The following is a 51,692-nucleotide window of genomic DNA, read 5'->3' as shown; positions in this document are numbered from 1 at the left end:
CGTTCGGCGCTCGGGTCGGTCTCCATCGTTGTCCTGTCTTCCGTACGGGTAAAAGCAACCTTAGTATTCTCAAATCCTTGCTAGATTATCCCGTTTACACGGTTTGCGCGACACTCCCCGCAAATTCGAAATATCCTTGACAACACAGCTCTAAGGAAGGGCCTCCGCTTTTCTGTCTGATCCCCATGGATGCTCAACCTATAAATCCTCAAAAGTCAGTTGGTCGTTAGGTTCCGGAAACGACCAAAGCCACTTAAATACGTTCTCAAAACCAAGCATGATACCATGCCTGTCACAGGTTTCGCGGACTATCGACTGCAGCCTTTTTGCGTTCGGGCTTGGTATTTCATAGGCGTTGCCGAATGTCCTGATGTACTGCCCTTTTAGGTCCGGGAAATGCCTGTCAAGTTTTTGGTAGAAATACTCCCTGTCGCCATCGCGGAGAGTCAGCCCTATGCCAAAATGGACAATCGCCGTGACCTTTGCTCTGACGCAGTAGTCCAGTATCCCGCGAACATTTTCCTCGGTGTCGTTAATCCACGGCAGTATCGGACACAACCAGACGGTGGTCGAGATTCCGTTGTCGCGGAACACTTCGAGCGCCCTGAACCGCTCGGCGGTGGTGCAGACATTTGGCTCCAATATCCGGCAAAGGCTCTCGTTCACAGTTGTCAGCGTCATTTGAACAACGGCTTTGGCCTTGGTGTTAATTGCTTTCAGCAAAACAAGGTCGCGCAAAACAAGGTTTGATTTTGTCTGTATCGCCACGCCGAACCCATATCGCTCAATGACCTTGAGGCATTGCCGCGTGAGTTTTAACTCGCTTTCAAGCGGGATATACGGGTCGCACATTGCGCCGGACGACAACATACAGCGCTTGCGTTTGCGCCTCAATTGGCCTTCCAGTATCTCGGCGGCGTTTCGCTTGACTTCAATGTCCTCAAAGTCGTGCGTAAACTGATAACATTTACTTCTCGAATCACAGTAAATACAGCCGTGTGTGCAGCCGCGATAGAGGTTAAATCCATTCTTCGGAGAGAGTATGGTCTTGTAGTCGGCATAGTGCATCGCCTCAACACTCCCAAGCCTTGCACGGGTTCGACTTATTTTCAACAGTAGTGGCTTGCAGCGCGGCGGCGGTCGTATCACGGCGGATTTGCTCGGACTCCGCGCTATATTCCATGCCATCCAAATCCAAATATCTGTACTGAACACCGTAATGCGCCCATATCTTCGGAATTTCCCGCGGCGCGAATATCACCGTGGCTGTGTTGTCATTCGGGTGAACGCCGATCAGATCGTAATCGTTCACTTTGCTGTCTATCAGGAAAACAACGTCCGTGTCCGGTTTGCCGATGACGTTCAGGAACGAAACCGAACCGGGTTGGATGTTCAGCTTTGCATACAGTTCTTCATCGTTGCCGAAACTGAACCGGGTTTCACTGAGCAACTCCGCCACAAGCCGCAAATCGGCGCGTTTATTAAGCGGGAGTGAGAGCAGATAATATCGGCTCTTGTCCTTGTTTCGCAGAAACAGGTTTTTGAAGATAACCGCCCCAATATTAACACGGTGAATCTCGTTGTCCGCTGCCGTAAACAGCGGTGGGTGGTCAACCTTGCGGTATGCTATTTCTAAGCCGTCAAGCTCGGCGTAAACCTGTTCCTGCCGCTCTTTGTTCATTGGCTTATACCCCGTTTCGTGTCTTCACGAACCGCCGCTTGCCCGTAAATGATTCGAGTGTAACCTTATAAACGGCGGTAATATCCAAAACCTTGAGGTCGTACTCAAAACCGCCGAAGCCGCAATGGTCGAGCAGCAAGTCTATGCCTTTGACGGCTTCATCGCCGCTGACCAGTTCGCATGTGCCGAACCCGATGACACTCTCATATTCTGTCGTGACGCTTCCCGACACTTCGGCGTAGCTGTGGAAGATATCCGCCTCTACACAGACATGCGGATTGGCGCGGATCAGGTCGTGCTTCAAACCGTCTTTCGCACCGTGGAAGTGGAGTGTTATCTTGCCGTCTTCAGTTTCAAGCCCAAACGACAATGGCACGACATAGGGGTAAGGCTCATCGCGAAGACCAAGCCGGATTGTGTCAGCGCGGCGCAGAATGTCTGTTATTTCATTGAAATCTGTGACTTCGCGGTCAGAACGTCTCATCTTTCGCCCTCCCGTCTTCTTTGTTGCTTTGTTTGTCAGTATAACACGGGGAGATAAAGCTGTCAACAATGTTGATAATTGGGCGAAACCACCTGCTATTTCCACACTTTTGTGCTATTTTGCTTAACGTCTATACAAGTAGTTGGATACAAAACAGCGGCCCCACCTGCGTGGGACCGCTGTTTTGTATCCAATATTTACCAGCTTGTGCGGTCGCCCCAAGGCGGTGTTCAGTTCACGAAGGTCTGCCGCAGTTGGTCGACGTCGGCGGCGGGGGCGGGTTGGACGGGGTACCAGCCGCGGGCGTTCATGGATTGAAAGAGTTCGGACTGGATCGCATGTCCGTCTTTGAGAAGCTCCAAAAAGTCGTCGCGCAAATTTACGTCAGCGCATTCGCCGGCAAAGGTGTTGTAGTTGCCGGAAAGAAATTTTTCGCCGGAGAGAAAGTCGTTCAGGATCTCCTTGTCTCCCAGCAAGCCGCTTGTCGCTTGGGTTGTCGTGTTCATGGTGACGCCCTCCTACCGAAGATGATTGGTCAGTGTGTCGAAGTGCCGCTGGTGCCGGGCGGCGATACCCGTGAATTGGTTCTTCAGCGCCGCGTCGGTGCACTGTCCGGCCATCGTCCGGTACTTTTTGACGAGGATCTGCTCCGTGCCGAGCAGATCCTTGAGGGCCGAGCACTCCTTGGTCGTCAGATTGGCCATTGGCCTCACTCCTTTTCGGCGCCCACGCGCCCGATTTTCATCGGTAGTATGAGCCAAAGCCGGCCGGAGTATGTATGATTCATGTATCTTGTGTGGCTACGCTTTGCTGCCGACGATCTTACAGGGTTGAACGTTCCAGATCTCCGAGGCATAGAGGCCGATTGTGTGATCCGAGGAGAAATGCCCCGAGAAAGCGATGTTCGTAAGCGCCATGCGCTGCCAGATCTCCTGGTCGCAGTAACGCGCGCCCAGCCGCGCCTGCGTGTCCGCGTAACTGTCGAAGTCACGCAGCACAAAGAACTCATCGTTGTACTGCAGGAGCGAACGCGTGATGTTGTTGAATTCGTCGTGTGGCACCCGCGGGGAAAGCCCGCCCTGGAGCTGCGCCAGAATGCGGCTCAGCCGCGTGTCGCTCTCTGCCAGCGCGGCGGCGTTGTAACCGCCGTTTGCGTAGTAGTCCAACACGTCGCGGACTTTGAGGCCAAAGAGGAAGAAATTATCATCCCCCACCAGTTCACGGATCTCGATGTTTGCGCCGTCGTCCGTGCCGATCGTCACCGCGCCGTTCATCATAAACTTCATGTTCCCCGTACCGGAGGCCTCCTTCGAGGCGGTCGAGATCTGCTCGCTGACGTCTGAGGCGGGGAAAACCAGCTCGGCGATGGGGATGCCGTAATTTTCGAGGAACACAAGCTTGATACGCCCGTCCACGCGGCTGTCGTTGTGGATTACTAAGGCCAGCTCGTTGATGAATTTGATGATGTTTTTGGCGTAGTAGTAGCTCGGCGCCGCTTTGCCGGCGATGATGAAAGTGCGCGGCGTCATCTCAAGCGCCGGGTTGTCGCAGATCTGGTTGTAGAGGTGCAGGATATGCAGGGCGTTGAGGAGCTGGCGTTTATAGGCGTGGACTCGCTTGACCTGTACGTCGAAGATCGAGTCCGGGTCCACGGCCACGCCGTTGTTCTTCATGATATACGCGGCCAGACGTTCCTTGTTTTGCCGTTTGATCCGACGCAGCCGGTCCAGCACCACCGGATCGGCGCGGAAGTCGAGCAATCCCTTCAGCCGCTCCGGCGCCGAGATCCACTTCTCGCCGATGAGTTCGCTGATCATATCCGTGAGCGGCGGGTTTGACTTGATCAACCAGCGGCGGTGCGTCACGCCGTTTGTCTTGTTGTTGAATTTCTCCGGGAAAAACTCATGGAGTTCCCGCATGACGACGCTCTTTAGCAGCTCGCTGTGGACGGCAGCCACGCCGTTCACACTGTGCGACCCCACGACGGCAAGATTTGCCATCTTGACGACGCCGTCTGAGATGATGGACATGCGCCGCACGCGCTCCGAATCGTTCGGGTACGCTCTCGTCAGCTCAAGGCAGAAGCGGCGGTTGATCTCCTCGACGATCATCATCATGCGCGGCAGGAGTTCCCGGAAGGTGTCGACCGGCCAAGTCTCCAGCGCCTCCGGCAGAATCGTGTGGTTCGTGTAGGCGATGATGGACGTGGTCTGCGCCCAGGCGTCCTCCCAACCCATGCCCTCCTCGTCGATCAAGATGCGCATGAGCTCGGGCACGGCCAGCGCCGGGTGGGTGTCGTTGATGTGCACGGCGATGCGGTCGGAGAGATGTGTGATGTCCAGATGCTTCCGCTTGAAGCGCCTTACGATACTCGTAAGGCCGGCCGACACAAAGAAATACTGCTGCTTGAGACGCAGCTGCCGGTTTTGGTAGTTGGAATCGTCCGGATAGAGCACCTCGGAGATGGCCTCCACCGCATAACGGTTCGAGACGGCGCTGATGTAGTCTCCCCGGGAGAAGGAGGAGAAGTCGAAATAGCTGTCGATCGCCTCGGCGCTCCAGAGGCGCAGCGTGTTCACCGTGTTGTTGCGGTAGCCCAAAATGGGCATGTCGTACGGGACGGCCAGCACGGGCACATAACCCACATGTTCGAAGTGCACCTTGCCCGTTTCGTCAAACGAAGTTTCGACCCGCCCGCCGAATTTGATCACCACGGCCTTGTCCGGTTTGCAGATCTCCCAGGCGTTTGTCTCCCGCAGCCAGTTGTCGGGCAGTTCCACCTGGTAACCGTCGATGATCTTCTGGGAAAAAAGGCCGTACTTGTAGCGGATGCCGCAGCCGTGCCCCGGCAGGCTCATGGAAGCGATGGAGTCGAGAAAACAGGCGGCAAGGCGGCCCAGTCCGCCGTTGCCCAGCCCCGCGTCCGGCTCGACGCCAAAGAGCTCGTCCAGATCGATGCCGAGCTCGGCGAGGCCCTGCCGGCAGATGTCGCCCATCCCCGTGTAGAGCAGATGGGCCTCCAAAAACTTGCCCACCAGGAATTCAAGCGAGAAATAGTACACCTGACGGTGGCCCTGAATCAAATAGGTGTCGTTTGTCTTGATCCACTTGTCGTTGATCGCGTCGCGGAGCATCGAAGCCAACGCGACATACTTGTCCGACAGGGAGGCGTCCTCCAGCGACTTGCCGAACATGGAGGCGATCTTCTTCTTGTAACTGCGCTTAAACGTCGCTTTGTTCGCAAACATGGTATTCCTCCGTTACAGGGTGCGCCGACCGCCATGCCGCCGGCGGCGCCGTCTCTTTCGGTAGGGCTCCGAGCATTTTTGCTTCATCTGACGAATGACGAAAAAATCGACTCGGCCGTCGTCAGGCGTACTTTTGTCAGATGAACCCTATATCAATCATCGTGCGGGAACGCCGGCAAAATAATAGATTTTAGAAAAAATATCTCGAAATATCCCAATAGAATGACATAAAATGGAATATCGGCGTCTCTCACTAACGTGGGTTGCACCTGCAACCCACAACCCAAATTCTTGTTTTTTGTTGCCGCGAAGCGGCAACAAGGTACTAAAATCGCGGACGCAGCGCCGCCAAGGCGGAGAGCAGGAGCAGATGCGCCGGGTAGAAGGCGTAAAAGAACCATTGCCGGAAACGGTCGTGCCGGCCTGTGCCGCCCTTCTCGCCGTTGTAAAGGGAGATGGGGATGAGCGCAAAAGCGGCGCAGGCGAGGAAGAAAGACCATTCGAGACCGTTTCGGCGGGAGAAGAGGCTGTACAAAAAGAAGACCGCGTCCGCGGTGAGAAAAGCCGCGGCCCGGGCCGCGGGCTGGCCGCGAAAGCGGTAGAATACAAACGTGAACAGCACGCCGAAAGCGCCGTAGTCGGAGTGCAGCAGCTCGCAGAGCGCCGCGCACGTGAGCAGGGAAAGCAGCGACGCCACCGACAGGCCGCGCGTCTCGAAGTGGTCATAGAGCCAGATGGCCGCCAGCGCGAGGGCCAGCGTGAAAAAAACGTTCTGCGAGGAAAATTCCAGCGGCGTACGCGCAAACAGGAGGTCGTACGGGACCTCCGAGAGCAAGGCGAACAGGGACAGCCGCATGAAATACCGGCGGGGGTTGCGGGTGTGAAAATACCCCTCGGCAATCAGAAAACAAAACAGCGGCATCGCCAGCCGGCCGACGAGACGCATGGCCGGGGCCAGGGAGGCCAGCGGCTCCGGCATCATCGGAGCCAGGGCGTACCCCATGTGGTCGATGAGCATCGTGACGACGGCGATCAGTTTCAGCGCCAGGGAGGACAAGGCACCCACCCCTTATTTGATATACTGGAAGAAATTGGTTGGCGGTTCGCTCTCCGTGATCACACGGAAGGTGTATTCCTGTGCCACCAGGTAGTCGAGGAGTATGGGCAGGGTGTTGGCCGTCGTATGCTTGTCGTGCAGCAGGACGACGGCGGGCTTTTGCGCCTTCTGCAGCTTCTCAAGCTGCGAGACCGCCTTTGCGTAAATACTTTCTTCGGTCGGTTTCCCCACGGAATCTTGCGGATCGACGTTCCAGTCCCAGAACCGGTAGCCGTTGTCGCTCATTGCCTCGCGGAGTTCCGGCGTCAGATAGGGGTGGCTGCCGTAGGGGGTGCGGACCAAGCGCGTGCGGATCATGGCGGCCTCGTAAAGCGCGTCGTTTGTCCGCGTGAGTTCGTCGATCATGGCCTTCGGAGAAGCGTAGAATTCTTCCCGCTTGTGGGTGTAGCTGTGCAGGCCAATCGCGTGTCCGGTGCCTGTCATGCGCCGGATCGAGTCCTCGTTTACGTGCATGTTGGTACCGAGCAGGAAGAACGTGGCGCGTACGTCGTACTCGTCCAAAGTGTCGAGGATCCGCTCGGTGGAGCCGTCCCGCTTCGGACCGTCGTCAAAGGTCAGGTAGATCACCCGCGTCGGGGTGGGGGTCGGCGTGGGGGTGGGGGAGACGGCGGGCGGCGCGGCGGGAAGAACGCTCCCCGGCGCCGGCGTCGGTGTGGGCGTCGGCGCCGGCGGGTTCACATATTCGCGGTAGCGCCGTTCGATGGTGTCGGCGGCGGCGTTTAAAAAAGCCGCGTCGTCCTGCGCGGTGGACGGCAGCCGGACGCGCAGAAGCTTCCCGTACGCCGTGTCCAACACCGCGTAGGTGAGACCAAAGTATTCACAGACCGTGTTGACCGGCACATAGTAGGTGCCGCCCCGGTAGATCAGCGCGTCGCTGTACATCCTGTCCTGGTCGAAGGAGACGCTGCGCTCGATGTCAAAAGTCAGCGAACGGTTCGGTCCGAACAGTGAGAGGTAGTGCGGCTGGTACATGATCGAGGAGAAGATCCCCGTGCCGTTCGTGAACATGCGGTGCGGCGCATAGAGCGTGACCCCCGAGGTGATGGGCATGGCGCCGTCCGTCAGCGGCAAAATCGTGTACCCCACGGCGGTGAAATACACCGTGGGCTCGGCCGCCGCCAGAGGGGCGCCGCCCACGAGAAGAGCGATGCCGCAAAGCAGAGCCGCGAGGCTCCTGGTGAGGTTTTTTCGGCAGTACATCGATATTTCTCCTTGTCGGATTGGTGTTTTTGATATACGATGGGGCCGTGGGCGCCCGTCCGGGCGTCGACCCGCTTGACATATTCTATCATATCATACATCCCGCCGGAAAGGAAATGCCCTTGGGCAAATTTTTGGAGGCGTCGTCTATGCGGCAAAAAGAAACCGGAGCCGGGGCGCCGGCGTACGCTTTTTTTCAGCATGTGCACTGCGAGTATTTTCCCTGCCATGAGATGGGCAGGCCGGAGGATTTCAACTGTCTGTTTTGCTACTGCCCGCTGTATCCGCTGGGGGCGCAATGCGGCGGGACGGTCCGCTACACGCCGGGGGGTGTCAAAGACTGCAGCGCCTGCCTGCGGCCCCACGGACGGGACGGCTACGACTTTGTGATCCGTGCCCTCGGGGCCGTCGTACGCATGGCGGCCCGCCCGTCCGATTTGGCGGAAGACGGTCCGGATGGCGGCTCCGATAGTCTTTGGTCGCCCGGACCACCGCACCCGAGAGAAGAAACAGGGCGATGAGGTTTGGCACAGCCATGAGGGCGTTGCACAGGTCGGCCAACGACCACAGCAGCGCCGGCTGGAGCACCGCGCCGGCGTAGACCGCTGCGATGTAGCCCGCGCGAAAGAGGCGGCGGGCCCGTCGCGCCGCGCCAGGAAATAGATAGACGCAGCATTGCTCCCCATAAAAGCACCAACCGAGGAGAGAGCCGAGCGCAAACAAAATCGTACAGACGCCGACGAACCACGTGCCCGCCGGGCCCAGCGCGCGCGTGAAGGCGGACATGGCAAGCACCGCCGCGCCGCCGGCGGTCCCGGCGCGCCAGGCGTCAAAGGCACCGGAGGCGAGGATGACCAGCGCGGTCAGCGTGCAGAGGACCAATGTGTCCAAAAACACTTCCATCGCACCCCAAAATCCCTGCTCCACGGGTTCCCGGGCGCCCGCCGCCGCGTGGGCGATGGCCGCCGAACCGAGGCCGGCCTCGTTGGAGAACGCGCCGCGCGCCAGCCCGACGCGCAGTGCCTGCGACAGCGCGTAGCCCCCCGCGCCGGCGGCGGCCGGCCGCAGGGCGAAGGCGCCCTGTACAATGCGCGCCAGCGAGGGTACGATCTGGTCGCGGCACAGCACGAGCACGGCGAGGGCGCCCAGCACGTAGAGACCCGCCATGCACGGCACCAGTGTCTGGGCCGTTCGGGCGACGGCGCGCGCGCCGCCTGCGACGACGAGGGCCGTGATGAGCGCGGCGATGAGGCCGGACCGGCCGGCCGGGACGGCCCACAGTTTGTGGGCGGCCTGTGCGAGGGAGGCGGACTGGACCATGTTGCCCATGCCGAGGGAGGCTGGCAGGGCCGCCAGCGCGAAGAGCGCCGCGAGGCGCGGCCGGCCCAGCCCGTCGCGCAGGACATACATGGGCCCGCCGCAATAGCCGCCGCGTCCGTCGCGGCGGCGAAAGAGCTGTGCCAGCACGACCTCGGCGTACTTGGTCGCCATGCCAAAGAACGCCGACACCCACATCCAAAAGATGGCGCCGGGCCCGCCGGCCATCAGAGCCGCCGCTATGCCGGCCACATTGCCGGTGCCCACTGTGGAGGCCAGCGCCGTGCTCATGGCCTGAAAGGGTGTGAGGCCGCCGGCGGAAACCGCTCGCCCGGCCAGCAGGTCCCCAAAGGTGCGGCGCCATATCGTGCGCCAGCGCGTCAGCGGCAGGCAGCCGGTGCGCACCGTGAGGAAGATCCCCGCGCCGAGCAGGAGCACCAGCATGACCGGTCCCCAGAGAAATCTAGTCGCCGCCTCCAGCGCCTGCCCGGCCCACCGGCCGACGCTCTCCCGGACCATGCGAATTCCCCCTGCCCCGGCGTCTGTACGCCAAAATTTCCAATATAGTACCTTGTTGCCGCAAAGCGGCGTGCGGGCGCGGTGCACTTTTGTGTGCCGCGTCACGTTTAATGTATGGAGAAACGGCTCATAATAGAAGGACAAAATGCCGGCGCCCGGTCTGTCTGAGTTTATCAATGGCTCAGGTGTCAGAAGTGCGTCTGCCGAAGGCCGAAGCTTCTGACACCCGAACCATCAATGAGGTGAGCCGTCGACGATGAAAGCCGTGATCCTGGCGGGCGGGTCGGGGACCCGTCTGCGTCCCCTGAGCTGCCGCCGCCCCAAACCCATGGTGGGGCTGTTGGACCGTCCGGTCCTCGAACACATTTTGCGTTACCTGCGCCGTCAGGGCGTCACCGAGGTCTGTCTCGCGCTGCGGACCTTGCCGCAGATGATCATCGATTGTTTCGGAGACGGGGCGGCGCTCGGCATGCGGCTGCGGTATGAGATCGAAACGACTCCGCTTGGGACAGCCGGCGGCGTCGCGGCCTGCGCGCGTTTCGTGGACCCCGGGGAGAGCTTTTTGGTGATCAGCGGCGACGCGGTTCTCGACCTGGACCTGAGGCCATGTCTGGCGCTGCACCGGGCGCGGCAGGCCCTCGCCACGCTGGTGCTGCACCGGCAGGCGGAACCGCTCGAATACGGCCTTGTCATGACGGACGGCGCCGGGCGCGTCACACGCTTTATCGAGAAACCCGCGTGGAGCCAGGTGTTCTGCGACACCGTCAACACGGGGGTCTATCTATTGCACCCATCTCTGCTGGCACGCATCCCCGCGCGCCGGCCGGTGGATTTTGCACGCGACCTCTTCCCGGTGCTGCTGGGTGAGGGGACGCCGCTGTACGCCGCCGTCGCCGCGGGCTACTGGTGTGACATCGGCGATGCGGAGAGCTACCGGCGGTGTTGCTTTGACGCGCTGGACGGGCGGCTCACGCTGGACAAGCAGGCCGCCCGGGTCCGTGCGGGCGTCTGGACCGCCTCGCCCCTCCCGGACGGCGTCCGGGTGACGGCGCCCTGTTACATTGGGGCGAACGTTCAGTTGGAGCGCGGCGCGGCGGTGGGTCCGTACGCCGTGGTGGGCGCGGGGAGCCTGGTGGGCGCGCGCGCCGTGGTGGCGCACAGCGTGCTGGAGAGAGCGGAGCTCGGGCCGGACACGCGGGTGTGGGGCGCCGTGGCCGCGCAAGGCTGCGTACTGCGGGCGGGCGCCGCGTTGCGGGCGGGCAGTGTGTTGGGCGAGGATGTGGTCGTCGGCGCGCATGCCGTCGTCTGCGAGGATGTGCGCGTCTGGTCCGGCCGGGAAATCGAACCCGGCGCGCACGTCGCGGACAGCCTGGCCGGCGCGCAGCGCCGGCGGCCCACCGTCTTCGACGGGCCGGGCTGTCTCTCGGGGCAGTTGCATGTGGATCTCACGCCGGCGCTGTGCCTGCGGCTGGGCGCGGCCTGCGCACAGCCGGCCCGCGCGCGCGAGGTCGGGATCGCCCATGCCGGCGGGGCCGCCGCCGGGGCGGCGGCGCTGGCGCTGGCGGCCGGCGTGCGTGCGGCCGGCGGACACACGGCCAGCCACGACGCCGGCACGCCGGCCTGTGCCGCTTACGCCGCCGCCGCTCACCGCTGGCCGTTGTCCCTGTTTGTATGGCAGAAGGCCGGATTTCTCACATTGCATGTCTTTGAAGAGGACGGCTTGCCGTTGGGCCGCGCCGGCGAGCGGATGCTGGCGGGAGCGGCCCAACGCGGCGAGACGGTGCTCGTGCGCGCGGACCGGGTCGGTCAAGACCGCCGCCTCGCGGGGCTGTCGGCGCGCTATGCCGCCGCGGCGGCGGCGGCGGCCGGCCCGACCGGCACGCTGCGCGTGGGCGCGCCTGGGGCAGACGTTTCGGCGGCGCTGCTGCGTGCGGCGCTGACCGCCGCCGGCGCCGAGGTCGGTGTGGAGGAGGCCGCACCGTGTTTCACGCTCACGGAGGACGGGCTTGCGCTCTCGGCCGTAGACGAGCAAAGCCGAAGGCTGTCTCATGCGCGGCTGCTGGCTCTGACGGCTCTGACGCTGTGGGAGTCCGGGCGGAGCGTGCTGGCCGTGCCGTACGACGCGCCGGTGTTTTTGGACGCGGTGGCCGCGGCGGCGGGCGGGCGGCTGCTGCGGCTCGGCCGGGATGCGGACGGAGCCGCCCGGCGGAGGCTCGCGGAGACGCCGCCGTTGTGGGATGCGCTCTGCATGGCCGTTTGGCTGTGCCGCGTACTGGCGCGCGGCGGCCTGACGCTGGCCGCCTTGCACGACCGCCTGCCGCCTTCGGCGCTGTCGGTGGCCGAGGTGGAGTTGCAAAGCGATCGCGGCGCCGCGATGCGCGGCCTGGCCGGTCCCCTTCTGGCGAAGGGGGCGGAGCTCGTGGATGGACTGCGCGCACCGGTGCGGGGCGGCTTTGTGCATGTGTCGCCTCTGCCAGGGCGCCGGGCGCTGCGCGTCGTGGGTGAGGCGGCCACCGAGGAGGCGGCGGCCGAGCTATGCGCCGAGGTTTGCCGTGCGGCCCGCCGACTCGACGGCGGCGCCGAAATTCCGTGAAACGGCTGAGCAGCGCAAAAAATCTCCTGTACAACGAAATGGTTTTATGCTATACTAAATGAAATTGGTGTGCGCGCCGGGTTTCCCCGATCTGGCGGCACATCTGCGGTCCGGTCGTGGGCTCGCCTGACGGGTCCAATCGCGGCATCGCGCGAGGACCGGACGCCGGTTTGGGTTGTCTTTGGGGGCCGTTTGCATGTAAAATAATTTTCAAACGACTCTCGAGATGAGATGGCGCGGCGCGCCTCAAAATTCATGGTTCAGACGCACCTCTGACGCCTGAACCATACATACGAAGGCCTGCCGCTTATGCGGCGGCCTCCGGGAACCCACAGCCACACGGCGATGCGGGGGAGGCTTTTCCTCCCCTCTGTTTTGGTTTGTCCGCGGGACGCCTTCAGGGCGAACACATAGGTCGCCTCTATGTTGGGTTGCCCGCGGGTGCGCCTGTTGTTTGTGCGACCACAAAGGGCGCGGCGGCTTTGTCCGCCTCCCTACTTTTAGGCAGGAGAGGATCTTAAAACCATGTCCGAAAAACTCAAAATCATCCCGCTGGGAGGTCTCGGTGAGATCGGGAAAAACATGACCGTCTACGAATGCGGCGGCGACCTGTTGGTGGTCGACTGCGGCGTGGCCTTCCCGGACAACGACATGTTCGGCATCGACCTTGTCATCCCCGACATGAGCTACCTCATCAAACACAAGAACCGTATCCGCGCCGTTGTCATCACCCACGGCCACGAGGACCATGTGGGCGCCGTGCCCTTTTTGCTGCGCGAGATCAAAGTGCCTATCTACTGCACGCCGCTCACGGCGGGCCTTATTGAGATCAAGCTGGAAGAGAGCCGCCAGCGCCGCGAGGCCGATCTGCGCACGCTGCGAGCGGGAGAGAGCTTCCGGGCGGGCTGCTTTTCCGTGGAGCTGATCCGCGTCAACCACTCGATCGCGGACGCCGTCTCGCTGGCCATCACCACGCCGCTGGGCGTCGTCGTCCACACCGGCGACTTCAAGATCGACTCGACGCCGGTGGGGGACGCCGTCATCGACCTGACCCGGTTCGGTCAGCTCGGCAAAGAGGGTGTGCTGGCGCTGTTGTCGGACTCCACCAATGTGGAGCGTCCCGGTTACGCCATGAGCGAGCGCAAGGTGGGCGAGTCGCTGGACGCGCTGTTTCGGGGCTGCGACCAGCGCATCATTGTGACCACGTTTGCCTCCAACGTCCACCGCATTCAACAGATCATTGACGCCGCGGCCCGGTACGGCCGTAAGGTGGCCATCACGGGCCGCAGTATGGAGAATATCCTGCGAGTGGCCATCGAGCTCGGCTACATGGATATCCCGCCCAGCACGATCATCGAGCTCTCTCAGGTCAAGGGAATGCCGAAGCACAAGGTGGTCATCGTCACGACCGGCAGCCAAGGCGAGCCCATGTCGGCGCTTTACCGCATGGCCATCTCCGGCCACAAGCACATCGAAATCGTCCCGGGCGACAGAGTCATTATCTCGGCGAGTCCGATCCCCGGCAACGAAAAGACCATCTCGAAGGTCATCAATGAGCTCTTCCGCAAGGGCGCGGAGGTCATCTACGAGCGGTTGGCCGACGTCCACGTGTCGGGCCACGCCTGTCAGGAGGAGCTCAAGCTGATGCTGGCGCTCACCCAGCCGAAGTACTTTATGCCGGTGCACGGCGAGTATCGCCACCTGCGGGCCCACGCGATGCTGGCGCGCCAGTTTGTCGCCGATCCGAAGAACATCTTCATCGCGTCGCTCGGGCAGATGCTCACGATCACCGAGCAGTCGGCCAAGCTCGGCGGCTCGGTGCCGGCGGGCCGTGTGCTGATCGATGGCCTCGGCGTCGGCGATGTGGGCAGCGTCGTGCTCCGCGACCGCAAGCTGCTCGCGGAGGACGGGCTCATTGTGGTGGTGGTGACGCTGGACGGAGAGGACGGCTCCGTCAGTGCCGGCCCGGACATCGTCTCCCGCGGGTTCATCTACGTCAAGGAGTCCGAGGACTTGATGGAGGAGATGAAGACCATCGCCGTGAACGCCCTGAACCAGTGCTGCGACCAGCACCTCACCGACTGGAGCGCCATCAAAGCCGCCATCAAAGGCGCCCTGTCGGACTACCTCTACAAAAAAATCAAACGCAGCCCCATGATCCTCCCCGTAATAATGGAAATATAAGGGAATTAATGCCTGCGGTATTCCGACGGTGCGATGCCCTCCAATTTGATAAATTGCTTTCTGAATTGTTTGGGGTCTTTGTAGCCGACGTGTTCGCCGATCTGCGTGACCGAGAGGTCCAGATTTTTCAGCAGTTTTTTTGCGGCGCTTACGCGGACGCCGGTGAGATAATCGATGTAGTTTGTGCCGGTTTCTTTTTTAAACAGCGCACTGAAATAAGAGGGGCTTAAAAACACATGTGCCGCGACGCAGTCCAGCGTGAGCGGCAGATGAAATTGCCGGTCGATAAAGGCCATCGCCTCTTTTACAATGCAGGAATAGGTACGTTTTATATGCGTCTTGGTATGGATCGTCTCGGCGGCGGAATTTAGCACATGGCAAAGCTCGGACGGGGAGAGGGGCTTGGGGAGAAAGTCCAGTACCCCCAAGCGCATCGCGGTGCGGGCGTATTCAAAGCTTGCGTATGCCGATGTGATGATGTACAGGATGGGAAGGCCCAATTCAATGGTTCTCGCAACCACCTCAAGGCCGCTGAGACAGGGCATGGTGATGTCTGTGATGACAATGTCCGGCTCTTTTTGGACGGTCAACTCCAGCAGCTCCTTGCCGTCCCGGGCGAAGCCGACCAAGTCGACGTCCTCGCGGCCTGTTGTCAAAACCATGCGCCTCAGCGCGTGTAAGGTCAGATCTTCATCGTCGGCGATGATAATCCGCATGAGCCGTGTGCCCCCTCTCGCGATTCTGCGCGCGGCGTTCGCGTGTCCGGAAAGGTCAAAGAAATGCATGTTTTGACACGCGGCTCACTGACAATGGCGCAGCGGGCTTTGTTGTCAAAGAAGAGCTGCAGACGGTTGTATACGTTCATCAGCCCGATCTCTTTGTCGTCGCTGTACGCAAGCCCACTTATCAGCCTGTCTCGCAGCTTCGTCAGTTTTTCCTCCGGGATCCCCTGCCCGTTGTCGGCGATATCAATCGTGACTTGTCCGTTTTGAGAAGCCACCGAAACTTCGATCTTGCCGCCGCTGCGCAGGTCGCCGACACCGTGAGAGATAGAATTTTCTACCAGCGGCTGCAGGATCAAGGCCGGCACGCGGACATTGAGGCACGCGGGCGCAAAATTGACGGCAAACCGGATGCGGTCTCCAAACCGGATCTGCTGGATGTCTATATACGCCTCGATGTTCTGTTTCTCGTCGTTCAAAGTGACAATCTTGTCCACCTTTGACAGGGCATACCGCAGGTATACGGCGATCTGTCTCAACAGATGTTCGGTTTGCTTCGCCCCTTCGATGTAGGCAAGCTCGGCCGAGATGCTCATCACATTGAACAAAAAATGGGGATTCACCTGAGACTGGAGAAAGCGCTGATGCGCGTGCTCCAGTTTTTTTTGCATCTGTGCGCGCTGCGTCTCTTCTAAGCGCAGCTGCTGCTCCAGCCGCGCCTTTTCCCGCAGCTCGGCCATCTGTTTGCTGAGCCGATCCAGCATGCGGTAGTAATTCTGTGTCAATATCGTGGTCTCGTCCTGACGCCCCGAGGGGAGAGAGGGCAGCGGCGGGGCCTGATAATCCGGGGTGTTCCATGTGGCCGCCGTCATCTCGGAGAGGTGCAGGACCGGCCCCAGCAGTTTTTGAGAAAAGCGTTTTGTGTATACAATGCTCAGCGTTCCAAGCAGGATGAGGAGCAGAAAAAAGAGTCTGCGCTGCCAGCGGGTCAGGCTGTCAACCTGTTGTTCGTTTTCGGTCCGGGTCGTCTCCATGGACAGCTCAAAGGTCTTGTACAGCCGCGTGATCAGCATTTTCGTCCGGTGGAGGTCGTCGTATCGGCGCAGCATCTCCGTCACGGAAACCCCGTTGGCGTTCTCCAAAAATGTCCGGATGGCGCTCACATAGCTGCGGGCGATTTCCCACTGATCCCGCGCAATGGGATCGCCCATCCCCTGCCGCAGGATGCCTGCGCTGTCCAACAAGATCTCACTGTACGCCTCGATGGAGAGCTTCAGATCCTCCGAGGGCGAATGCGCGTATTCGTACAGGGCGCGGTCAATGGAGTCCAGCCCCATATAGTACGTGGCGGCCGATTTGTTGAGCAGTGTCATTTCTTGACTTTTGTGCAATACCCGTTGGCTGCTCCCGTAGACAAACACGGAAAATGTCAGCAGCAGGCCGAAAATGCTGAGACAGAACCGGATCAGCTTATTTTTCAGCGGCTTAAACGTACTCTCACTGTTCATCGCGCCAACCCCAGATTGTTTTTTGTGATCACAACGCAGTCGATGAGATGCTCCTTGGGGCCTGCGGGGTCCTCTAAAACTTGCAGGCAGAGCCGCCCCATGTCGTAGGTCCTCTGCATCAGGGTGGCGTCGATTGTCCCATCTTCAATTGCGTGGAGGATGTATTCATTGGTGTCAAAACAGACCAAGTGCACCGCATCCGTGCGTCCGAATTCCCGCAGGACCTCCGCGGCCGCCTGCCCGGCGATGCTGTCCGAACAAAACAGCGCATTGATCTGCGGGCTGCGCGTCAAAAGCGCGCGCACGCCTTCTATGGTTTCCAAAAGGGACCCCGCGTTCACCGGATGCACTTCCTCGACGATGACGCTGCCTTTCCGTTTGGCCGCCGCTTCCCGAAAACTGTTCTCCCGGTCCCGCAGGCTCCGGGAGGGAAAGCCTGTGCCGATTAACCCGATTTGGAGCGGATCATCTGTACAGCCAGCCAATACCTCTAGGGCGGTATAGCCGGCGGCCCAATTGTCGGAGGTGATGAAGCCAAGCCGGTTGGTGCCCGGCCAATCCTTCCCGTCAAATAAGATATAGCCGATGCCCAGCGCATCCAGCTCGGAAAAGCGGGCGGCATACGAACCGCCGTCGCCGGCTGGAAGAAGAACGACATCGGGCTTGATGAGAAGCGCGCAGGCGATCCTGTCCGTCAAGGTGAGATAATCGTCATAGGTATATACACTGATGGTGTAGTTGGTATCGCCCCCGATCGCGTCGCGCAGGCCCCGATAGATTTGCTGCCAGACATCACTGGTATCGGCTTCGTTGTCGTCGGCTCTCTTAAAGCACAAGATGCGAATCGGTTCCGCGGCGGTTCCCTCATTTGACCGCATGGAACGGCCGGTCCACAGCGCGGCAAACAACAGGATTGCCGTCACAGTGACGGCTGCTGCGGCGGCGGTCCAAAAGCGTTTCAGTGTGTTCACGACCGCATCCACCCTCTTAAAATTTATACAAAAACCCAGTATAAATATAACAGAAAGCACGCGATCTAACAAGGGGGCTTTTTTACGGAATTGGGGGCATTGTTACTGTCTTTGTCACGAAACCTTGTAAAAATACCGCGAAATGATATGATCATTTGCAATGGCTTTGTTTACTATTGCTAGATCCGGGATTGCCATGGCTCATATCTTGCGCGTCGTCTTCCCTCGTTACCAAAACAACACCATAGGAGTGAAATGAACATGAAAAAGAAGCATGCAGTGAAACTTCTGTCTGTCCTGATGGCGGTTTGCATTCTGGTTCCATATGTTTCGATTGCACCCGCACAGGCCGGCGACGACGACCTGTCAGCAGGCGTGACCGTCCAACGTGACGTCGATTCCCCCACAGGGTATACCGTGACATTCGTTTACCACAACGCCGCCGCGTCAAAGGTCGAGCTGGCCGGCCAGTTGTTCAACTTTTTCGCGTTGGACGACGAGATGATGGAGCACCCGTACACACCCCACGCATGGAGGCCCGGTCTGTATTCCGCATCTCCCAGCGGCAGGATCCACGCCACGCCGTCGATCTATTATGCAGAAATGGAAAATATAGGAAATGAATATTGGACGGTCACCCTCCCGCTGCCCAGCGGCAACTATCCGTATTTCTTCGCGATAGACGGGGACAGAAATACAAGGGTGGAGGACTCCGCGAATCCCCGCTGGTACAACCCGGATTCGGGCTTGTATTCGGAGTTCAGCATGGTCTATGTGCCATATGACGAAAAGCAAGGACCTGAGCATGACCGCTCCTATGTGCTTCCCAGAGACGACAGGTACAAAGGCGAGGTGGTCTATGACAAGTACACGGTCGGCGCCGCGACAAGGCACATCCTTGTGTACCTGCCGTATGATTACGATCCGGAGCGTGCGGAACCCTACAAAACCATCTATTTGACGCACGGCTCCGGCGGCAGCGAGATGGACTGGATGACCAACGGCTGTGCCCCGCAGATCATGGACAACTTGATCGCCGAAGGCCGCGTCGAATCGGCTGTCGTCGTATCCCTCGACAACAACAACGGACTGGGACGACCAGATGTGGTAGACGATCTTGTTCCTTACATGGAGGCGCATTACCATGTTTCTACGCTGGGCAAAGACCGGGCGTTTGCAGGCCTGTCTTCCGGCGGGGGGTTCACTTCGAACCTCTACTATGAATTCCCGACGGAATTTGGCTACTTCGGCGTATGGAGCAATGGCAATGGCGGCAAAGATCTGTCCGAACTGGAGAACCTCGATTTTGCCAGAGTGATGGGCGGCGCGGGCGTGTGGGATCCGCAGCGCAAATACTATCCCGCGATGAACAACACCGCGCAGAACATTGAGAATTTCGTGGCGAAGCTGCGGGAAGCGGGGCTTGACCCCGGCCACGCAGTCGTACCCGGCGCGCACGACTGGGCGACCTGGCCGCAATTGTTCCGCATCATGGCCGAGGACTTCCTCAGTTGGACGTATGCGGAAGACGGCACCGCGACCCATGGGGTCACGGGTGAAACTGTCATCGTCGGGCCCGACGGGGTGGCCGGCACAGACGACGACGACCGCGTGGTCAACCCGACGGGCAAGACGCTGGTGCAAAACGCAAAAGTCGCATTCGACGCGCAAAGCGCCCCCTATGTTTCGCTGGGCAACGGATTCAAACTCTACGGCGGCGAAGACGGCAAAATCGGCACCGGCGACGACGTGGTCGCGGACTTCGGCGCCTACCCGCAGAGCGACGCGACCGGCGCCGTGAAAGACCCCGTCAGCTGGCGCTTGCTGGACATCAAAGACGGCGGCGCGACCGCCGTGCTGATCTCCGCGCACGCGCTGAACGCCGTACAGTTCAATCTGGACGCGGGCAAGGCCAGCAACGCCTGGAAGGATTCGAACCTGCGCGCCTGGATGAACAGCCGCGGCGGCGTCTCCTACAATAAGGGCGGCGCCGGCGACACGGTGGGCTTCTACGACGCCGCCTTCAGCGCGGCGGACAAAGAGAAGATCAAGCTGACCACGGTCAAGATGGACCATTCCGGCGATATCAAGTGGGACCCCAATCTATACGACACCCGTGAGAACGGCTACAACGGCACGACAGGCACCTTCCCGGCCTACGACCGGGTGCTCTTTGCCGAGCTGGGTGGCAGCCCCAACAACGAGACAAACCCGAACAGCCCCTGGGTGCTTGCCACCACCACCGGCGAAGACACGCAGGACTATGTCTACGCCATCAGCGGGGAAGAATACTTCGCGTACTTCGGCCCCGCGTATCTGGCCGGCGACGGCTGGAACCTGGTCAACTACAGAAACGGCTACATGACAGCGACTGCCTACGCCATCGCGCAGGGCTCGAAAAACAGCAACACGCAGGGCATGACAGGCCTGGCCGACAGTTGGACCCGCTCCCCCAGCAGCCGCACCGACTTCACCGGCGGCGGTTCGGCCTACGGCGTATTCTGGAGCGGCACGGGATCCATGAACGTCGGCCGCGAGGTGACCAATGCGCAGAACGGCACGACCTACGGCGCCATCCCGATGATCAATGTGGACCTGAGAGACCCGGCGCCCGACAATTTCACGCAAGTAGACGATCTCGGCGCGGACGGCAGCGTCACATACACATACATTGCGCCCGACCTGTATGTGCCGAGGCCGATGATGACCCCCGTCTTTTATGTCTACGCGGATGAAAAGTTTGACACGCGGAAAGACGCGTGGGCGTACATCACGGCCATCGGCTTGGTCGATCTGGCCAATGCACAAAAAGGCGCGATCATGGTGATGAACCCGGTCGGAGACACCTGGGGTTCTGAGGACGTCGACGTGTATTGGGAGCTGCAGGATTACCTCTGGTTTACCGAAGAGTGGTATGGATACGACCCCGTGGCGTACAGTGACGCGTATCCGGCCGCCTTGGCCGAACACGGGACAGCGGCGCTGGCAAAGGCGGCGGTCATGGCGGCGATTGGCGCAAAGCGCGGCATTACACTCACCTACGGGCAGATGCAATATCTTGTCGCGGAGGACGGCGGCGCCACATTTGTCAGCGAACACATGACGGAGAACGCCCGGCGGATCGCCGGCGCCCTGCTTGTCGGCGGTACGGCGCCGGCAGGCGCGCGCGCGGGGGATATCACATTGCCGGCGTACATCGCAAGCTCGGCGGCGGCCGTGAACTATTACAAGGCTTTGAACGGCGCCGCCGTTGTCGATGCCGCGGTCAATCCCCTCCTGCCGGACACCGTCACGGTGTATACCAACGCCGCGAACGACTTGCAGCGGGTCGTGGTGGATGCCGCCGCCACTGCCCTCGACGCGGATGTATTGAACAGAGCCTGGAAGGCGATCTTCAAGCGGACGGTGCGCCAGGCGCTTGAGACCCGTCTGTGGGACAACATCAATCTGGCGCAAACGAATCCATACGGGCGCGGCGTACTGACCGACGAAGTGTTTACCCTGATGGGGCGTCCGGTTGCGGACGAGTTGGGTCTGACCGTATTTGACCGGGACTACAACGTCGCTCCGGCGGCCAACGCAAACGGCGGCGGCTGGTACGAGTGGGTACCCAGTGAAGCCATCGCGGGCCATCCGGGGTACAACCCCGGCAAAAAGTTCGTGCTGGTATTTTCACTGCACGGCGGGAGCGACCACCCGGTGTTCGAGGCGGAGGCCAACGGCTGGGTGGATGTGGCCGGCAGGGAGCGGTTCATTTTGGTCGGTCCCTCGAAAAACGACCCGGGCGACCCCGTGCTGTCGAATGTCAATGCGGGTGACTTCAATGCCATTTTGGCGGCAGTTTTGGAAGCATACAACATTGACGAATCCCGCATCTACGTGTCCGGGTTCTCCGGCGGCGCGAGATCCACGAATTTCAACGCGGTGGACAATGGGCACTTGTTGGCCGCAGCGGCGCCGGTCGACCCGCGGAGCGGCGGCGATCAGGGGTTTGAATACGAGCAGGTGAAGACGCTGATCGACCAGATGGACCTTCCCTACATGCTGGTGCAGCCCAGAACCCAGGACACCTTCGGCAACGGGCCGCTCTTCGGCCAAGGCCAGTCGGTTCAGAACTTCCATTCGACGGGGGACAAATACCTCAGCCGGAACAATGTGGATTACCAGCCCGCCGCCAGGCCGAGCGCCTTGAACCAGCTGAACGGCGCTCTGTCCCTGAACAACATGACGAACCTGCCCGCGCAGGACTTTGAAACGTATCCGCTCTGGGGCTTCGAGCGCAAAGGGCTGGAAATCGGCGAGACCAAACACGGGCAGGTCTACAAAGTCAACTCGTGGTACAATGCGGGCGGCGTTCCCATGGTCAGGTTCGCCACGTGGGAGGATATCAACCATTGTCACTTCGAGGGGTATGCCGCGCTCATCTGGGACTTCTTCAAACACTTCTCGCGCGACCCGGAGACCAGAGAGATCCGCTACAGCGGTACGACGGAAGGCGTGACCGTAACCTTCAACGCCGGCGGCGGCGTATCCCCGGCGAGCGCGAGGACGGGCGCCGACGGCAGACTGTCCGCCCTGCCCACGCCTGTGAGAAACAACGATCGTTTCGGCGGATGGTATACCGCGGCCAGCGGGGGCGAGTTGGTCACGCTTGATCATGTATTCACGGAAGACACCACGATTTACGCGCACTGGACATACGCGGGTCAATCATCCGGCGCAACAGGTACGGCCCCCGGCGCGCTGCCCGATTCGGCGCTGCCCTTCGTCGACGTGAGAACAGGCGACTGGTTCTATGACGCCGTGGCGTACGCGTATCGCAGCGGCCTCGTGATCGGCACCAGCGCGGACAAATTCTCCCCCAACGTCCGCGTGACGCGGGCCATGCTGGTGACCGTGCTGTATCGCTTGGAGGGCGAGCCGGCGGTGAGCGGCGCTCTCCCCTTCCCCGACGTCAAGGGCGGCGAGTGGTATTCCAACGCCATTTTGTGGGCCGGCCAGAAGGAGATTGTGCTGGGCTACGGAAGCGGCGCATTTGCGCCAAACGACTTGGTTTCCCGCGAGCAGGCTGTGGTGATCCTGCACCGTTACGCCAAAGCCAAAGGCCGGGATGTCAGCGCGCCGGCCGATTTGTCACCGTTTGCCGACGCGAACAGCGTCTCAGATTGGGCGGTGGACGCCATGAAGTGGGCCGTCGCCGCGGGGATCATCCAAGGCCGCACCCCCTTGGCGCTTGTACCAAAGGGGACATCCACCCGCGCCGAGGTCGTCACAATTTTCAAGCGGTACAGCGAGAAAATATGAGGGAAATAATCGAAAAACAAACAAACCGGGGTGTGGGATTCATTCCCACACCCCGGTTCCCTGCGAGGCGCCACAGCGCCTCGAATCAAGCCCCGTATTTGTGAATTGTCCGCTGTGCGGACAATTCACAAGGCGCGAAGCGCCTACTCGTACTCCACGACGCTTACCCAGGAGAGCAGAAGCGCCCGCTCCTCGGGGTTGCCTTTGACGAGCTGGGAGGCGGCGACGATGGCCAGCCACTTCTGCACATACTGCCGGGCCGTGTCGCTCTTCTGACAGAAGAGGTCGAGATAGGTCTCCGCGTACGCGTCGTAGCGGGGCCCGGCCAGTTTGAAGCGCAGGTAGGTGCGGGCCGCGTCGGCCGAGGCGTTGCCCTGCGTGGCGTGCGACCAGTCGATGACATAGGGGTTGCCGGAAGACGTGAGGATCACGTTGCCCGGCGTGAAATCGCCGTGGCAGAGCTTCGAATGTCGCGGCAGCCCGTCGAGACGGGTGTGCAGCTCGTAGCGCGTCGTGGCGTCGAGACCCGATTTGCGGATCTTCGCGTGCATCTTGTCCGTGTGATGGCGCAGCCGCTCGGCCGTGAAGCGATGGATCTCCAGCTGGATGTCGACCATCTGCGCGAGATACGCCTCTGCCTTGTCGGGGGCCTCTTCGATGCGCTGCGTCAGCGTTTGCCCCTCGACAAACGCGAGCACAATGGCCCAGCGGCCGTCGATCTTTGTCACGGCGTCCAGCCGCGGCACGCGCACCCCGGCCTCGTAGACGATCTCGTGGTTCAGAGCCTCGTTCAGTACGTCCGCGGCGGAGTACCCCTCTTGAAAGAGCTTGATCGCGAGGTCCCCGTCCCGGTAGATGGTCTTCGTCGGCCGCGCCGCGAGCACATGCTCCAGCTTCATACTGTCTCCTCCTTCGCCCGGCGCTGGGAGGGCGCGTCCGGGCCGTAGTAGGCGTTCAGATACATCTGACGGATCTCGCCGATGAGCGGATAGCGCGGGTTCGCGCCGGTGCACTGGTCGTCGAAGGCCTGCTCCGCCATCTCGTCGAGACGGCTCAGGAAAGCGGCCTCGTCCACGCCGTAGCCGCGGATGGTTGGTCGGATGCCGATACGCGCCTTCAGCGCCTCCAGCGCCCCAAGCAGACTCTCGACCTTGGCGGCCTCGTCCCGACCCGGCAGGCCGAGTGCGTCGGCGACGGCGGCATAGCGCGCCCGGGCGCGGGGGTGATCGTACTGCGGGAAGGTTCCCATCCGCGTCGGCGCCTCGGCGGCGTTGAAGCGGATGGTCTCACAGATGAGCAGCGCGTTGGCCACGCCGTGGGGCAGATGGTGGAAAGCGCCAAGCTTGTGCGCCATCGAGTGGCATACGCCGAGGAAGGCGTTGGCAAAGGCCATCCCCGCCATCGTGGCGGCGTTTGCGGTCTTCTCGCGGGCCTCCGGGTCCTGCGCCCCGCGCTCGTAGGCGCGGGGCAGGTGGGCAAACAGGAGCTTCAGCGCGCCGAGGGCCATCGCGTCGGTGTAGTCGGTGGCCAGCAGGGAGGCGTAGGCCTCCAGCGCGTGCGTGACGGCGTCGATCCCGGACGCGGCGGTGAGCCCCGGCGGGGCGTTCATCATGAGATCCGCATCCACAACGGCCATGTTCGGCAGCAGTTCGTAGTCGGCCAGCGGATATTTGATGCCGGTACATTCATCCGTGATGACGGCGAACGGCGTGACCTCGGAGCCCGTGCCGGCCGTCGTCGGGACGGCGATGAAGTAGGCTTTTTCGCCCATCTTCGGAAAGCCGTAGACCCGCTTGCGGATGTCCATGAAACGCATCGCCATGTCGGAGAAGTCCGCCTCGGGGTGTTCGTAGAGCACCCACATGATCTTGGCCGCGTCCATCGCCGAGCCGCCGCCCAGCGCGACGATGCAGTCCGGCCGGAAGTCCGCCATCTGCCGCGCGCCCTCGCGGGCGCAGGCCAGTGTCGGATCCGGCTCCACTCGGTGGAAGACGGTGTGCGTGAGGCCCAGCTCGTCCAACTTGCGCGTGACGGCCGACGTGCAGCCGTTCTCGTATAAAAACGTGTCCGTCACGATGAAGACGCGCGTCCGGCGGAGCTCGCGCCCGATCTCCGTGAGCGCCGTGGGCAGACAGCCCCGTTTGAGATAGATCTTTCCGGGCGCGCGGAACCAGAGCATGTTCTCTCTCCTCTCGGCGACGATCTTGATGTTCAGCAGGTGTTTGACGCCCACGTTTTCACTGACCGAGTTGCCGCCCCACGAGCCGCAGCCCAGCGTCAGCGAGGGCGCCAGCTTGAAGTTGTAGAGATCCCCGATGCCCCCCTGGGAGGAGGGTGTGTTGAGGAGGACGCGGCCGGTGCGCATCCGCGCGGTGAAGGCGTCCAGCCGGTCCCGCCGCACGCCGGGGTCCAGGTAGATCGACGCGGTGTGGCCGAGTCCGCCGTCCGCCACCAGGCGCTCCGCCTTGGAAAGCGCGTCCTCGAAGTTCCCGGCCCGGTACATGGCCAGCACGGGAGAGAGCTTTTCGTGCGCAAACTCCTCCGAGAGCGCCACACTCTCCACCTCGCCGATGAGGATCTTTGTCGTCTCCGGTACCTGAATGCCCGCGAGGGCGGCGATCTTCGGGGCGCTTTGCCCGACGATCCTGGCGTTCAGCGCGCCGTTGATCAGGAGGGTCTTTCGCACCTTGTCGATCTCGTTCGCCCCCAGGAAATGGCATCCGCGCGCGATGAACTCCCGTTTCACGGCGTCGTAGACGGGAGCCAGCACGATGACCGACTGCTCAGAGGCGCAGATCATGCCGTTGTCGAAGGTCTTGGAGTGGATGATCGAGCTCACCGCGAGCGCGATGTCGGCCGAGTCGTCGATGACGGCGGGCACGTTGCCCGCGCCGACGCCGACGGCGGGTTTGCCGCTCCCGTAGGCCGCCCGGACCATGCCGGGGCCGCCCGTCGCGAGGATGAGATCGGCCTCCCGCATGACGAGGTTTGTGAGATCGAGGCTCGGCACGTCGATCCACCCGATGACGTCCGCGGGCGCGCCGGCCTCGACCGCGGCCTCCAGGACCAGCCGGGCCGCCGCGATCGTGCACGCCTTGGCGCGGGGGTGCGGGCTGAAGACGATCCCGTTGCGGGTCTTGAGGGCGAGCAGCGCCTTGAAAATCGCGGTGGAAGTGGGGTTTGTGGTCGGGATGACCGCCGCGATCACGCCCACTGGTTCGGCGATGCGCTGAAAACCGGCGGCGGCGTCCCGCTCGATCACGCCGCAGGTCTTCACGTCTTTGTACGCGTTGTAGACATATTCGCTGGCGTAGAGATTTTTGACAACCTTGTCTTCGAGAAGACCCATGCCGGTCTCTTCGACCGCTGCCTTGGCGAGGGGGATGCGCGCTTTGGCCGCGCGGGAAGCGGCCGCCCGAAAGATAGGATCGACCTGTTCCTGGGTATAACCGGCGAAGACCGTCTGGGCCGCCCGCACACGCCGAAATGCGTCTTGCAGCGCGTCCACGCTGTCCACGAGGGGATATGTCCGACTCATGACAACACCTCTTCCTGAGAAACTGTTCAACAACAGGTTGTGAATGCTTTGAACAGTTCCTGACATTGGCCCTCCCCACGCGGACACGGAGCCGCGCAAGGCAGCGGCGGGGACGGTGGGGAGCGGCCATACCTGATTCGTTACAATTTTAACAAATTGGGGCCGGCCCGTCAAGCAGATTGATAAAAATTTATCAATCCATACAACTCTCCACAGAACCGACCCGCCCTCTTTGTGACAGAACCACAAAGCTCTTGTCGCCTCTACATCAAAAACTCCACAAAGTTGTCCCGATGCACCACAGCGAAAGAGCGATTGGCATAGGCTTCTAAAAACGTCTTTGGCTGTTTGGTTTTCGCGGACGGATTCCATTTGAACTCGTACGCAGACAAATGACCGTCCTGTTCCTCGATATAATCGATTTCCTGCTGTGACGATGTGCGCCAAAACCATGGATTTGCGTAGCTTTCGGCGTATGAATTGCGTTTGAATCGCTCACTTACGAGATAATTCTCCCACAACTTGCCCACATCGTCGCGCAGCTCTACAGGGCGAAAATCCGCAATCAACGCGTTGCGGATGCCATTGTCCGTGAAGTAGATTTTGCGGCTTGTTTTCAGTTCGTTTCGCAAATTGCGCGCGTATGAGCGAAGCCGGAAAACCACGAACGTCTGCTCCAAAATCGTGAGATATTTCTCGACAGTTTTGTTGTCAAGCCCGCACAGCTGCCCAAGCTCTGTGTACGACACCTGCGAGCCGATTTGGAACGCCAGCGCACGGAGCAAGCGCGTGAGCTGCTCCGACTTCTTGATTTTATCAAGCGCAAGAATGTCCTTGTAGAGATAGCTGTCGGATAACTCCTGCAACAGGCGGCGTTCCTCGCCCGGCGAAGTGACGACGTCGGGGTAATAGCCATAGACAAGCCTATGCTGGAGCAGATTTTGTTCCGCGAACTGCCCGTGATGGGCAGCCATCTCCGCAAACGAAAGCGGAAACAGAGTAAACTGCCGTTTGCGTCCCGTCAGCGGTTCGGACGTTCCGATAGCCAAGTCGAGCGACGAGCTGCCCGTCGCTACAACTTTGACCTGCGGGATATTGTCGATAATGAGCTTCAGCACAATTTCAATGTCGGGAACCCACTGTGCCTCGTCGATGACGAGTACAGTATGTTTGCCGATTATGACGCGCAGCTGTTCCACGCTCTGCGCGGTCAGCAGCGTGCGGGCATTTGACGTATCGCCATTCAGCCACAGCACATCGTTGCGCTCACCAAAGAGTGCGTTTGTGAGCGTTGTCTTGCCCACCTGCCGCGCTCCGAGCAGAATGACCGCTTTTCTGCCGGAATTGACCTCTTTGCGAATGCTTTCTTCAATCGCGCGTGTAATCATATATTTCACCCCAAATACAGTATAACAAAAAATTCAAAGGAATTAAATCCCCCAATTGATAGATTTTTGAGGATTTCACGAGCGGTTGTGAATTTTCCGCAAACAATCGAAACTGTTTTAAAGATTTAAAGCTGCCCGCGGTTTACTTTCGCGGGCAGCTGTGATATGCTTATGAGAAAATAGAGATCCCGGTGCGGGTGAGGGTGGCCCCCGGGCCGGCCGGACCGGATGAGGGACGTGACAGCGATGACCTATCGGCTTTCTCCCTCCCTGCTCTCGGCCGATTTTGCGCACTTGGCGGCCGAGATGGCGCGCGTCGGTGCGGCGGATTGGATCCACGTCGACGTGATGGACGGGCACTTTGTGCCAAACCTCACAATCGGTCCGCCGGTGGTGCGGAGTTTGGCGCGTGCGGCGCCGAGGCCGCTGGATGTGCACCTGATGGTGGAGCGGCCCTCCCGGCTGTTGGACGACTTTCTGTCGGCCGCCCCCGCCGTGCTGACGCTGCATGTGGAGTCAGATGCGCCGGATGTCCTGAAGGCGTCGTTGCGGGAGATCCGCGCGCGGAGCGCGCACCCCGGGATCACGCTGCGCCCCGGCACCAACGTCGAGGCGCTGGCGCCCTATCTGCCGCTCTGTGACTTGGTGCTTGTCATGTCTGTCGAGCCGGGTTTCGGAGGGCAGTCCTTCCTGCCCGGTACGCCGGACAGGATCCGCGCGGTGCGCCGAATGCTGGACCGCTGCCGTCCCTCGTGTGAGTTGGAGGTGGACGGGGGTCTCACGCTGGACAACCTGCCCCTGGCGGCGGAGGCGGGGGCCAACGTCTTCGTGGTGGGCCACGCGATCTTCGGGGCGCCGGATGTCCCCGCGCGGACGGAGTTGTTTCAGCGCCGCCTTGCGGCGCTGGCCGACGTGGCCGGCGGCCGGGCCTAAAATAACCAAAATTACCATATAGAAAGCCGTCGGGCGCCGGTGAGGGGGCATGGTGTTGTGAAGGTGGCCGTTGTGGGCTCACGCGGGTTGGGCGATGCCTGCTACACGGTGCTGTGCCAGCATATCCCGACGGGGTGCAGCGAAATCATCAGTGGCGGCGCCGTCGGGATAGACACGCTGGCGGAGCGGTACGCCGCGGAGGCAGGGCTGCGTCTCACGGTGATCCGCCCGGACTACCATCTCTTTGACCGTGCGGCGCCGCTGGTGCGCAACGGTCGGATCGTGCGGGAGGCCGACTATGTACTCATCCTGTGGGACGGCGTCTCCCGCGGGACACGCCACGTGATCATGACCTGTCTCAAGACGGGAAAACCCTACAAACTTCTGCTCATTCGGGGCAGTGACCCGGAAGAGATCGCCCTGTAAGGGCGGAGCCCCAAAGACGCACGGTCCGCGGTCACTTCGAAGGGAGACGATTGTTTGTCCTGGTCCGACGCGCCGATTCTGTTTGATCCGGCACACGCCATCGCCTGTGCGAAGTCCTTTGCGCAGGCCACCGGCGTGGGATGCTTGGTGCTCAACATCGACGGAGAGGTTTTGTTTGAACAGCGGGTCACCGACGCCCGCTGTGATTTCTGTCACCGCCTGGGCGAGATCACCGGGCAGTCGCCGACGTGCGGCCAGGTGCATCTGTACGGCTGTTATCAGGCCGACCGCTTCGGCGGGCAGTATCTCTATTACTGCTGCACCGGCATGGCCCATTTTGCCTCGCCCATCACGGTGGACGGGCAGCTCGCGGGCGGGCTGGTGGGCGGTCCGCTGCTCATCGCCGACAAAGAGGACTACATCGTACACGACGTGCTGGAGAGAAACGGGCTGGACGCTTCGCTGTTTGAGGAGTTTCAAGAGCTGCTGGCCTGTTTTGTACCGGCCTCTCCCGAGCGCACGCGCCACCTGTCCGATCTGTTGGCCTGCGCGGCCCGGGATGTGTCGGCGCGGCTGACCGAGGAATGTCAGGACGCCGTGGAGGCCCGGCGGCAGGAGGCGGACATCCACTCGGCGATCCGGCATTTCCAAAAACAAAAGGACGGCGCCTATTTTTACCCGCTGGAGACAGAGCGGGAGCTGCTGGCGGCGCTCTCGTCCGGCGACAGGGACACCGCCCGGCGGCTGCTCAGCGACCTGCTGGGCCACATCCGCCTTTCCGCGGGCGACCGGCTGGAGACTGTCCGGGCGCGGGTGCTGGAGCTCCTTGTGCTGCTCTCCCGCGCGGCGATGACCGGCGGCGCCGACAGCGAGCAGGTGTTCTTTTTGAACGATCGCTATCTCTCCGAGATCGACCACCTGCACTCCGTGGAGGCGCTGTCGCTGTGGCTGTCGCGCATCATGACGCGGTTTTTGCGCTACGTGTTCGACATGACGGACATCAAGCACAAGGACATGATGTTCAAGGCGGTCGACTACATCAAGAAGCACTACGTCCAAAAACTGACGCTGGAGGAGGTGGCCGGCGAGGTGTATCTCTCGCCCTCCTACTTCAGTAAGGTGTTCAAAGAGACGATGGGGTCCACGTTCAACGCGTATTTAAACCGGCTGCGCATTGAGAAAAGTAAACTGCTGCTGTTGTCGGAGACAGAGTCCATCACAGACATCTGTGAGCGCATCGGCTTTGAGGACCAGAGTTATTTCACCAAGGTGTTTAAAAAATATGCGGGCATGACACCCGCCCGTTACCGTGCCCTGCGCGGTCTCACGGAAGGCGGCCGCGGCAAAGCCGGCTGAAAAAATCCACAATTTTCCAAACTGGATAAGAAACATGACCAAGCAGAACAAGCGTTTGCATTTCGAAACAGGTTGTGATACGATAAGCACGGCAAAGCGCAGGCGTCCCCATACGCCCTCGCGCCATTTGTAAGCTGCACACTGTAAATTGTCATGGGGGAGTGGGTCATGCGCCGTTCGGACAGCAAACAGAGCGAGATCTATCAGTTCATTCTCACCGCCACCGCGCGGCAGGGGTATCCGCCCTCCGTGCGAGAGATCGGCGCGGCCGTCGGTCTGCGTTCGCCCTCCACGGTCCACGGGTACTTAAAGCGTCTGCACGAAGCCGGGCATATCGTCCGGGACGAACGCAAGACCCGCGCCATCTGCGTGCCGGAAAGTGTCCCAGGGGTGCCCATCCTCGGCGAGGTGACGGCCGGGCGGCCCATCCTGGCGTATGAACAGGATTTGGGGACATTGCCCTACGACCCGGGTGACGGAGGCGAGTTCTTCGCGCTGTGCGTGAGCGGCGATTCCATGGTGGGGGCCGGTATTTTAGACGGCGACTATGTGGTGGTGCGCCGGCAGGCCGCCGCCCGCACGGGGGAGATTGTCGTGGCGCTCCTCGGCGACGAGGCGACCGTCAAACGGCTGGAGATTGCCGCCGGTACGGTGCGGCTGCTGCCGGAAAACCCGGACTACGAGCCAATCGACGGCTCCGACTGTACCCTTCTGGGTCGCGTGACCGCCGTGATCCGTCAGTTTTGAGGAAGAATTGGAGAAATTTTACAGAACAGATCGACATCTTTTGGGGAGAGGAGGGACTTTGTGAGACGGCGATGTGTGGCGGCCGTGCTGTTGACGGCATTGTTTTGCAGCTTTGTGATGGCCTGGGGAAGCGCCGGTTCGGCGTCCGATCCGGCGATTACGCTGAGCTATCTGGAAAAAATATTCTTCCCCATGCTAAGCAAACAGGTGAGCGACAGAGCCGAGACCGTTTGGAAACCCCTCTTTGACGATGCCGTGCGAAAGCTGGAGACGCAGTCCGCCGGCGTGCGGCCGACGGACCGGGCGGCGGTTGTGAACGCCCTGGCCGAAGAATACCTTGAGAAGACCGCCGGCGTGCGCTACGGCTTTGCCGCGCATCTCACGCCGATCGCCTGCCGCAAGGGGGATGTCCTGACGGGCAGCGTGGGGACGGGTTTTGTCCTGCACACCGGCGACGCACAGGTGAACGGACCGTCCGGTGCGGCCGTCGTCAACATCTCCACCGGGCGGGAGATGGCGCCGGGGGCCGCGGTGCCCGCGGGGCAGCGGCTGTTGGTGGCGGACCGGGCGGGCACGGGGCTCCGGATCGTGAGCGACACCGCCACCGTGACAGTGGACGGGCACTATTCGTTGACGCCCGCGTACCAGCCACAGTACACCGACCTGGCCGACGCACTGTATGCGGTGAAGCTCTTCCTTGGGACCCCGACGGGTTACCACCTGGAGCGGGCGCCCAGCCGGTTGGAGGCGCTTGTGATGATGATCCGCCTGCTGGGGGAGGAGAGCGCGGCGCTGGCCTATCAGGAAGGCGCCGGCCCGTTCCGCGACGTACCGGACTGGGGGCGCCCCTACGTGGGGTATGCGTACAGCCGCGGCTATACCGCCGGCACCTCTTTGGAGAAGGGGCTCTTCTCGCCGGACCGTTCGGTGACGCCGGAGCAGTACATGACCTTTTTGCTGCGCGCGCTGGGTTACAGCGACCGGCCGGCCGGCGACTTTGCCTGGGAACGCGCCCTCGACTTTGCCGTCGAGACGTCGATCCTCTCGGCCGCCGAGGCCGCCATGGTGCGCGTACCCTTCTACCGCGACCAGGTGGTGTATCTCTCCTACTACGCGCTCTCTGCGCGCATGAAGGGCGCCAGCGTCACGTTGCTGACCCGCCTGATCGAAAACAAAGCGGTCGACGCTGCTGCGGCCTCGTCGGCCATGGCCGACGTCGACAGAATGCGCCCGTAACGGGATGAGTGCCGTCTCCGCAAGGTCTTCGAACCCACTATATGTTGTGCTTTCCACAACATATAGTGGGTTGTTTGCGTTTGTTTCCCAATTGGCCGCCACCGCCTCCGCCGAGGGCGGCGCTTGTCAACTTTTCTCCCATTGCATACGATATTATAATACGATGCGGCCGGCGGCCGCGCACGCCGGCTGTTATCTGTTATCTGATCCGTTGTTATCTGTCAAAGACGGGGGGCGAGACGCGTCGGGATGGAAAAAATCAAACACGACGAATTCATACGACTTGTGCATTACATGCGGGAGCACTATGGGATCAATCTGGAGCACAAACTCTCCCTCGTGGAGGGCCGGCTCTGGAATGTCATCAATCACAAGGGCTTTTCCTCTCTGAACGAGTACATCGAGTGCGTGGCAAACGACAGGACCGGCGAGGAAGCCAAGATGCTGGTGACCCGTCTGACTACGAACTACACCTATTTTATGCGGGAGGAGCAGCACTACAACTTTCTGCGAGAGAGCATCCTCCCAAAGTTGGAGAAGTCGCTGCGCGACAAAGACCTGCGCATCTGGAGCGCCGGCTGTTCGTCGGGCGAGGAACCGTACACCACCGCCATGGTCATCGACGAGTACTTGGGCCTCGGCAAGGCGGGCTGGGACACAAAGATCCTGGCCACCGACATCTCCCCTGTGGTGCTGGCCCAGGCCCGGGAGGGCGTCTACGGCGAAGAGCGGCTCGACAATGTGCCGCATGCCTGGAGGACGAAGTACTTTCGCAAAGTAGGGCCGGGCCGGTACAAGGTCAGCGAGGCCATGCAAAGCGAGGTCATCTTCCGTTCTTTCAATTTGATGGAGACGCGCCTGCCCTTTCGCCGGAAGTTCCACGTCATCTTCTGCCGCAATGTGATGATCTATTTCGACCAGCCGACGCGTGACGCGCTGCTGCAGCGTTTTTACGAGGCGCTGGAACCGGGCGGGCATCTGTTCATCGGTCTGTCGGAGACAATCTCCAAGGGAGAGACCCTGTTTGACTTCATTCAACCGTCCATTTACGCCAAAACATAGTAAAATAACAAAATTTGGAACATATCAAGACAGAGGCATATATCGGGGCAAATGTTTCGACATTCGACAAAGTTTTTGCCGTTTTTCGACACTATTTGATGACATTTGCAAAACTATATTTTAACAAAATGCAGAAAAAGCGCCTTGTGTCCCGGTGTCCGCCGGCGGTGTGCGCAGAGGAGAGGGTCCCATGAACCGGACGATCCGGGTATTTCTGGTGGAAGATTCCATTACCCTCCGCGCGGCGCTCGCGCAGCAGATCGCGCGGGAACCGGCACTCTCGGTGATGGGTGAATCCTCGCATCCCCAGGAGGGGCAGGGGCGCATGCTGCTTTTGAAGCCGGACGTACTGGTGGTTGAGAGCGCGTTGTTTTTGCCCGGAGGGACAGGCGCGCTGCGCGCTCTGCTTCAAAAGCAGCCGACGCCGGTCATCGCAATGGGCGCCGACGCCTGGCACGAAAACGAGATGCTTCGAGCGGGCGCCCTCTGTTTCCTGCACAAGCCGAGTCTTTCCACGAGCGAAGATCTGAACCGATTTTGCGGTGATGTGATCCAGAAAATCAAGATCGCCGACCACAGCACGATCGCCCGACGCCGACGCGCGATGGCGGGCGACGGGGCTGGGTGCGAAACGGGGAGCGTCAAAGGGCGCCCATTCGGCGGGATCGTGGCGCTGGGCGCGTCCACCGGGGGCACGCAAAGCACGGCGCAGATCCTGCGTCAGCTTCCGGCCGATTTTCCCGGTATGGTCATCGTGCAGCATATGCCGCCGGATTTCACACGCATGTATGCGGAAAGCATGGACCGGGAATGCCGCATGCACGTCCGGGAGGCGCGGGACGGCGACGAGGTCCGGCAGGGGCTGGTGCTCATCGCCCCCGGGGACCTGCAGACGCGGGTGAGAGCCCAAGCGGGCGGCGGTTACCTGGTGCAGTGCGCGCCGGGCGAGAAGGTCAGCGGGCACCGTCCGTCGGTGGACGTACTGTTTTCCTCCGTGGCGGCCAGCGCCGGCGCCAACGCCGTGGGCGTCATCCTGACCGGCATGGGGGCCGACGGAGCCCAGGGCTTGCTGGAGATGCGCCGGCGGGGCGCATACACCCTTGGGCAGGACGAACACAGCAGCGTCGTCTACGGGATGCCGCGCAAGGCTTTTGAGATGGGCGCCGTCGTCCGGCAAGCCAGTCTCGAACAGATCGCGCATCTTCTGCTGGACAGCGCAAAAACCCTCCGCCGGGGGTAAACGCATGCGAGGATGAGCACAAGGTGTAGGAGAGAGGCGTGGGCGGAAGCATGGAACACATTGTGAGCATAGGCGGCTGGGCGGTATCGGACAATCCCGACGATGTGATCAAGACCTTCGCCTTGTCAACCTGTGTGGGACTCATCTACTACAGCAGCCACCGCCCGTGCATGGGGATGGCGCACATCCAGCTGCCGGTGTCCCGCACGCTCCCCGCCGGCGACCTGCCCAGCCGTTATGCGGACCTGGCCCCCGGATTTTTGCTGCAGCAAATGGTGCGGCGGTTCGGCGTACGGCGGGAAGAACTGCTCATCTCCCTTTACGGCGGCATCGACGCGCACGGCCACAACGACTATTTTCGCATTGGGGAGAAGAATCTCTCGGGCGTCAGGGAGATGCTGCGCCGCCTCTCGTTGTTTCACTCGGACGTGGACACGGGCGGCCAGGTGAGCCGGACGCTGTTCGCCTACGTGGGCAGCGGCGTCGTGGAAGTGATCAAGCGTCCCATGCTACTGGGCAACAACTATTTCCCCAACAAGCCATGAGGGACTGCCAAACAATGGCGCCGCTCCCGCAAAAGGCCGACGACAACTATCCATTTTTTCTTATCAATTTTTGATTATCGCTCTGGAGGTGTCTGTATTGTCTGATTTTTCGATGCAATTTGTCCAGACGCGGATGGCGGAGATCGGCGCGCGGCTTTCGGTGCGGATGGAGGAGATCACCCAGGAGACCGGGATCGCCTTCCCGACACTGTTTGCCCAGGCCGTCGCGCGCGCCTCCGCGGCCCCCGCGGCGGAAACGGCAGCGGACGCCACAGGCGCCGCGGACGTCGCGGACGTTGCGGATATCGCGAACGTGCCGAGCAGTCCGGCCGAGGCCTATCCGTACGAGAGTCTGATTGTGTCCGCCGCCGAGTCGTACGGCGTGGATCCCGCGCTGATCCGTGCGGTGGTGCAGGTCGAGTCGGGGTTTGACCCCAGCCTCATCTCCTCCGCGGGCGCGATGGGGCTGATGCAGCTCATGCCGGAGACCGCCGAGGCGCTGGACGTGCAAGACGCGCTGGATCCGGCGCAGAACATCGACGGCGGCATACGCTGTCTGCTCGGCCAGATCATCCGGTTCGACGGCGACGTGCGGACGGCGCTGGCTGCCTACAATTGCGGCGCGAACGGCCTGAAGACCCGGGGCGTGACCGACGCGGGCGACCCGGCCCAGGCGGCGCGGCTGCCGGCGGAGACGCAAAACTATCTGAAAAAAATCGAGGCGGCCCTCACGGCCGCGGGGCGCGGCGTGCTGCTGTCGGCCAATTTCTTCGGCTGAAGGGCGCACGGCGCTAATCTTTGATCTCGGTTCTTTCGATAAAGCAGATGAATAAGTATCGCGCACGGGCTCCGAGAACGGAGTGCCGCGGCGTTGCAGAGACATTTCAAGGAAGAAGTCGAATGGCCGAGGACGGATCCGGCTTTGTACGGGCCTGTCTTCTTTTTTTGTAAAGTTGGGTGAGCTTCTTGTTTGGGAAAATATTTCGTCAGGTCGACACGCTGGCGCGGGGGCTGGATGCCTCGTGGCTGCGGCAGGAGACCATCGCGCAGAACATCGCCAACGCCAACACACCGTATTATAAGAGCCGGCGCGTAGAATTCGAGGGTGCGTTGGCGACGGCGTTGGCGTCGGAGGAGGGCGGGTTTGCGGCCCGGCGCACGCGGGGCGGGCATGTCGCGTTCGGCGGCCCGGCGGACCCGCGGCAGGTCACGCCGACTGTCGAGACAAACGACCACTACACGATGCGCATGGACGAGAACAACGTCGATGTAGACCAGGAGAACGTCGAACTCGCTAAGAACACGATCAAGTACGACATGCTGACCGTCAAGGTGAACGCGGAACTCGCGCGGCTGAAGCTGGTCATCCGCGAGGGCCGCTGAGCCGGCCGCGCCGCGGGCCCGCATGAGAGAGGATGTTCGGTTTGAACTTATTTAGCGCCATGGACATCAGCGCGTCCGCGCTGACCGCCGAGCGGTATCGGATGGACATCGCGGGAGAGAACATCGCAAATGCCCTGACAACCCGCACGGCCGGAGGGGGTCCGTACCGACGCAAGTATGTGTTGGTGCAGGAGCGCCCAATGTCCACGTTTTCCGATTTCTTGCACGCGGAGGGGACCCGGCTCACGGCCGGCGGCGGGGTGCGCGTTGTGGCGACACAGGAGGACACGCAGACGCCGTTTCGGGTCGTGTACGACCCGCAGCACCCGGACGCCGACGAGAACGGATATGTGAGCCTGCCAAACGTCGACATGGAGCGGGAGATGGTGGATTTTCTTTCCGCCACCCGTGCCTACGACGCCAGCGTCACCGCCATCAGCAATTACAAAGCCATTGCGAACCGCGCGCTGCAGATCGGACGCTGACCGGCGCGGTGCGTGAAAGATCCGGCGAAAGACGGGGCCGCCCGGCGGTCCGAAAACAGATGACACATAGTACCTTGTTGCCGCGAAGCGGCAACAAAAAACAAGAATTTGGGTTGTGGGTTGCAGATGCAACCCACGTTAGGAGGATGGCATGGAGATCAGTCGTGTTTCCGGATTTTCGCTCCCACGACCCGCGCCGCTGTCCGAACTGGCGGAGACGCCGTCCAGAGCGACATTCTCTGATTTTCTGGGCGAAGCGCTCTCATCCGTCGTGAGTACGGACGCCGCGGACAAACAGACCGGCCTTGGGACCTTACTGGACACCGTGCCGGACATTCACACCGCGACCATCGCGGCGCAGGAGGCGGAGATCGCGCTCAACCTGACGCTGCAGGTCCGCAACAAGATTATCGAAGCGTACCAGGAGATCATGCGCATGCAAATCTGAGAGCGCCGCCGTGGCGCCCAGCACAAAGTGTTCAGAGAGAACTTTGCAAAGAGACTGGGATTTGGAGGGGTTGAGTCACATTGCCACAGGTGATACGGCGGTTGCAGACACAATTTACGCAGCTGTGGGAGAAGACGGAAAAGAGAGATCGCACCCGCTTTTTGACCATCGTAGGGGTGTCGCTTGCCGTCATGGTCGTCGCGCTCGTCCTGCTCACGCGTACACAGTACGCCGTACTGTACCGCGACATGGAGCCCAGCCAGGCCGGCGAAGTGCTGGAACTGCTCGCCGACATGGGGATCAAAACCAAGGCGGAGGGCGCCGGCACGATTTTGGTGCCGACCGAGAAGGTGGACCAGCTTGCGATGGACCTGGCCCGGGAGGGCTACCCAAAGAGCGGATATACCTATGAACTGCTGGGCCGCGGCAGCGGGTTTGGGGCCACCGACGCCGAAAAACGGATGTATGCGCGCCTCGACCTGCAGGAGAGACTTGGGACCACGCTGGGTCAGGGGGTTCCGGGCATCAAATTTGCCCGGGTGGAGATTTCACAGCAGGACAACAGCCGCGTCCTGTTGGCGTCCCAGATGATGCCGACCACGGCGTCGATCATGCTGACACTGCAGGAAAACGCCAGCCTCAGCGACGAGAACGTGTCGGCGATCGAGTCCTATGTGGCGGCCAGCGTCGAGGGGTTGGACCCGGAACACGTGTTTATCACAGACCAGTACCTGCGCCGTCTGAACCGGCGGGGCGGGGCGGATTTGTCTCTCGTGAGCACGGACTACGAGCGCGAGGCCGCCGTGCGCAACGACTTCATCCAGAGCATCCAGACCATGCTCTCGCCGATCTTCGGCACACAGAATGTGCAGGTGTCCGGCAAGGTGACGCTGGATTTTGACGAACACTCGACGGAATCCGTCTCCTTTGCGCCGGTGGTGGATGACCTCGGCATCGACATCAGCCTGCGGGAGGTAACGGAGCGGGCCCACGGGATGCAGGGCACGGGGGGGGATCCGGGCGCCGATTCAAACGGCGCCGCGCCAATCTACCCGGAGGTCACGGAGGAGAGCCTCAGCGAATACAGCAAAATCACGCGGGAAATAAACCGCGAGGTCAACGAGACGCGCGAGAGCATTGTACACGCGCGGGGTACGATTCAGGATCTCTCGTTTTCAGTGGCTATCAACCTGGACGGACTCTCCAGCGAGAACAACTCGGTCGATGCCGTGAAGAATCTTGTGGGTGGCGTCGTCGGCCTAAGCCCGGAGGAATACGACCGGATCTCGGTGGAATTTCGCAAATTTGACGGCGTGAACAACACAAACGAAGTGGAGGAGCGGTTCGCGAGCGAACGCCAGCGCACGGAGCTCTTCGATCTCATCAAAGTGGTGGGGCTGTATATATTGATCGCCCTGTGCTTCCTCATCATCGTGACGCGGATCCTCCGGCTGAACAAGACGGACCGGGCGGAGGCGGAGGCCCTGGCCGGCGCCGCCGTGGCGGCCGCGGAGGAGAGCGCGCGGGAGGCGGAGGAATACGGCGAACTCGTCAAACTGGCCACGGCTACGGCCACGGCCACGGCCGCCGCGCCGCCGGGCGAACCGATCACCGTCACCAAATCTCCGACGCGCGAGCGCGTGGAGGAGTTCATCGACAAAAATCCGGACGCCGTGGCCAATTTGCTGCGCAACTGGATCAATGAGGAACCGAAGGGGCGCAAGCGATGAGAGAGAATTTGGGGCAAAGACGCCTGCGGGGAGGGAAAATGTAGATGGTGGCATTGGAACTTTCTGGAAAAGAAAAAGCCGCCCTTTTGCTGATCGCCCTCGGGAAGGAGCACTCCGCCAAGATCTTCAAACACCTGCGCGACGACGAGATCGAACAGCTCACGCTGGACATCACCAATGTGCGCCGCGTGGATTCGGAGACCAAGGAGTCGATCATCAGCGAGTTTTACGAGCAGTGTCTCGCGCAAAACTACATCTCGGAGGGTGGCATCGACTACGCCCGCGAGGTGCTGGAGCGGGCCATCGGGCCGGACAAGGCCCTGGCTATCATCAACCGGCTCACCTCGTCGCTGCAGGTACGGCCGTTCGACTTTGTCCGCCGGGCCGATCCGAACCAGCTGCTGAATTTTGTACAAAACGAGCACCCTCAGACGATAGCGCTGATCCTGTCCTATCTCGACCCCGCGATGTCCGCCAACGTGCTCGCGAAGCTGCCCATCGAGAAACAGACCGAGGTGGTCGCGCGCATCGCCACGATGGACAGGACCTCGCCCGAATATGTGCACGAGATCGAGCGCGTACTGGACAAAAAACTCTCCTCGATGGGCATGGAGGACTTCACGGTGGTGGGGGGCATTCAGTCCATCGTCGACATCTTAAACGCCGCTGACCGCGGCACCGAGCGCCACGTGCTGGAAGCGCTGGAGATCAAGGACAGCGAGCTCGTCGACGAGATCCGCCGTAAGATGTTTGTGTTTGAGGACATCGCGAAACTCGACAGGCGGGCGGTGCAGCGGGTACTCAAGGAAGTGGAGAACGCCGACCTCACCGTGGCTCTCAAAAACGCCACGCCCGAGGTCAGCCGCATGATCTTCGAAAACATGTCCAAACGCCTGCAGGACATGATCCGCGAGGACATGGAATACATGGGCCCGGTGCGCGTGCGCGACGTGGAGGAGGCCCAGCAAAAGATCGTCAATATCATCCGCAGGTTGCAGGACGCCGGCGAGATCATCGTGTCCCGCGGATCGGAGGACGATGTCATTGTATAGGGTCATCAAGGCCGCACAGGTGTCCCTGACGCCGCTGTCGTCTTTTTTTGCCGAGACCGCCGACGCGCCGCCGGAGAGCGGCGCCCCGGCGGCGGACGTACAGACGGCTTACGACGAACTGATCGCCGCCGCGCAGGAGGAGGTGACGCTGCTCCTGCAGGACGCCCGCCGGGAGGCCTCCGCGCTCGTGATTGAGGCGGAGCACGCCGCCTCGACGCTGCGTGCCTCCGCCCAAGAGGATGGATTTAAAAAGGGGCTGGAGGCCGCGCAGGACGAGGTGTCCGGTCTGCTCGCCCGCGCGCAGGCCGACGCCGATGATCTCCTGAAACAGGCCGAGGCGGAGCGCACCGCCTCACTGGAGCGGATGGAGCCGCGCCTTCTCGCGCTGTCATTGGACGTCGCGAAGAAGGTCCTGGGCTACGAATTGGACCACAACGAGAGCGCGTTTTTGTCGATGCTGCGCACCGCGCTGGCCGGCGTCAAGGCGGAGACCCATGTGACGCTGCGGGTCAATCCGAGTGAATATGTACGTTTCTTCAAAGCACGGGAGGTGACGATGCACACGCCCACCGGAAGCCTCACGGCCAATGTAGTGAACGACCCCACCGTGGGGTACGGCGGCTGCCTGATCGAGACCGAGAGCGGCGCGATCGACGCCGGCGCCGCCGCCCAGGTCGAGCAGATCGGCCGAAATTTCGGCCTTGAAAGCGACGACAGCTAGGGGGGCGCGGGCGCTTATACCATCAGAATGTCCTTCTCGCCCCCCGTGAGGCAGCGTCCCCCGTCGGGCGTGACGAGGTAAGTGTCCTCGCCGCCCAGCAGGCCGACGCCCGGCACGCTCTTCTTTGGCTCGACGGCGAAGGTCATGTTCTCCGCAAGCGGTTCGTGAAAGCCCGGCGCCAGCGCCGGGATCTCGTCCACATAGAGGCCGACGCCGTGCCCCAGAAACTTGAGGCAGTCGCCACCTACGCCCATGAAGTTTTCCCGAAAGTCCGCGCCGAGGTCCGCGGTCACACAGGCGTAGATCTCGTGCGGAACGGCCCCCGGCTTGAGGCGCGCGGCGATCTGTTTTTGGAGTGCCAAGCAGGCACGGTGCAGGCGCAGCGTCTCGCTTGAGGGCGCCGCCCCGAAGCAGTAGGCCTGCGACCGGTCCGTGTGGTAGCCCTGTACGCCGAAGCCGACGTCCAGGTAGACGATGTCGCCCTTTTGGAGGCGCCGGGTGCTGTCCCCCAGGAGGGGCGCGGCGGGGCAGAGCCCTTTCATCCCCCCGGGGCCATAAAAGTTGGAGGGGTAGATCGTGTTCTCGCCGAAGGCCACTTGGCCGAGGGCCACGTCGGTCTGGAACCGCGCGAAGCGCGTCACGCCGTGGTGGCCGAGCGCGACCATGGCCTCGTACAGCCGCACGGCCAGCTCCGCCTCGCTCATGCCCTCGCGCATGAGGCTAGGCGCCACGGTTTCGAGCAGGTACGCGTGCGCCCGCCCGGAAGCCTCCATGCAGGTGAGCTCGTAGGCGCTCTTCACGGCCCTGACCGCGCCGATCACCCCGTCCAGAGCGGCGGTTTCGCGCAGAGGAAGATGCTTTTGAAGCCGCTCAAACATCGCGCAGGTGACGACCTCCTTCTCAAGATAGACCTTCATCGGCGACGGGCCCAGGTGCTGCGCCACCTCGCGGTAGCTCGTCATCGGGTATATGGCGGGCAGCGGCGACTCCTGCCGCGCGCGCTGAAAACTTTTGCGTGCGAAATAGGCGAAGGCGCCGTCCCGCTTCAATAGAAACAACCCATCTTGCATCGTGCCCGTCAGATAATATTGATTGACCTTGTCGACGACCAGAGCGGCGTCCCACGCATCGTCCCGCGCGTCGAGGGCCGTACGCAGTCTGTCGATCCTACTCTCCAGTTCCTGTCTCGTCGGCAGCGCCGCGAATGCCGGTTTCATTGTGTGCCACTTCCTTTTTGTACGGATTTTTCGGGGGTCAATGCCACTGTATTACAGGGCCGGGCCTCCCGTCAAGGTCCGGTGCGTGCAATTTCTCTTTTTGCTCGGCCGCGCGGAAAGAATTCTTGCAATTTCCGCAAAATGCTGGTACACTGCAAAAAGAGGAAGAGCCGGACGGCTCGGACGAATCAGGGAGTCACATAACAGGAAAGGAGCTTTAGACCATGCCACTTGTTACATCGACAGAAATGTTCAAAAAAGCCTACGAGGGCGGGTATGCCATTGGCGCGTTCAACGTGAACAACATGGAGATCATCCAGGGCATTACCGAGGCCGCCAAGGAGGAGCAGGCGCCGCTGATCCTGCAGGTGTCGGCCGGTGCGCGCAAATACGCCAAGCACACCTATCTCATGAAGCTGATCGAGGCCGCTTTGGACGACACCGGCCTGCCCATCTGCGTCCATCTGGACCACGGCGACACCTTTGAGATTTGCAAGAGCTGCATCGACGGCGGTTTTACCTCCGTCATGATCGACGGTTCCCACCACTCGTTTGCAGACAACGTCGCCCTGACGCGTCAGGTTGTGGACTATGCGCACGCGCGCGGCGTGGTCGTCGAGGGTGAGCTCGGCCGTTTGGCCGGCATCGAGGACGCCGTCAACGTCTCGGCGGAGGACGCCTCCTACACAAACCCGGCCGAAGTGGAGGAATTTGTCCAGAAGACGGGTGTCGACAGTTTGGCCATCGCCATCGGCACGAGCCACGGCGCGTACAAGTTCAAACCCGGCCAGAAGCCGCAGCTCCGCTTTGACATTTTGGAGGAGGTGCAGCGCCGTCTGCCTGGCTTCCCCATCGTGCTGCACGGGGCGTCTTCGGTCATCCCCGAGTTTGTCGAGATGATCAACGCGCACGGCGGTAAGATGCCGGACGCCATCGGTATCCCGGAGGACATGCTGCGCCAGGCCGCCAAGATGGCCGTCTGTAAGATCAACATCGACTCCGACCTGCGTCTCGCGATGACGGCCTCGATCCGCCGCCATTTCGCGGAGCATCCCGACCATTTCGATCCGCGGCAGTATCTGACGCCCGCCCGCGCCAACATCAAAGAACTCGTGCAGCGCAAGTTGAAGAACGTCCTCGGCTGCAACGGGAAGGCGTGAGGCCGGGGCGGCGGCCCGGAAAGGACACGGAGGGTTTGCGGAGACAAGGACCGCAAACCCTTTTTTTGCCTCTTTTTGTGCGGATGCCGCCCGCTTGACAGCGGCACTCTGTTATGCTATCATGGTAGTACTTTAAAGTGATAAAGAATCCGAGCGCGATTCGGACAGGGTCCAGACGCGCAGACGAGGGGGAATGGGCATGGCGAGAAGTCTGGTGGGGACGCCGGCGGGGGCTCAGGACTATCTGTTTGACGCCTGCGGGCGGCGCCGGGAGATGGAGGCGCGCGCGGGCGCGCTCTTCGCGCGCTATGGGTATCGCGAGGTGATGACGCCGGTCGTCGAACTCTTTGAGCTCTTTACGCGCACCGGGCAGCCGATGCCACCCGAGTCGATGGTCAAGCTGATCGACCGGGACGGGCGCGTGCTGGCCATGCGGCCCGATTCGACGACACCGGTGGCTCGGGTGGTGGCGGCCCGGCTGGGCGGCGAGCCGATGCCCGTCCGGCTCTATTACCTCCAGGACGTGTATCGCGACGGCGCCGTCCACCGCGGACGGCGGTTGGAGACGCGGCAGGCAGGCGTAGAGTTCATCGGCGCGGGCGGACTGAAGGCTGATCTTGAGGTGCTGTCGCTGGCGGCCGAGGCGCTCTCGGAGCTGGGTGCCGGGGAATACCGCGTCGAGCTCAGCCACGCGGCGCTGTTTCGCGGGCTGTTCCGCGCGCTGCAAGCGCCGCCCGGCGCGGTGGAGGAGCTGCGCGCGCTCATCGAAAGAAAAAACTTTGCCTCTCTGGGCGATAAGCTGAAGACCTTTGCAAATCGCCCGGCCTGCGAGGCCATTTTGCGCTTGTGTCACCTCTTCGGCGGAGCGGAACTCTTTGAGGAGACGGGTTCGCTCGGCGTGGCGGAGGCTGACGAAGCGCTAGGCTACCTGCGAAACCTGTATACAGCGCTGGCGGGCGCGGGGTTCGGCCGTCATCTCCAGCTCGACTTCGGCCTTGTGCACCAGCTCGAATATTATACGGGCCTCGTCTTTCGGGGCTATGTCTCCGGGGCGGGGCGCGCCGTGCTGACGGGCGGGCGCTACGACCACCTGATGGGCGCGCTGGGGCGCGCGGCGCCGGGCGCGGGGTTTGTGTTGGACGTCGACGCGCTGTGCGCCCGCGTGCAGGAGCCGCCCCCGGCGCCGCGGCGGGCACGGCGGCTTTTGCATTTTCCGCCGGCGCGGCTGCGGGAGGCGCTCGGCGTGGTGGCGCTTTCGGAGCAGGGCGCCTATGAGCTTTCCCCTTGTGCTACGCTGGCCGAGAGCCTGGCCCTGGCGCGCAGCCGAGACATCGCCGCCGTGGTGGACTTGGAACGGGATGGGGTAGAGATACCGGTGTCCGAGGCGCCGGGAAGGCCGGCGGGGGAGGTGACGGTGTGAAGGAACTGCTGCGGCTGGCGCTGACCAAGGGCCGGCTGGAGACAAAGCTGCTTGGCCTGCTGCGGCGCGCGGGCGTCGACACGGCGCCGCTGGAGGACAAGGGCCGGCGGCTGATCCATCCGCTGCCGGACGCCGGGGTGGAGGTGGTGCTGGCCAAAGCGCCGGACGTCATCACCTATGTGGAGCACGGCGTGTGCGACCTCGGCGTCGTGGGGAAGGATACGATCCTTGAGTGCGGGCAGTCCTTCTATGAAGTGTTGGATCTGCGGTTCGGCGCGTGTCGGTTTGCGTTGGCGGTGCGCGAGGGGGAAGATTTCTTTGGCACCTACCGGCACCGGCGTGTGGCCTCGAAGTATCCAAACGTGGCCGGCGACTGGTTTGCGGCGCGGGGGCTGGACGTGGAGATCATCCGGATCGAGGGCTCGGTGGAGCTCGCCCCGCTGCTGGGGCTGGCCGATGCCATCGTGGACATTGTGGAGACAGGCGCCACGCTCCGGGCCAACGGGCTGGTGCCTGTTGCGGACGTCTGTCCCGTCAGCGCGCGCCTCATTGTGAACCTGGCGGCCATGAAGATGAAACGGGCGCCGGTGCAGGCGTTTGTGGCGCTGTGCCGCGCGGGATTGGAGGAAAGCTGATGTTTGCGATTGTACACGCCGCCTCCGGCGAGGCCGGAGCGCTTTTGGCCGCGCAGGCCGCGCGGCGGCGCGGCAGCGACGCGGCGGTGCGCGCGGCGGTGTCCGCGTTGATTGACGAGGTGCGCACCGGGGGCTGGGACGCCGTATGCCGATACTCACAGGTGCTGGACGGCAGCGCGCCGAGGGAGATCCCGCGTGCGGAGTGGGAGGCGGCCGCCGCGCGCTGCCCGGCCGATGTGACGGGGGCGCTCCTGCGGGCCGCTGAAAACATCCGAGTTTATCAGGAGAGGCTGCTCGTCTACTCCGACGAATGGGACGCCCCGGGCGGGGGCCGGGTGGGCGTGCGTGTACGAGGCCTGACCCGCGTCGGGCTCTATGTACCGGGCGGCAAAGCGGCCTACCCGTCCAGCGTGCTGATGAACGCGATCCCCGCCAAGGTGGCGGGGGTGGAGGAGCTCATTATGGTCACGCCGCCCACGGAGCATCTCAGCCCGGCGGTGTTGGCGGCGGCGGCGCTGGCTGGCGTGGACAGGGTGTTTGCGGTCGGCGGCGCGCAGGCCGTCGCGGCGCTGGCGCTGGGCGTAGGGCCCATCCCGCCGGTCGACAAGATCGTCGGGCCGGGCAACGCCTATGTGGCCGAGGCCAAGCGCCAGCTCTACGGCGTTATCGACATCGACATGGTGGCCGGCCCCTCGGAGGTGCTCGTGATGGCCGACGACAGCGCCGATCCGGCCTTTGCGGCGGCGGACATGCTTTCTCAAGCCGAACACGACGAGATGGCCTCCGCCGTGCTGGTGACCACCGACGAGGCGGTGGCCAAGGCTGTGCGGGCGGCGTGCGCGGCGCAGTTGGCCGCGCTGCCCCGGCGGTCCGTGGCGGAGACGGCCCTGCGGGATTTTGGGGCCGGCATCATCTGTGAAGACTGGGACGAGGCCTGCCGGCTGGCCGACCAGATCGCGCCGGAGCACCTGGAACTCTTGACGCGGCGCCCGCGTGCGCTGCTGCCGAAGCTCCACAACGCGGGCGCCGTCTTTCTCGGCCCGTACAGTCCCGAGGCGTTGGGCGACTACATGGCCGGGCCCTGCCACGTACTGCCCACCTCCGGCACGGCGCGGTTCTTTTCACCGCTGTCGGTGGACGCTTTTTTGAAGAAGACCAGCGTGATCGAATTTGATAGGGCTGCCTTGACTCCGCTGTGGCGGGATGTGGAGACGCTGGCGCTCACCGAGGGGCTGCACGGGCATGCCGCCTCCGCGCGGATGCGTTTCGCGGCCGAACGCACGGCTTGGGAGGGGGCGGAGACATGAGATGGCCGGACAAATTGGCGCGCCTTACCCCCTATGCCGCCGCGCCGGCGCCGGACAGCGGCGCCGTCCGGCTGGATGCCAACGAGAGCTTTCTGACGCCGCCCCGCTGGCTGTGGGAGAAGATCACGACGGCTGTGCGATCCGTCGCGCTGCACCGGTACCCGGACCCCGCGGCCTCGGAGCTCTGCGCGCTCTTTGCCGGACGGATGCATGTCCCCGCCTCCGGCGTGGTGGCCGGCAACGGGTCGGACGAGCTGATCTCCCTGTTGATGGCGGCTCTGGTGCCGCGCGGCGGGCGCGTACTGGTCAGCGAGCCGGATTTTTCGATGTACCGTGTTTACGCGCAGCTCTATGAGCACGACTGCGTCGCGGCGCCCAAGACGGCCGGCCGGCCCGACATGGACGCGCTGCTGACGGCTCACCGGGCGCGGCCGGCGGACCTCATCATCTTCTCGAATCCCTGTAACCCGACTGGGCTCGGCGCGTCGGCCGCAGAGGTGTTGGCGCTCGCGGAGGCGGTGGACTGCCCGGTGGTGGTGGACGAGGCGTACATGGACTTCTGGGATCAGAGCGTGCTGGCGCACACGCGGCGGCGGGACAATCTGATCGTGCTGCGAACCTGTTCGAAAGCGCTGGGTCTGGCGGGCGCGCGGCTGGGATTCGCGCTCAGCGGCGACCCACTCGCGGCGGCGCTGCGCGCCGCCAAATCGCCTTTCAACGTGAGCGCTCTTGCCCAGGCGGTGGGAGCCGTCGTGCTGGCGGAGACGGAGTATTTGGACGTGTGCGTGCAGGAGATCCGGCGGTCGGTGGAGGCTCTGTATCGCGCGCTGTCGGTGCTCGCGGCGCACGCCGAGGGCATTGAGGTACACGAAACAAAGACAAACTTCGTGCTCCTCACCGGCGCGCGCGTCCCGGCGCTGTACGAGGCCCTGCGTGTGCAAAACATCCTCGTGCGCCACCTGCCCCCAGACACCCTCCGCGTCACCGCCGGCACCGAATCAGAGCACAAAACACTCCTAACCGCCCTGGAAGCACATCTACCCGCCTGAAAAAGGGGAAATGCATGGAATTGTAATTGCATGACAATTCCATGCCGCATCATCGCCGGCATCGAATCAGAGCACAAGACCCTCCTGACCGCCCTGGAGGCGTATTTAAAATCCGCCTAAAAAGGAAAAATTATCAATTCTCAACTATCAATTCTCAATTATCAAGTTTGGTGGGGTTATATGGAGAGGACAGCCACGGTCAACCGATGCACGAAGGAGACGGAGATTGCGCTCACGCTGTCGCTCGACGGCGGGGAGACAGCGGTGAAGACCGGCATCGGTTTTTTCGATCACATGCTCACCGCGCTGGCGCTGCACGGCGGCCTGGGCCTGCGGCTGCAAGTGCAGGGCGATCTTGCGGTGGACGGACACCACACGGTGGAGGATACGGGCCTCGTGCTCGGACAGGCCCTCCGGCAGGCGCTGGGCGACGGCGCGGGCATCGAGAGATTCGGACAGGCGCGCGTCCCGATGGACGAGGCGCTGGCCGCGGCGGCGCTGGACATCAGCGGCCGGCCCTACCTGTATTGCCGCATCCCCGAGGTTCAGGCGCGCATCGGCGCGTACGACGCCTGTCTGACGGAAGAGTTCTGGCGGGCGGTGTGCGCCGCCGCCGGGTTGACGCTGCATATAGAGGCCTACGGCGGGAATTCTCACCACATCACAGAGGCCGTATTCAAGGCCTGTGCCCGCGCGCTGCGCCAGGCGGTCCGCCCCACCGGGGGCGGCGTCCCGTCCACCAAAGGCTGCTTGTGATGGCAGAGAACCCAAGAGAGCGAAACGGAGGGAACACGATGGAGGTAATACCGGCGATCGATCTGAAGGACGGACGTTGTGTGCGTCTGCTGCAGGGGGATTTCGATACGGTACACGAGGTGGCCGGGGAACCGACGGCCGTGGCCGCCGCCTACCGGGCGGCGGGCGCGCCGCTGATCCATGTGGTCGACCTGGACGGCGCGAAGGACGGCGTGCGCCGCAATGAAGCCGTGGTGGCCGCGGTGACGGCCGCGGCGGCGCCGGTTCGTATCGAACTGGGCGGGGGGCTGCGCACAATGGCCGATCTCATGCGGGCCGACGCACTCGGCGTGTGGCGCTTTGTGGTAGGCTCGGCGGCCGTGACGGACCCGGTCTTTGTGCAGGCGGCCGTGGCGCGCTACGGCGCGCGGGTCGCGGTGGGCATCGACGCCCGGGACGGGCGAGTCCGCACCGAGGGATGGCTGCGGGACGCGCAGGTGGACGCGCTCGACCTGGCGCGCGCCGTGGAGGCGCTCGGCGTGCAGACGATCATCTTTACCGATATCGCCGCGGACGGCGCGTTGACCGGGCCGAGTCTCGCGCCGCTGCGCGCGCTGCGGGCCGCCTGCGCCTGCCGCCTGGTGGCCAGCGGCGGCGTGTCCGCGCCGGAGGATCTGGTGCGGCTCCGCGAGGCGGGCATGGACGGCGTTATCATAGGCAAGGCGCTGTATGCCGGGCGCCTCGACCTGGCCGAGTGCCTGCGCGCGGCCGGGGCGCAAGCCGCGCGCGCCGGAGGTAAGATATAAATGGAAATAAAAGGAAATTCAAGGGCGGCCTATGATCTGGGCCGACTCTTTCAAAAAGAATCGCTTATCCCGGCCGTGGCGCAAGACGCCGAGACCCGGGCGGTGCTCATGCTGGGCTATGTGAACCGCGAAGCCCTGACGCGGACGCTTTCGACCGGTACGGCCTGGTTTTGGAGTCGGAGCCGGCAGGTCCTGTGGAACAAGGGGGAGACATCCGGCCATGTGCTGTATGTGCGGGCCGTGTGGGCGGACTGCGACGAGGACACGCTGCTCTATCTGTGCGACCCCGTCGGGCCTGTCTGCCACACGGGGGCGGTTTCCTGTTTTTTTCGCCGGGTGTCGGGAGCGGAAGGCGAGGCGGACAGCGCCGCGCCGCTTACGCCGCCGGCGGACGTGTGGCAGGCGCTGGACGCGGTGGTGCGGCTGCGTCGGGCGCACCCGCAAGAAGGCTCTTACACCTGCTATCTGTTTGAAAAGGGACTGGATAAGATTCTGAAAAAGGTGGGCGAGGAGACCGCCGAGGTGTTGATCGCCGCCAAAAACGGGGACAATGTCCAAACGGCGCAGGAGATCTGCGATCTTATTTACCATTTGCTGGTCCTCATGGCGGCGCAGGATCTGCCTCTCGCGGCCGTCACCGCCGAGCTGACCGCCCGCCGCGCCAAAATCGGCAACCGCAAATCCCAGCGCGTCACAGACAGGAACACATAGAGGCGTCACGCCCCTGGAAATTCTTAACTGGCGCCGCGCCGGAAAATTTTTTACGTAGACGCCACGTCGACAGGTACCACTACATCTTGCAAAATACACAAGATGTAGTGGTGCCTGTTTGGCTATGACACCAATATTGGGGTCTTGTACAAAAGCGGGGAATATAGTAAAATATAATTGGTACACATCGTTTGCGGCGCTTGTTCGGCAGGGGTGTTTCGGTTACGGGAGGGCCGAAAAAGTAAAAATTTGATACACGTGAACACTTATTCGACATTTGGGAACAACACCTGTTGAAGGAGAGACGAACCGATGTTATTATGTACATACGTGTCGAAGGATTCGACGGTTGTTTTAGCGATAGGGATCATTGACGGAGGAAGTTACCATGAGCGAAAGCGGTCAGCCAAAGGCAAAGCTGTCCCATGTGCAGTCTGTGGCGCGCGCGCTGACTCTGCTTGACATCATGGCGGAAGTCAAGCGGGACATCTCCGTTACGGAGCTCTCCAAGCGGCTGGGCTGGCCCAAGAGCACAATCCACGGGCTGCTCTCCACACTGCGGGACTACCACTATCTGACGCAGTCCTCCGCGACGGGGCTCTATCGGCTGGGCGTTCGGTTTTTTGAGATCGGAAACGTCGTTGCCTCGCTGTGGGATGTGCGCGCAGTGGCCTTGCCCCACATGCGGGCCATCAACGCTCAGCTGGGCGAGATGCTGCAGCTTGCCACCGAGGAGGACGGCGAGGTGCTCTATCTCGAAAAGGTGGATTCCACGCAGATGATACGGATCGTCTCCGAGGTGGGCGGCCGGCAACCGATGCACTGTACGGGGCTCGGCAAGGCGCTGCTGGCGTATAAGTCTTACGCGGAGGTGCGCTCCATTCTCTCCACAAAGGGGATGCCCCGTTTCACAAAACGCACGATCACGACGGTTCCCGAGATGGAACAGGAATTGGCGAAGATCCGCAAACAGGGTTACGCCATGGACGATAGAGAAGTGATGGACGGCCTGCGGTGCGTGGCCGTGCCGATCTTCGACAAAGACAGCAACGCGCGTTACGCCGTCAGCGTGTCGGGTCTCTATAACAACATGTTGGGGGACAAACTGAACCAGACTGTCGCGATGTTGAAGCAGGCGGCGGAGGAGATCTCCTACGCCATCGGCTTCAGACGGAAAGAGTGAGTGCCCAGACGGACGGAAACATTGTTGGAGGCATCCAAATACGAAAATCAGAGAGGAGATACCGCCATGTCAGCAAGCAAACCTGAGATCGCGTCCTCCATCCAAACCGGGGGATTTCGCACGAATTATCACGATGTGGGCAGCGGGGCGCCCGTTGTGATGCTGCACGGTTCTGGCCCCGGCGTCACCGCGTGGGCCAACTGGAACAAACTGTTCCCGCTGCTGTCCGAGCATTACCGAGTGGTGGCGCCGGACATGGTGGGGTTCGGGTATACCGACCGGCCGGAGGGCCTCGTTTGCAACATGAACGCCTGGGTACAGCAGACGATCG

Annotated in this window: 43 protein-coding genes and 2 pseudogenes (1 of these 45 only partly in view); 29 read left to right on the top strand and 16 right to left on the bottom strand. The window is 62.1% G+C overall.

What is annotated here, in order from left to right:
* Positions 1 to 198 precede the first annotated feature (198 nt).
* The 8 genes and pseudogenes from LBK75_06335 to LBK75_06300 form a co-directional block, all read right to left on the bottom strand.
* Positions 199 to 1,068, bottom strand: coding sequence for a radical SAM protein (locus LBK75_06335; GenBank protein ID MDR1157910.1), 870 nt, complete (start codon positions 1,066 to 1,068; stop codon positions 199 to 201).
* A 4-nt stretch (positions 1,069 to 1,072) separates the two neighbouring features.
* Positions 1,073 to 1,681: a hypothetical protein gene (locus LBK75_06330; protein MDR1157909.1), complete on the bottom strand. Its 609-nt coding sequence runs from the start codon at positions 1,679 to 1,681 to the stop codon at positions 1,073 to 1,075.
* Between the two features lie 4 nt (positions 1,682 to 1,685).
* Entirely contained in the window at positions 1,686 to 2,165 is a 480-nt protein-coding gene (locus LBK75_06325; protein MDR1157908.1) for a pyridoxamine 5'-phosphate oxidase family protein, read from the bottom strand.
* 230 nt (positions 2,166 to 2,395) lie between these two features.
* Positions 2,396 to 2,671 carry a spore coat protein gene (locus LBK75_06320; protein ID MDR1157907.1) on the bottom strand — a complete coding sequence of 92 codons (276 nt, stop codon included), beginning with the start codon at positions 2,669 to 2,671 and terminating at the stop codon, positions 2,396 to 2,398.
* 12 nt (positions 2,672 to 2,683) lie between these two features.
* Positions 2,684 to 2,869 carry a hypothetical protein gene (locus tag LBK75_06315; protein MDR1157906.1) on the bottom strand — a complete coding sequence of 62 codons (186 nt, stop codon included), beginning with the start codon at positions 2,867 to 2,869 and terminating at the stop codon, positions 2,684 to 2,686.
* A 96-nt stretch (positions 2,870 to 2,965) separates the two neighbouring features.
* A complete protein-coding gene (locus LBK75_06310) occupies positions 2,966 to 5,413 on the bottom strand; it encodes a glycogen/starch/alpha-glucan phosphorylase (protein MDR1157905.1) in 2,448 nt (815 codons plus the stop codon).
* Positions 5,414 to 5,738: 325 nt separating this feature from the next.
* A complete protein-coding gene (locus LBK75_06305) occupies positions 5,739 to 6,470 on the bottom strand; it encodes a conjugal transfer protein TraX (GenBank protein MDR1157904.1) in 732 nt (243 codons plus the stop codon).
* Positions 6,471 to 6,482: 12 nt separating this feature from the next.
* Positions 6,483 to 7,202: pseudogene (locus LBK75_06300) on the bottom strand (polysaccharide deacetylase).
* Between the two features lie 677 nt (positions 7,203 to 7,879).
* On the opposite strand from LBK75_06300, the pseudogene LBK75_06295 reads away from it, so the two are divergent.
* Positions 7,880 to 8,122: pseudogene (locus LBK75_06295) on the top strand (cysteine-rich small domain-containing protein).
* Here LBK75_06295 and LBK75_06290 read toward each other — a convergent pair.
* Entirely contained in the window at positions 8,064 to 9,491 is a 1,428-nt protein-coding gene (locus tag LBK75_06290) for an amino acid carrier protein (protein ID MDR1157903.1), read from the bottom strand. The pseudogene LBK75_06295 and the gene LBK75_06290 sit on opposite strands and share 59 nt — an antisense overlap.
* Positions 9,492 to 9,822: 331 nt before the next feature.
* On the opposite strand from LBK75_06290, the gene LBK75_06285 reads away from it, so the two are divergent.
* Entirely contained in the window at positions 9,823 to 12,159 is a 2,337-nt protein-coding gene (locus LBK75_06285) for a hypothetical protein (protein MDR1157902.1), read from the top strand.
* 525 nt (positions 12,160 to 12,684) lie between these two features.
* On the top strand, positions 12,685 to 14,343 hold the full coding sequence (locus LBK75_06280; protein ID MDR1157901.1) for a ribonuclease J: 1,659 nt from the start codon (positions 12,685 to 12,687) through the stop codon (positions 14,341 to 14,343).
* 5 nt (positions 14,344 to 14,348) lie between these two features.
* Here LBK75_06280 and LBK75_06275 read toward each other — a convergent pair whose 3' ends face one another.
* From LBK75_06275 to LBK75_06265, 3 genes are read right to left on the bottom strand one after another with little or no spacing between them, the layout of a single operon-like run.
* Positions 14,349 to 15,059: a helix-turn-helix domain-containing protein gene (locus LBK75_06275; GenBank protein MDR1157900.1), complete on the bottom strand. Its 711-nt coding sequence runs from the start codon at positions 15,057 to 15,059 to the stop codon at positions 14,349 to 14,351.
* A complete protein-coding gene (locus LBK75_06270) occupies positions 15,026 to 16,573 on the bottom strand; it encodes a sensor histidine kinase (protein MDR1157899.1) in 1,548 nt (515 codons plus the stop codon). Before LBK75_06270 ends, LBK75_06275 begins: the two co-directional genes overlap by 34 nt.
* Positions 16,570 to 17,544 carry a substrate-binding domain-containing protein gene (locus LBK75_06265; protein ID MDR1157898.1) on the bottom strand — a complete coding sequence of 325 codons (975 nt, stop codon included), beginning with the start codon at positions 17,542 to 17,544 and terminating at the stop codon, positions 16,570 to 16,572. The genes LBK75_06270 and LBK75_06265 overlap by 4 nt, the downstream gene beginning before the upstream one ends.
* 261 nt (positions 17,545 to 17,805) lie before the next feature.
* Between LBK75_06265 and LBK75_06260 the strand changes: the two genes are divergently transcribed.
* Positions 17,806 to 22,848: an S-layer homology domain-containing protein gene (locus LBK75_06260; GenBank protein MDR1157897.1), complete on the top strand. Its 5,043-nt coding sequence runs from the start codon at positions 17,806 to 17,808 to the stop codon at positions 22,846 to 22,848.
* A gap of 143 nt (positions 22,849 to 22,991) precedes the next feature.
* Here LBK75_06260 and LBK75_06255 read toward each other — a convergent pair whose 3' ends face one another.
* The 3 genes from LBK75_06255 to LBK75_06245 all read right to left on the bottom strand — a co-directional run bounded on the left by LBK75_06255 (position 22,992) and on the right by LBK75_06245 (position 27,774).
* Positions 22,992 to 23,747 (bottom strand): phosphotransferase, encoded by a 756-nt coding sequence (locus LBK75_06255; protein ID MDR1157896.1) that lies wholly within the window; start codon positions 23,745 to 23,747, stop codon positions 22,992 to 22,994.
* Positions 23,744 to 26,386 carry a bifunctional acetaldehyde-CoA/alcohol dehydrogenase gene (gene adhE / locus LBK75_06250; protein MDR1157895.1) on the bottom strand — a complete coding sequence of 881 codons (2,643 nt, stop codon included), beginning with the start codon at positions 26,384 to 26,386 and terminating at the stop codon, positions 23,744 to 23,746. Before adhE ends, LBK75_06255 begins: the two co-directional genes overlap by 4 nt.
* 263 nt (positions 26,387 to 26,649) lie before the next feature.
* Positions 26,650 to 27,774: an ATP-binding protein gene (locus tag LBK75_06245; GenBank protein ID MDR1157894.1), complete on the bottom strand. Its 1,125-nt coding sequence runs from the start codon at positions 27,772 to 27,774 to the stop codon at positions 26,650 to 26,652.
* A gap of 246 nt (positions 27,775 to 28,020) precedes the next feature.
* On the opposite strand from LBK75_06245, the gene rpe reads away from it, so the two are divergent.
* The 15 genes from rpe to LBK75_06170 all read left to right on the top strand — a co-directional run bounded on the left by rpe (position 28,021) and on the right by LBK75_06170 (position 41,138).
* The gene (gene rpe / locus LBK75_06240) at positions 28,021 to 28,707 is read left to right on the top strand and encodes a ribulose-phosphate 3-epimerase (GenBank protein MDR1157893.1); all 687 of its coding nucleotides are present in this window, start codon (positions 28,021 to 28,023) and stop codon (positions 28,705 to 28,707) included.
* Positions 28,708 to 28,764: 57 nt separating this feature from the next.
* Positions 28,765 to 29,133, top strand: a complete 369-nt coding sequence (locus LBK75_06235; GenBank protein MDR1157892.1) for a DUF2493 domain-containing protein — start codon at positions 28,765 to 28,767, stop codon at positions 29,131 to 29,133.
* Positions 29,134 to 29,187: 54 nt separating this feature from the next.
* Positions 29,188 to 30,489, top strand: a complete 1,302-nt coding sequence (locus LBK75_06230; GenBank protein MDR1157891.1) for an AraC family transcriptional regulator — start codon at positions 29,188 to 29,190, stop codon at positions 30,487 to 30,489.
* A 168-nt stretch (positions 30,490 to 30,657) separates the two neighbouring features.
* Positions 30,658 to 31,236: a transcriptional repressor LexA gene (gene lexA, locus LBK75_06225; GenBank protein MDR1157890.1), complete on the top strand. Its 579-nt coding sequence runs from the start codon at positions 30,658 to 30,660 to the stop codon at positions 31,234 to 31,236.
* Positions 31,237 to 31,296: 60 nt separating this feature from the next.
* Positions 31,297 to 32,472 carry a hypothetical protein gene (locus tag LBK75_06220; GenBank protein ID MDR1157889.1) on the top strand — a complete coding sequence of 392 codons (1,176 nt, stop codon included), beginning with the start codon at positions 31,297 to 31,299 and terminating at the stop codon, positions 32,470 to 32,472.
* A gap of 249 nt (positions 32,473 to 32,721) precedes the next feature.
* On the top strand, positions 32,722 to 33,534 hold the full coding sequence (locus LBK75_06215) for a protein-glutamate O-methyltransferase CheR (GenBank protein ID MDR1157888.1): 813 nt from the start codon (positions 32,722 to 32,724) through the stop codon (positions 33,532 to 33,534).
* Positions 33,535 to 33,724: 190 nt separating this feature from the next.
* A complete protein-coding gene (cheB, locus tag LBK75_06210; protein ID MDR1157887.1) occupies positions 33,725 to 34,774 on the top strand; it encodes a chemotaxis-specific protein-glutamate methyltransferase CheB in 1,050 nt (349 codons plus the stop codon).
* A gap of 50 nt (positions 34,775 to 34,824) precedes the next feature.
* On the top strand, positions 34,825 to 35,319 hold the full coding sequence (locus LBK75_06205; GenBank protein MDR1157886.1) for a chemotaxis protein CheD: 495 nt from the start codon (positions 34,825 to 34,827) through the stop codon (positions 35,317 to 35,319).
* 97 nt (positions 35,320 to 35,416) lie between these two features.
* Positions 35,417 to 36,097: a lytic transglycosylase domain-containing protein gene (locus tag LBK75_06200; GenBank protein MDR1157885.1), complete on the top strand. Its 681-nt coding sequence runs from the start codon at positions 35,417 to 35,419 to the stop codon at positions 36,095 to 36,097.
* Positions 36,098 to 36,285: 188 nt separating this feature from the next.
* Positions 36,286 to 36,702, top strand: a complete 417-nt coding sequence (flgB, locus tag LBK75_06195; GenBank protein MDR1157884.1) for a flagellar basal body rod protein FlgB — start codon at positions 36,286 to 36,288, stop codon at positions 36,700 to 36,702.
* Between the two features lie 41 nt (positions 36,703 to 36,743).
* Positions 36,744 to 37,187 carry a flagellar basal body rod protein FlgC gene (gene flgC, locus LBK75_06190; protein MDR1157883.1) on the top strand — a complete coding sequence of 148 codons (444 nt, stop codon included), beginning with the start codon at positions 36,744 to 36,746 and terminating at the stop codon, positions 37,185 to 37,187.
* Between the two features lie 151 nt (positions 37,188 to 37,338).
* A complete protein-coding gene (gene fliE / locus LBK75_06185) occupies positions 37,339 to 37,635 on the top strand; it encodes a flagellar hook-basal body complex protein FliE (protein ID MDR1157882.1) in 297 nt (98 codons plus the stop codon).
* 101 nt (positions 37,636 to 37,736) lie between these two features.
* On the top strand, positions 37,737 to 39,365 hold the full coding sequence (fliF, locus tag LBK75_06180) for a flagellar M-ring protein FliF (protein MDR1157881.1): 1,629 nt from the start codon (positions 37,737 to 37,739) through the stop codon (positions 39,363 to 39,365).
* Positions 39,366 to 39,409: 44 nt separating this feature from the next.
* A complete protein-coding gene (gene fliG / locus LBK75_06175) occupies positions 39,410 to 40,417 on the top strand; it encodes a flagellar motor switch protein FliG (GenBank protein MDR1157880.1) in 1,008 nt (335 codons plus the stop codon).
* On the top strand, positions 40,410 to 41,138 hold the full coding sequence (locus tag LBK75_06170; GenBank protein MDR1157879.1) for a hypothetical protein: 729 nt from the start codon (positions 40,410 to 40,412) through the stop codon (positions 41,136 to 41,138). Before fliG ends, LBK75_06170 begins: the two co-directional genes overlap by 8 nt.
* A gap of 14 nt (positions 41,139 to 41,152) precedes the next feature.
* Here LBK75_06170 and LBK75_06165 read toward each other — a convergent pair whose 3' ends face one another.
* A complete protein-coding gene (locus tag LBK75_06165; GenBank protein ID MDR1157878.1) occupies positions 41,153 to 42,355 on the bottom strand; it encodes a Xaa-Pro peptidase family protein in 1,203 nt (400 codons plus the stop codon).
* A 224-nt stretch (positions 42,356 to 42,579) separates the two neighbouring features.
* Between LBK75_06165 and fba the strand changes: the two genes are divergently transcribed.
* The 10 genes from fba to LBK75_06115 all read left to right on the top strand — a co-directional run.
* Positions 42,580 to 43,515, top strand: a complete 936-nt coding sequence (fba, locus tag LBK75_06160) for a class II fructose-1,6-bisphosphate aldolase (GenBank protein ID MDR1157877.1) — start codon at positions 42,580 to 42,582, stop codon at positions 43,513 to 43,515.
* A 199-nt stretch (positions 43,516 to 43,714) separates the two neighbouring features.
* Positions 43,715 to 44,935, top strand: a complete 1,221-nt coding sequence (gene hisZ, locus LBK75_06155; GenBank protein ID MDR1157876.1) for an ATP phosphoribosyltransferase regulatory subunit — start codon at positions 43,715 to 43,717, stop codon at positions 44,933 to 44,935.
* Complete coding sequence (gene hisG / locus LBK75_06150; protein ID MDR1157875.1) at positions 44,932 to 45,570, top strand: ATP phosphoribosyltransferase; 639 nt, start codon at positions 44,932 to 44,934, stop codon at positions 45,568 to 45,570. The genes hisZ and hisG overlap by 4 nt, the downstream gene beginning before the upstream one ends.
* Positions 45,570 to 46,877: a histidinol dehydrogenase gene (gene hisD, locus LBK75_06145; protein MDR1157874.1), complete on the top strand. Its 1,308-nt coding sequence runs from the start codon at positions 45,570 to 45,572 to the stop codon at positions 46,875 to 46,877. Before hisG ends, hisD begins: the two co-directional genes overlap by 1 nt.
* A complete protein-coding gene (locus tag LBK75_06140) occupies positions 46,874 to 47,926 on the top strand; it encodes a histidinol-phosphate aminotransferase family protein (protein ID MDR1157873.1) in 1,053 nt (350 codons plus the stop codon). Before hisD ends, LBK75_06140 begins: the two co-directional genes overlap by 4 nt.
* A gap of 180 nt (positions 47,927 to 48,106) precedes the next feature.
* Positions 48,107 to 48,682, top strand: coding sequence for an imidazoleglycerol-phosphate dehydratase HisB (hisB, locus tag LBK75_06135; protein ID MDR1157872.1), 576 nt, complete (start codon positions 48,107 to 48,109; stop codon positions 48,680 to 48,682).
* Positions 48,683 to 48,720: 38 nt separating this feature from the next.
* Positions 48,721 to 49,467: a 1-(5-phosphoribosyl)-5-[(5-phosphoribosylamino)methylideneamino]imidazole-4-carboxamide isomerase gene (gene hisA, locus LBK75_06130; protein MDR1157871.1), complete on the top strand. Its 747-nt coding sequence runs from the start codon at positions 48,721 to 48,723 to the stop codon at positions 49,465 to 49,467.
* Positions 49,468 to 50,178, top strand: a complete 711-nt coding sequence (gene hisIE, locus LBK75_06125; GenBank protein ID MDR1157870.1) for a bifunctional phosphoribosyl-AMP cyclohydrolase/phosphoribosyl-ATP diphosphatase HisIE — start codon at positions 49,468 to 49,470, stop codon at positions 50,176 to 50,178.
* Positions 50,179 to 50,566: 388 nt separating this feature from the next.
* Positions 50,567 to 51,361: an IclR family transcriptional regulator gene (locus tag LBK75_06120; protein ID MDR1157869.1), complete on the top strand. Its 795-nt coding sequence runs from the start codon at positions 50,567 to 50,569 to the stop codon at positions 51,359 to 51,361.
* A gap of 66 nt (positions 51,362 to 51,427) precedes the next feature.
* A protein-coding gene (locus LBK75_06115) for an alpha/beta fold hydrolase (protein MDR1157868.1) crosses the window boundary here: on the top strand, positions 51,428 to 51,692 show its beginning. Its footprint extends 572 nt past the window's final position; the window shows 265 of its 837 coding nt (coding positions 1–265); its start codon is at positions 51,428 to 51,430; its stop codon lies off the right edge, out of view.

The sequence above is a fragment of the Oscillospiraceae bacterium genome, assembly GCA_031265355.1.
GTDB lineage: Bacteria > Bacillota > Clostridia > Oscillospirales > UBA929 > JAIRTA01.
The sequence above is the reverse complement of the archived record's forward strand: the minus strand, read 5'-3'. Positions and strand labels throughout refer to the sequence as shown.

Coding starts and splice junctions, on each gene's coding strand:
- LBK75_06205 (MDR1157886.1), top strand. CDS start 34,825: ATGGAACACATTGTGAGCATAGGCGGCTGGGCGGTATCGGACAATCCC.
- LBK75_06325 (MDR1157908.1), bottom strand. CDS start 2,165: ATGAGACGTTCTGACCGCGAAGTCACAGATTTCAATGAAATAACAGAC.
- hisB (MDR1157872.1), top strand. CDS start 48,107: ATGGAGAGGACAGCCACGGTCAACCGATGCACGAAGGAGACGGAGATT.
- LBK75_06290 (MDR1157903.1), bottom strand. CDS start 9,491: ATGCTGGTGCTCCTGCTCGGCGCGGGGATCTTCCTCACGGTGCGCACC.
- LBK75_06280 (MDR1157901.1), top strand. CDS start 12,685: ATGTCCGAAAAACTCAAAATCATCCCGCTGGGAGGTCTCGGTGAGATC.
- hisIE (MDR1157870.1), top strand. CDS start 49,468: ATGGAAATAAAAGGAAATTCAAGGGCGGCCTATGATCTGGGCCGACTC.
- LBK75_06270 (MDR1157899.1), bottom strand. CDS start 16,573: ATGAACAGTGAGAGTACGTTTAAGCCGCTGAAAAATAAGCTGATCCGG.
- fliG (MDR1157880.1), top strand. CDS start 39,410: ATGGTGGCATTGGAACTTTCTGGAAAAGAAAAAGCCGCCCTTTTGCTG.
- LBK75_06315 (MDR1157906.1), bottom strand. CDS start 2,869: ATGGCCAATCTGACGACCAAGGAGTGCTCGGCCCTCAAGGATCTGCTC.
- LBK75_06215 (MDR1157888.1), top strand. CDS start 32,722: ATGGAAAAAATCAAACACGACGAATTCATACGACTTGTGCATTACATG.
- fba (MDR1157877.1), top strand. CDS start 42,580: ATGCCACTTGTTACATCGACAGAAATGTTCAAAAAAGCCTACGAGGGC.
- LBK75_06165 (MDR1157878.1), bottom strand. CDS start 42,355: ATGAAACCGGCATTCGCGGCGCTGCCGACGAGACAGGAACTGGAGAGT.
- hisZ (MDR1157876.1), top strand. CDS start 43,715: ATGGCGAGAAGTCTGGTGGGGACGCCGGCGGGGGCTCAGGACTATCTG.
- rpe (MDR1157893.1), top strand. CDS start 28,021: ATGACCTATCGGCTTTCTCCCTCCCTGCTCTCGGCCGATTTTGCGCAC.
- LBK75_06260 (MDR1157897.1), top strand. CDS start 17,806: ATGAAAAAGAAGCATGCAGTGAAACTTCTGTCTGTCCTGATGGCGGTT.
- LBK75_06310 (MDR1157905.1), bottom strand. CDS start 5,413: ATGTTTGCGAACAAAGCGACGTTTAAGCGCAGTTACAAGAAGAAGATC.
- LBK75_06255 (MDR1157896.1), bottom strand. CDS start 23,747: ATGAAGCTGGAGCATGTGCTCGCGGCGCGGCCGACGAAGACCATCTAC.
- LBK75_06275 (MDR1157900.1), bottom strand. CDS start 15,059: ATGCGGATTATCATCGCCGACGATGAAGATCTGACCTTACACGCGCTG.
- fliE (MDR1157882.1), top strand. CDS start 37,339: ATGGAGATCAGTCGTGTTTCCGGATTTTCGCTCCCACGACCCGCGCCG.
- LBK75_06285 (MDR1157902.1), top strand. CDS start 9,823: ATGAAAGCCGTGATCCTGGCGGGCGGGTCGGGGACCCGTCTGCGTCCC.
- hisA (MDR1157871.1), top strand. CDS start 48,721: ATGGAGGTAATACCGGCGATCGATCTGAAGGACGGACGTTGTGTGCGT.
- LBK75_06330 (MDR1157909.1), bottom strand. CDS start 1,681: ATGAACAAAGAGCGGCAGGAACAGGTTTACGCCGAGCTTGACGGCTTA.
- lexA (MDR1157890.1), top strand. CDS start 30,658: ATGCGCCGTTCGGACAGCAAACAGAGCGAGATCTATCAGTTCATTCTC.
- cheB (MDR1157887.1), top strand. CDS start 33,725: ATGAACCGGACGATCCGGGTATTTCTGGTGGAAGATTCCATTACCCTC.
- hisD (MDR1157874.1), top strand. CDS start 45,570: ATGTTTGCGATTGTACACGCCGCCTCCGGCGAGGCCGGAGCGCTTTTG.
- LBK75_06120 (MDR1157869.1), top strand. CDS start 50,567: ATGAGCGAAAGCGGTCAGCCAAAGGCAAAGCTGTCCCATGTGCAGTCT.
- LBK75_06245 (MDR1157894.1), bottom strand. CDS start 27,774: ATGATTACACGCGCGATTGAAGAAAGCATTCGCAAAGAGGTCAATTCC.
- LBK75_06140 (MDR1157873.1), top strand. CDS start 46,874: ATGAGATGGCCGGACAAATTGGCGCGCCTTACCCCCTATGCCGCCGCG.
- LBK75_06335 (MDR1157910.1), bottom strand. CDS start 1,068: ATGCACTATGCCGACTACAAGACCATACTCTCTCCGAAGAATGGATTT.
- adhE (MDR1157895.1), bottom strand. CDS start 26,386: ATGAGTCGGACATATCCCCTCGTGGACAGCGTGGACGCGCTGCAAGAC.
- LBK75_06320 (MDR1157907.1), bottom strand. CDS start 2,671: ATGAACACGACAACCCAAGCGACAAGCGGCTTGCTGGGAGACAAGGAG.